A 55,456-nucleotide genomic window follows, 5' to 3' on the forward strand; every position below is an offset into this window, starting at 1 on the left:
TTTCCTCCGGGTCGCCGCAGGCGTGGCCCCGAGGGGGCTACCCGCCGGCTCTTGCCCCAATCTCCAAGGCCAGCTTTTGCCTTCAAACCCCGCATTAAGCTAGTCTCCCGCGATTGAGCGCCGCGCTTCTCCCGCGCGGCCACCCGAGCAACTACCGGTAGCGAACACCATGCAGGACACCCCCGACCAGGGCGCGCGGGAGCAGGGCGGTTACGCCCCGGCCGCCGTCGAGAGCAGCGCCCAGCGCTTCTGGAACGACACTCGTGCCTTCGAGGTCACCGAAGACTCGGACAAGCCCAAGTATTACTGCCTGTCGATGCTGCCGTACCCGTCCGGTGCCCTGCACATGGGTCATGTCCGTAACTACACCATCGGCGACGTCATCAGCCGCTTCCAGCGCCAGCAGGGCCGCAACGTGTTGCAGCCGATGGGCTGGGACGCCTTCGGCCTGCCCGCCGAGAACGCCGCGATCAAGAACAACACCGCGCCGGCGAAGTGGACCTACAAGAACATCGAGCACATGCGCGAGCAGTTCAAGCGCATGGGCTTCGCGTACGACTGGACCCGTGAGGTCACCACCTGCCGTCCCGAGTACTACCGCTGGGAACAGCAGATGTTCACCCGGTTGATGAAGAAGGGCCTGGTGTACCGCAAGAACAGCGTCGTCAACTGGGACCCGGTCGACCAGACGGTGCTGGCCAACGAGCAAGTGATCGACGGCAAGGGCTGGCGCTCCGGCGCCACGGTGGAAAAACGCGAGATCCCGCAGTGGTTCCTCAAGATCACCGCCTATGCGCAAGAGTTGCTGGACGGCCTGGACACGCTGCCGGGCTGGCCCGACGCGGTCAAGACGATGCAGCGCAACTGGCTGGGTCGTTCCGAAGGCCTGGAGATCACCTTCGACGTGGACGGCCAGGCCGAGCCGCTGACGGTATTCACCACGCGGCCTGACACCCTGATGGGCGTGTCGTACGTGGCGGTGGCGGCCGAGCATCCCATTGCCACGCGCGCCGCGGCGGACAACCCCGGCCTGGCCGACTTCATCGCCAGCTGCCGGTCCGGCGGTGTGTCCGAGGCGGAGCTGGAGACGCAGGAGAAGCGCGGGTATTACACGGGTATCGATGCCGTGCATCCTCTCACCGGTGAAAAGGTGCCGGTGTGGGTCGCCAACTTCGTGCTGATGGGCTACGGCACCGGCGCGGTGATGGCCGTGCCGGGTCATGACGAGCGCGACTGGGAGTTCGCCCAGAAGTATTCCCTGCCCATCCACATGGTCGTGGTCGATCGCGGCGTGGTGGACGCCGTCGCCGAACTGAAGCGCGACCTGGCCGCCGATGGCACTGACACCGTGCAGAACGCACTGGACGGCGGTTCGTCGGATGCGTACCAGGTGTCCGCCGCGGTCGAGACGATCAAGACCTTCGAGAGCAACATCCAGACGGTCGGCGCATACACCGAGCACGGCACGCTGATCAACTCCGGCGAGTTCGACGGGCTGGACTTCGCGGCGGCGTTCGACGCCATCGCGGCGAAGCTGGCCGCGACTGGCCGTGGCGAGCGCCGGGTCAACTGGCGCATCCGCGACTGGGGCGTCAGCCGCCAGCGTTACTGGGGCTGCCCGATTCCGGTGATTTACTGCCCGAGTTGCGGTGCGGTGCCGGTGCCGGAAGACCAGCTTCCCGTGGTGCTGCCCGAGGACGTCGCGTTCTCCGGCGTGCAGTCGCCGATCAAGGCCGACCCGACCTGGCGACAGACCACCTGCCCGACGTGTGGCGGCCCGGCCGAGCGTGAGACGGACACCTTCGACACCTTCATGGAGTCCAGCTGGTACTACGCGCGTTACACGAGTCCTGGCGCCGAGGCGCAGGTGGACGAGCGCGCCGACTACTGGACGCCGGTGGACCAGTACATCGGTGGCGTCGAGCACGCCATCCTGCACCTGCTGTATTTCCGCTTCTATCACAAGCTGATGCGCGACGAGGGCTTGGTGCACAGCGACGAGCCGGCCACCAACCTGCTCTGCCAGGGCATGGTCATTGCCGAGACCTATTTCCGCAAGGAAGACGAAGGTCACCTGACCTGGTTCAATCCGGCGGATGTCGACGTGCAGCGTGACGAGCGCGCGCGCATCACCGGCGCCGTGCTGCGCAGCGACGGGCTGCCGGTCGAGATCGGCGGCGTCGAGAAGATGGCCAAGTCCAAGAACAACGGCGTGGACCCGCAGTCCATGGTGGACAAGTACGGCGCGGACACGGTGCGGCTGTTCTCCATGTTCGCCGCACCGCCGGACCAGTCGCTGGAATGGAACGAGGCGGGTGTGGAAGGCATGGCCCGCTTCCTGCGGCGCCTGTGGCGTGATGTCTCGGCCCATGTCGAGTCCGCCGCGGTGGCCCAGGGCGATGGCGCGGCCACCGAGGCCTCGCGCAGGACGCTGCGCCGCCAGCTGCACGAGACGATCCAGAAGGTCACCGACGACATCGGCCGCCGCCAGTCATTCAACACGGCCATCGCCGCGCTGATGGAACTGCTCAACGCGCTGGGCCGGTTCGACGATGCCAGCGCCGCCGGCTCGGCGCTGCGCCAGGAGGCCTTCACCGCCATCGTCCAGCTGATCAACCCGTTCACCCCGCATCTCTCCCATGCGCTGTGGCAGGTACTGGGCCAGGGTGAGGCACTGGTGGAGGATGCCGGCTGGCCGGCGGTCGATCCCGCGGCGCTGGTTCGCGATTCGCTGACCTACGCGGTGCAGGTGAACGGCAAACTTCGCGCTACCATCGAGGTGCCGGCCGCGGCGTCGAAGGAAGATGCCGAGGCCATGGCCCGGGCCGAGCCCGCCGTGGCCCGGTTGCTGGAAGGGCAGACCGTGCGCAAGGTGATCGTCGTGCCCGGCAAGATCGTCAACATCGTCGCAGGATAATCATGAGCCCGACCCCGCTCCGTTCGCTCCGTGTCGCCGCCCTCGTTGCCGTCGTGGGGCTGGTCAGCGCCTGTGGCTTCCACCTTCGCCAGTCCGCCGCGCTGCCGCCGGGCATGCAGAAGATCCACCTGACCGTCGCCGGGGGAGGCCGCCTCGAGCGTGAGCTGTCGCGCGCGCTGACCAACGCCGATGTCACCGTGGTGGACCACGCCTCCGTGGATGCCGCCGAACTGGCGGTCACCGCGAACAACTTCCGCACGGACTCGCTCACCGTCAGCGGCACCGCGCGCGTCACCGAATACGCCGTGCGCTACCACGTCGACTTCAACGCCAAGGCCGGCGACGGCAGCGTCATCATCGCGCCGCAGAGCGTCGATATGTCGCGCGAGTTCAGCTACGACGCCCAGAACACCATCGGCACCGCCAGCCAGACGGAAGAGCTCCAGCGCAGCCTGGTCGGCGACATGGTGCAGGCCATCCTGTTCCGCCTCGAGGCGGCCACGGTGCATCCGGCCGCGGCGGCAGCCGCCGCCACGCCGTCCGTGCCCGCGCCCGCCTCGTCGACCGCGCACTGAGCGGATAACGCCGTGCCGTTCAATCCGGGCCAGTGGCAGAAGCACCTCGCGGGCGACCGCATGGCGCCGGTGTACCTGCTGGCCGGCGAGGAACTGCTGGTGCTGGAAGCCGCCGATGCCGTGCGGGCCATGGCCCGGCGGCTCGGTTACAGCGAGCGCGAAGTGCTGGAAGCGGACAGCCGTTTCGACTGGGACGACTTGGCGCGATCCTCGGCCGGCCTGTCGCTGTTCGCCACGCAGCGCCTGCTCGATCTTCGCCTGGCGGGGGGGCGTGCCGGCAAGGACGGCAGCGCGGCGATCACCGAGTTCGTCGGCAACCCGCCGCCGGATACTACGCTGCTGATCACCGCCACCGAGTGGAGCACCAAGCACGAGGCGGTCTGGACCAAGGCGGTGGATCGCGGCGGTATCCAGGTGGTCTTCAACGCGCCGCGCCCGCACGAATGGACGCAGTGGGTCGGCCAGCGTCTGGCGTCCCGCGGGGTCAAGGCCAGTCCCGACGCCGTGGCGATGCTGGCCGAGCGGGTCGAGGGCAACCTGCTGGCGGCCGCCCAGGAAATCGACAAGCTGGTGGTCCTCGCGGGCGACCAGCGGCTGGACGCCACGACGCTGGAAGGCCTGGTGGCCGACAGCGCTCGCTTCGACGCCTTCAAGCTGACCGACGCCGCGTTCGCGGGCGAGGGTGGTCGTGCCCTGCGGATACTGGCCGGGTTGCATGCCGAGGGCGACGAACTGATCGCCCTGATGGGCTGGCTGGTCAACCAGCTGCAGCTGGCGCTTCGTCTGGCCAACGCGCGCGATTTCGCCGCCCAGGCGAAGGTCGAGCGGCTATGGCCGGCGCGCGAACAACTCTTCCGCAAGGCCCTGCGCCGCGCGCCGCGCGAACACTGGATGGCCTGCCTGGCCCGGGCCGCCCGCATCGACCGCATGGCCAAAGGCCGCGAGCAGGGTAATCCGTGGCTGGAGGCCGAGCGGCTGATCGCCGCCATCGCCGAGCCCCGCGCGGCGGCTGCCTTCGCGTGAGCGACATGCGTCCGCTCGCCATCCTCGGCGGCACCTTCGACCCGATCCATCACGGCCACCTGCGTGCCGCATGGGAAGCCGCCGAAGCCCTCGACGCCGAGGTCCGGCTGGTGCCCGCGCGTACGCCGCCGCACCGGCCGCCGCCGGTGGCCGATGCGGCGGGCCGGGTCGCCCTGCTGCGCGCCGCGCTGGCCGGGCAGGACCGACTCCGGATCGACACCCGCGAGCTGGACCGGGAGGGCCCTTCTTACAGCGTCGACACGCTGGCGTCGCTGCGTGCCGAGATCGGCCCCGCGCGTCCACTGGTGCTGCTGGTGGGGGCGGACGCCTTCGCCGGACTGGCATCCTGGCAGCGCTGGCGCGACCTGTTCACGCTGGCCCATGTGGGCGTGCTGAACCGCCCCGGGGTCAGCCACGCTCCCTCGGCGGAACTGGCCGACTTCATCGCCGCTCGCCGCGACGCCCGCCCGCAGGGGCCGGCCGGCGGCGTACTGGACATCGCCATCACCCCGCTGGACATCGCCGCCACGGCCATCCGCGAGGCCTTTGCCGTCGGCCACGAGCCACGTTTCCTGATGCCCGCGACCTGCTTCGATCCTCCGGAACTGCTGGCGCCGTACCGTGCGCTGGCGGACGCCGCGTCCCCGCCCCGGGCCGCCCGCTGAAAGCTGCCGAGGCATTTGACGCGTCCCCGGGCAGGCGGGGGTATACTTCGCCCAACGCCGGCATTCCGCCGTACGAGGTTTTCGTATCTTGAGTTCGTCCGCACCCCGCAAGGCCAAGCCCGCCATCAGCAACGAGCACCTCCGCCAGCGCGTGGTCGCGGCCCTCGAAGACCTCAAGGCCAAGGACGTCCGCGAAATCGACGTTCGCGGCAAGACCTCCATCGCCGATATCCTCTTCATCGCGTCGGGCACCTCCGCCCGTCACGTCAAGTCCATTGCCGACGAAGTCATCAAGTTCGCCAAAGAAGCGGGCGTGATGCCGCTGGGCGTCGAAGGCCAGACCGAAGCCGAATGGGTGCTGGTCGACCTGGGCGACATCATCGTCCACGTCATGATGCCGCGCATCCGCGAGTTCTACGGCCTGGAGCGCCTGTGGACGGTCGGCGACGACGGCTTCGAAGCCGCCCACGCCTGACCCGCCCATGCGGGCGCGCCTCATCGCCGTCGGCGAGCGCATGCCGGCCTGGGTGGCGGAAGGGTTTGCCGAATACCGCAAGCGGCTGTCCCACGAGCTGCCCCTGGAACTGATCGAGATCAAGCCCGGCACGCGCGGCAAGGGCCGCGACGACGTGCGCGCGACCCTCGACGAAGGTGCCGCCATCCTGGCGGCCTTGCCGCGCGACATCCATGTCGTGGCGCTGGACGGGCGCGGCAAGGCGTGGTCCAGCGAAGACCTGGGCCAGCAGCTGGAGCAATGGCGCATGGGCGGGCGCGATCTCGCGTTCCTGATCGGCGGACCCGACGGCCATGCGCCGGACGTGCTGGCACGCGCGGACCAACGCTGGTCGCTCGGCCCCCTCACGCTGCCGCACATGCTGGTGCGCCTCGTGCTCGCGGAGCAGCTCTATCGCGCCACCACGCTGGTGGCCGGGCATCCCTACCATCGCGCCTGAAGGAACCGCCGTGCTCTACCTGGCCTCGCAATCGCCGCGCCGTCGCGAACTCCTCGGTCAGCTCGGCGAGGCTCACCGTACCCTCGACGTGGATGTGGAAGAAATCCGCGCCGCCGGTGAATCGCCCGACGATTACGTCTCGCGCGTGGCGCGGGACAAGGCGCGCGCGGGGTTCGCGCTGGTGGCCGACGAGCCCGCCGCGCGCGTGCTCGGCGCCGATACCGAAGTGGTGCAGGCCGACGCGGTGTTCGGCAAGCCGCGGGATGCCGTCGACGCCGCAGCCATGCTGCGCCGTTTGTCCGGAAAGGAGCATCGCGTGGTCTCGGTCGTATGGCTCGTGGAGGCAGGCGCGCAGCGAAGGGTGGTGTCGGTATCGACCGTGCGCTTCGCGTCGCTCTCCGACGACGACATCGCGTCCTACATCGATACCGGCGAGTGCTTCGGCAAGGCCGGTGCCTATGCGATCCAGGGACGCGCCGCGGCTTTCATCGCGCATCTTTCCGGCAGTTACACCGGCGTGATGGGACTGCCCCTGTACGAAACCTCCCGGCTTCTTCGCGGTCCGTGACAGTCGCGGGACGCGCGGGCTATAAAGCGGGATGACTCATGGAAAAGGGCACGCAGTGAGCGAGGAAATCCTGATTAATGTCACGCCGCGTGAGACGCGCGTGGCCGTCGTCGAGAACGGCATGTTGCAGGAAGTCCACGTCGAGCGTGCCAGCCGGCGCGGTTACGTGGGCAACGTGTACAAGGGCCGCGTGCAACGCGTCATGCCGGGCATGCAGGCCGTATTCGTCGAGATCGGCCTCGACCGTGCGGCGTTCCTGCATGCGTCGGATATCGTGCGCCCGGCGCTTCCCCCCACCGATGCGCCCGACGGCAAATCCGGCGGCCATGGCCCCGTCCCGCCCATCAGCGAACTGGTCCACGAGGGCCAGGAAATCGTCGTGCAGGTGGTCAAGGACCCGATCGGCAGCAAGGGCGCGCGGCTGTCCACGCATCTTTCCATCCCCTCGCGCTACCTCGTGCTGCTGCCGCACTCGCGCACCCTGGGGGTGTCCGTGCGCATCGAGGAGGAAAGCGAGCGCCAGCGCCTGAAGGACATCATCCTGCCGCTGATCGGCGAGAACCATCTCGGCTACATCGTGCGCACCAACGCCGAGGGCCAGTCCGAGGAATCCCTGGCCTTCGACGTGACCTACCTGGGCAAGGTGTGGCGGGTGGTGCAGGAAAACATCCAGAAGGCCCGCGTGGGCGAGCGGGTCTACGAGGAACTGTCGCTGCCGTTGCGTTCGTTGCGCGATTCGCTCAACGACGGCATCGAGAAGGTGCGCGTCGATTCACGCGAGACCTACGAGAAAACGGTCAAATTCGTGGCCAAGTTCATGCCGGTGCTGTCCGACCGCATCGAGCACTACGCAGGCGAGCGGCCGATCTTCGATCTCTACGGCGTGGAGGACGAGATCCAGCGCGCCCTGCGCAAGGAGGTACCGCTGAAATCCGGCGGCTACCTGATCGTCGACCAGACCGAAGCCATGACCACGATCGATGTGAACACCGGCGGCTACCTCGGCAGCCGCAACCTCGAGGAAACCGTGTACCGCACCAACCTCGAGGCGGCGCAGGCGGCGTCACGCCAGCTGCGGCTGCGCAACCTCGGCGGCATCATCATCATCGACTTCATCGACATGATCGACGACGAGCACAAGCGGCAGGTGCTGCGCATGCTCGAGAAGGGCCTGCTGAAGGACCACGCAAAGACCACGGTCTACCCGATGTCCGCGCTGGGCCTGGTGGAAATGACGCGCAAGCGCACCACCGAAAGCCTGGAGCGCCAGCTGTGTGAGCCGTGCCCGTCGTGCAGCGGCCGCGGTACGCTGAAAACCGCCGAGACGGTGATCTACGAGATCTTCCGTGAAATCACCCGTGCCGTGCGCCAGTTCAACGCGCAGAAGCTGCTGGTGATGGCCAGTCCCAAGGTGGTTGGCCGCATCCTCGAGGAAGAATCCACGGCGGTGGCCGAGCTGGAAGAATTCATCGCCAAGAGCATCCGCTTCCAGGCGGAAGAACACTATTCGCAGGAACAGTTCGATGTCGTTCTCCTCTAAGCCCGGCGCGCGTCGCCGGCACGTCGGCCGGTGAGTTCCGGCTGGCGCCATCGCCTGAGACGCCTGCGGTTCTTCCTCATCGGTCTGGTCGCGAGCGTACTGATCGCGCTCGCGCTGCTCATGGCGCTCGGCCAACTGCTGTTGCCGCTGGCCGCCCGTTACCCCGATCGCGTGGCGTCGTTGCTCAGCGACTCCCTGCACCGGCCGGTCCGCTTCGCCTCGCTGGAGGGGTTCTGGCAGCCGTCGGGGCCGCTGTTCGTGATGCGCGATGTCACGGTGGTGCCCACCGAGGGCGGTCAGCCCCTGCATCTGCCGCAGGCGGCGGTGAAACTGGATTTCGGTGCGCTGGTGCTGCCCTCGCGGCATTTGCTCAACCTGCGCCTGAGCGATCTTCGCCTGGGTCTGCGCCGTGCGCCGGACGGGCGCTGGAGCATCGACGGTCTTCCCAGTAACGGTGGCCAGCGCACGCTGTCGCTCGGCAACCTGGCGGCCGACCTGTGGGTGACCAACCTGCGCCTGGATATCGACGACGAGACCACCCAGCGGCATTACGGCCTGGTCGTGGATCGGCTGCGCGCCAGCCTGCAGGACGACGTGATACGCCTGGGTGGCAACCTCCATCGGGAAAACGTCCCCACGGTGCTTACCGCCGCGGGTCGCTTTGCGCTGGACGGCTCCAGCGGCCGTGTCTACGTGCACGGTACCGATGTCGATTTCGCCGCGCTCACCGGCGATTTCACGGCCGGCGGCTATGCGCTGGCCTCCGGCAAGGGCGCGTTCGAAACGTGGCTGGACTGGAGCGACGCCCGCGTGGTGCGGATGACCTCGCGGCTGGACCTCGACGGGCTGGGCGTGCGCGGCCCCGGACGCACCGTGAAAACGGCCGGCCTGCATGGTATCGCCCGCCTCCAGCGCACCGCCGACGGCCAGCGCATCGACTGGGCCGCGCGCGACGGTGGCGACATCGCCCTGGTGCTGCATGCGGAGGGCGATACCACCGACGGCACGCTGGTGGGGCGCCAGGTCGACCTGGCACCCTTGCTGCCCTGGGCCGGCTTGCTTCCGCGGATGTCGCCGGCCCTGTCGCGCTGGCTTGCCGAAGGACACCCGCGTGGCCGCTTCGACGACCTGCGCGCCGACTGGAACTCCGCCACCGGCGTGGCGTTCGTGCGCGCGGGCTTCTCCGGCCTGGGCATCGATGCCAGCGGCACGCTGCCGGGCCTGTCTTCCCTCAAGGGCCGGATACTGGGGGATGCGGAGGCGCTGTCGCTCAGCCTGCCCATGCAGGCGACGACGATCGATGCGACCGGGATGTTCCGCAAGCCGTTCGTGCTGTCGTCGCTGAGCGGCGACATCGTCGTCTACCCGCAGGACGACGACTGGCACATCGGCGTCGACCCGCTCGATGTGCGCGGCGAGGACTTCACCGGCCAGGTGCGTGGCGAGTACGTCCTGCCTGCGGCCGACACCGGCCCGTTCCTGGACATGTACGTGGCGATGGGCGAGGGCGACATCTCGGCGGCCAAGCTGTTCTGGCCGATCCACGGGATGTCCGAGGGCTCGCAGAACTGGCTGAACCGCGCGATCGTCTCGGGTCACATCGAGAGCGGCGCGGCGCTGGTGCGCGGCAACCTGCGCGATTTCCCGTTCCGTAACCACGAGGGCCGCTTCGAAGGCCGCGCCGTCATCGACGATACGGTGCTCGATTACGGCACGGGTTGGCCGCGCGCCGAAGGTATCGCCGCCGTCGCCACCTTCGTCGACAACAGCATGTCGATCGAGGCCAGCGAGGGCCATTCGCTGGGCAACGCCGTCAGTTCCGCGTCCGCGACCATCGACGACTTCGCCGAGGGTGTGCTGAACCTGAAGGTGAGCGGTGCGGGCACCGGTGCCAGCTACCTGGACCTGGTCAAGAACAGCCCGGTCGGCACGAGCAGTCGCGACACGCTGGACAAGATCAAACTGGGCGGCACGGGCGAGTTCGGCTTCAGCCTGATGCTGCCGTTGAAGGACACGAAAAGCTTCACGCTGGACGGTACGGCCACGCTGAAGGACGCCGACCTGGTGGCCGACGACTGGAAGCTGCGCCTGGATGGCATCACCGGGCCGATGCGTTTCGATGGCAAGGGGTTTACCGCCAGGGGCCTGACCGCCCGGTTCCAGGGGCAACCGGCCAGCCTCGACCTGGCCATCGCCGGGGGCACGGGCGATCCGGCGAAGATCGTCACGGCATCGGTCACGGGTGCGTTCACGCTGGACGAGATGCTGCGACCGTACGACACCCTCAAGTGGCTGGCCGACATCGGCAAGGGGCGCGGCACGTTCCGCATCGGTTTCGACCTGAGCCGCACGGGGCAGGGTGACGCGACAGCACAGGCGCTCACCGTGGATTCGGACCTGCGCGGCGTCGAGCTGCTGCTGCCGACGCCGGTGAAGAAGCCGGCCGCCTTGGCGCAGCCGCTGTCTGTCCGTGTGGGCCTGCCGGTCGACGGCGCACGCCTGGACCTGGCGCTGGGTGACGTCGTCCGCGGTCGCCTGCGTCTGCCGACGAACACGGTGCCCCTTGCGGCTGCCTTCAACCTGGGCAGCGTCGCGCCCGCTGCGCTGCCCGCGCAGGGTTACCTCATCGGCGGTCATGCCGCCAGGCTGGATGTCTCGGGCTGGGTGCAATACGTGGTCGGCCTGTCCACCGGCGGTGGCAGTGGGCCCGGCCTGAGCGCGCTCGACCTCGTGGCGGACGATGCGGAAGTGTTCGGCCAGCATTTCGCCGGTCTGCACATCATGGCCAACCCCGGTCCGCAGGCGCTGTCGTTGAAGGTGGACGGCGAAGGCCTGGCGGGCGAACTCACCGTGCCCAACGACGAGATGCGCCGCCGCGGTATCACCGCGCGCATGGACCGGATCTGGTGGCCCTCGGCCGACGATGCCGCGGACGCAGCAAAGAAAGGCAAGACCGCGGCGGGCGCCGCGACGACGGTGGCCTCCACCGCCGCCAAGGCGCAGGACGCGAACGCTGCCGCTTCCAGCGGCAAGGTCGCCAACACGAACGAAGCGGGCGTGGCGCCGGCCAGCCTGCCGCCGATGCACCTGCAGGTCAGCGACATGCGGCTGGGCAAGGCGAAGCTGGGCGAGGCGCGGCTGGAAACCTGGCCGACCGACGACGGCATGCACATCGACCAGTTGCGCGCGCAGTCCAAGAACGTGCAGATCACCGCCTCGGGTGACTGGGTCGGCGACGAGACGCGCAGCCGCACCCACCTCGCCATGGATTTCGCCTCGGAAGACGTGGCACGCATGTTCGACGCACTCGGCTTTGCCGGCATCCTGCAGGGCGGCCGCACCTCGGCCCGCCTCGACGCCACCTGGCCCGGTGGTCCGTCGGCCCTGGCGCTGGCGAACATGGATGGCACGCTGAAGGTGGACGTCGCCAAGGGCCGCATCCTCGAAGTGCAGCCCGGCGTCGGTCGCCTGTTCGGCCTGGTCTCGGTGACCGACCTGCCGCGTCGCATGGCGCTGGATTTCGGCGACGTGCTCGGCAAGGGCTTCGCCTTCGACTCGATTACCGGCGATTTCCGTTTCGCCGATGGCAACGCCAGCACCGACAACCTCGCCATCCGCGGCCCGGCGGCCGATATCACCATCACCGGCCGCGCCGGCCTCAAGGCGCGCGACTACGACCAGGAGGTGCTCGTGGTACCGCACCTCGGCAACAGCCTGCCGGTGGTCGGCGCCCTGGCCGGCGGCCCGGTAGGCGCTGCCGCGGGGCTGGCGGTGCAGGGCCTGCTCGGCCGCGGCCTCAACCAGGCCGCGCGCAAGCGTTACCACGTCACCGGTAGCTGGGACAAACCCGTGTTCACCCCCATCGAAAAGGGCGACACCCCCTGACCCACGCGACCAGCCTCGGCAGGAGCGCACGATGTGCGCGATACAGAGTTGCGCGATACACGCAACCCCGTTTCTAAAGCTTCTGCCGCCGAAACGGAAACAGCTGCTGCCGCACGAACCCCTCCGGCATGTAATCGCCCACCACACCGTACTTTTCGGGAAACCGCTTCGTCGACTTCACCGCGGTGCCGAACAGGTAATCGATGAACGCATAGTGCGCCGCGTAGTTCCTATCGATCGCCTCGTCGTCGGAAGCGTGGTGCCAGTGGTGGAAGTCGGGTGTCACGATCACGTACTTCAACGGCCCCCACGGCAGGTGCACGTTGGCATGGTTGAACACGGCCTGGAAGCCGACGACGAGGATGTATGCATTCATCACCGCCTCGCTGAAGCCCAGCACGTAAAGCGGCGCCAGCACGCAGACGCGCGTGAACAACAGCTCCAGCATGTGCTGGCGCGAGCCGGCCAGCCAGTCCATCGTCTTCACGCTGTGGTGCACGGCGTGGAAGCGCCATAGGAACGGCACCTCGTGGTACGCGCGATGCGTGGCGTACTGGGCCAGGTCGGCCACCAGCACACACAGCAGCAGCTGCGGCACGAAGTGGATGCCGGCCACCATGCGCTGGAAGTCGCTTCCCGTCAGCCAGCCGAACCCGTGGTGGATCAGGAAGTTCACCACCAGCAGCGCCAGACCCACCAGGAAGTGGTTGACGGCGAAGTGCTTCATGTCGGTCTGCCACTCGAAGCGGAACACCGACTGCCCGCGATACAGCGGAAACAGCTTCTCGATCACCACGAACAGCAGCGTGGAGCCGAGCAGGTCGAGGATGAACCAGTCCAGGCCGATGTAAGGCGTGTGGTCGGGAAACGCACCGACCGGCACACGCGAGCCACCGAGCGCCACGGCGGCGATGACCAGCACGAAGGCGGCGATGTTGAGGTTGCGCCGCCGGCCCAGGATCACATTGGCCAGCGACAGCCCGCCCGCGACCAGCAGGGCGCCCAGCAGCGCCTGGCGTAGCACGTCCACCGAATACCGGTGCCGCAGGTCCGGCGTGGTCAGGTACTGCGGGAAGTGGAAGGCGATGACCGCCATCAGGCCAAGAAAACCGAGCGACAGCGCGATCGCGGTGCTGACCATGGCCTTGCGCGGGTCGAGGTGGCCGCTGCTGTGCAACAGATCGCGTGTTTCGTCGACCACGGCTTCCGCGCGACGGACAGGCTCCGCCGCGACACGACGGACGAAGGCCCGTTTCTTTCCCCTGCTCATGGAGGCTCCGTTCCGGTGAGTTCGGGGGCATCCTAGCATTGCGCCTTTGGGCTCATGCGGCTCCCACTTCGAGACCGTGCGATCCCGACGTGACTTCGTGGGCGCCGCCTGCCTATCGATCTGAATATTGCCAATAGTATCGCGTCTCGATAATATCGATAAGCGATACTAGTCATGATCAGGTCGTACGGAGATGACGATGTCAAAGCCTTTCGTTCGGGCGTCCGCATCCGGCGCTGGATTCAGATCGAGCGAATACTCGTTCGAAAGCTTGCAGCGCTTGACGATGCACGCTCATTGGACGATCTGAGAAACCCGCCGGCGAATCGACTCAAGCCGCTGCGAGGCGACCGAACCGGTCAATTCAGCATTCGCGTCAACGATCAATATCGAGTGTGCTTCGTCTGGCGGCACGGCCATGCGTACGAAGTCACCGTTGTCGACTATCACTAAGGACTCATCATGCGTGAAGTTCCGTGGCCCCACCCCGGCGAAATGCTTCTGGAAGAGTTCCTGAAGCCACTTGGCCTGAGTCAGTACCGCCTGGCGAAGGCCATAGGCGTACCCGCCGCCCGCATCGGCGAGATCATTGCGGAAAAGCGCTCCATTACGGCGGACACCGGGCTCCGCCTGTCGCGCTTCTTCGGTATGTCCGATGAGTTCTGGACAGGACTGCAGGCCACCTACGATCGGGAAATGACCCGCAATCTCATGGCCGACACCCTCGACGCGATCGTCCCCTGGTCCGAGTTGTCCAAGACGGTCCCTGGCAAGCGGCCGGCGGCGCGGAAGACGCCCACCCCTGCCAAAGGTGGCTCCAGGGTTTAAGCTGACCCCATCCGGCCCCACCTGTGGGGTCTCCCCCATCGCTAACGGCGCCCCTTGATGGATTCCCTGATTTCCCTTGCCGAACGTCGCCTGCTGACTCCCGGCGGCCTCGCTTCCACCGACCTGGATCGCGTGTTTTCCCAGCTGATGGGGCCGTCGATCGACGCGGCGGACCTGTATTTCCAGCACTCGCGCAGCGAGTCGTGGGTGCTGGAGGAAGGCATCGTCAAGGACGGCAGCCATTCGATCGAACAGGGTGTCGGTGTGCGCGCCATCTCGGGCGAAAAGACCGGCTTCTCCTATTCGGACGAGATCGTCCTGCCCCAGTTGCTCGAGGCCTCGCGCGCGGCGCGTGCCATCGCCCAGGGCGGCGCGGGTGCGGGCCGGCCGCTGGCGATCGCCACGGGCCGCGGCCTGTACCCGGCCATCGACCCGGTGGAAAGCCTGCCCAACGAAGAAAAGATCGCGCTGCTGCGCGAGGTCGACGCCTATGCACGCTCGCGCGATCCGCGGGTGAAGCAGGTGGTCGTCAGCCTGGCCGCCACGCTGGACACCGTATTGATCGCCGCTTCCGACGGCACGCTTGCGGCCGACGTGCGCCCGCTGGTGCGCCTCAACGTGCAGGTCATCGCGGAGCAGGGCGGTCGTCGCGAGCAGGGTCATTCGGGCGGCGGCGGGCGCTATGGCTACCGTGAGTTGATCGAGAACGGTCGGGCGCATGCGTTCGCCGACGAAGCGGTGCGCCAGGCGCTGGTCAACCTCGAGGCGGTCGATGCGCCCGCAGGCAGCATGACGGTGGTGCTCGGGCCGGGCTGGCCGGGCGTGCTGTTGCACGAAGCCATCGGCCACGGTCTGGAAGGCGACTTCAACCGCAAGGGCAGTTCCGCGTTCACGGGCCGCATTGGCCAGCGTGTGGCGGCCGAGGGCGTCACCATCGTAGACGACGGCACGCTGCCGGGTCGCCGCGGGTCGCTCAGCATCGACGACGAAGGCACGCCCACCGAATGCACCACGCTGATCGAGAACGGCATCCTCAAGGGCTACATGCAGGACAAGCTCAACGCCCGCCTGATGGGCGTGAAGTCCACGGGCAACGGTCGCCGCGAATCGTTCGCGCAGCTCCCCATGCCGCGCATGACCAACACCTACATGCTCGCCGGCAACCGTGAGCCGGAAGAAATCATCCGCTCGGTGAAGCGCGGTCTGTACGCGGTGAACTTTGGCGGCGGTCAGGTCGACATCACCAACGGCAAGTTCGTGTTTTCCGCCAGTGAGGCGTATCTCATCGAGGACGGCAAGGTCACGCGCCCGGTGAAGGGTGCGACGCTGGTGGGTTCGGGGCCGGAGGTGCTCACGCGTGTCTCCATGATCGGCAACGATCTGGCACTGGACGAAGGCGTGGGCGTGTGCGGCAAGGATGGCCAGAGCGTGCCGGTCGGCGTGGGCCAGCCGACACTCCGCGTGGATGGCATGACGGTAGGCGGTACGGCGGCCTGACAGAAGGCCGCCGACCGACCCTGCATGGCGCGGCCGGTACACGGCGCGCCACGCAAAACACCGCATTACTCGGCAGCGTCGTCCTCGGACGAGGCTTCCAGTTCCTTCAGCAGGCGGTAGATCTCGCGGAACGCATGCAGCGGCTTGTTCGCATCGCGTTCGCTGCGCGCCTGCCGGACGATGGAGCGCACGTGCTGGCGATCTAGGTGCGGATGCGTGTCGAACAGCTCGCCCAGGGCCTCGTCGCCCCCGGTAAGCAGTTTTTCGCGGGCGGCTTCCAGCCGATGCATGTGGGCCGCTTCCTGGCGCTGCCGGTCACGGTCCTCGCCCAGGGCGGCGCGTGCGTCGACGAACGCCTCGTCGCCGTGGCGGCGCATCTGCTTCGCCAGGTAGGCCAGCTGGCGCTTGCGCGCGATGTGCGCCGTGATCTTCCGCGTGCGGCCGATCTCGTCGACGATGTCTTCGGGCAGCTTCAGCTTGGGAATGCGGCTGGGCGGCAGATCCATCAGCTGGCCGGCCAGCTTCAGCATGTCGAGCGCGTTGCGGCGGCGCTCGCTGCGGCTGGGCCCGAAATCTTCCTCGTCTTCCGCGTCCGGCTTCGGACGATCGTCATGGGGCCTCATGCCGGTGTCTCCTGGCTGGCGAGCGGGTCGGTGGCGTCGCGCTCGAAGGCGAAGCGGGGTTGGTCGCGGCCTTCATGCTGCACCGTTTCGGCGAACATGGCGGCCGGGCGCACCCACAGGCCGTGCTCGCCATAGAGGGCCTGATAGACGACGAGTTCTTCCATCGTCTCGCTGTGCCGGGCGGTGCCCAGTACGCGGTAGGGCATGCCCTTGAAGTGGCGGTAATAGCCGACACGGATGCTCATAACGGTTCCATGGCACCATGCACGGTGCGCTGCGTTGCTTTTGATCGGGTGACGCGACCCCCATTAACGATGGGTTGGCCGCGCGCGGCCCGTCATTCTAACCCAGCCCTTCGGGAAGCCCCACGTGAGCCTCGTTTCGACACGCGACAGCAGCCAGCAGGACCTCGACCGCCTCGCCACCCTGGCCGAGGACACCATCCGACGCGCCCGCGCCGCCGGTGCCAGCCAGGCGGAGGTGTCCGCCAGCATCGACGTGGGCCTCAACGTCAACGTTCGCCTGGGCGAGGTGGAGACCGTCGAGCACACGCGTGACCGCGGTTTTTCGCTCACCGTCTACTTCGGGCAGCGCAAGGGCTCGGCCAGCACGGCCGACCTCCAGCCCGAGTCGATCCAGGCGACGATCGACCAGGCGTGCGCCATCGCACGGTTTACCGAGGAAGACCCGGCCGCCGGCCTGGCCGAGGCGGGACGCATGGCCACGGTGTTTCCGGATCTCGATCTGTGGCACCCCTGGGACCTGGACGTCGATGCCGCCATTGCCCTGGGCCAGGCCGTCGAGGATGGCGGGCGCAGCGTGCCCGGCATCACCAATTCCGACGGTTCCAGCGTCAATACCGGGCAGAGCCTGTCCGTCTACGCCAACTCGCATGGCTTCCTCGGGCGCGAACGCGGTACCCGCCATTCGTTGTCGGTCGCGTTGATCGCGGGCGAGGACGACGGCATGCAGCGCGACTACTGGTACGACAGTGCCCGGCGCGCGCAGGACTTCACCGATCCGGCCGAGATCGGTCGCAAGGCGGCGGAGCGCACGCTCTCCCGGTTGAACGCGCGGCGCCTGGGCACCCGGCAGGCGCCGGTACTGTTCGCCCCGGAAGTGGCGCGCGGCCTGCTGGGCCATCTGTTGGGCGCCATCAGCGGCGGCTCGCTGTATCGCCGGTCCAGCTTCCTGCTCGACCATGCGGGCAAGCAGATCCTGCCGTCCTGGTTCCGCATCGATGAGAAACCGCTCATTCCCCGCGGGCTGGCGTCGTCGGTATTCGATGCCGAGGGCGTGGCCACCGTCGACTCGTCGCTGGTCGTGGACGGTGTGCTCCAGCGTTACATCCTGGGAAGTTACTCGGCGCGCAAGCTCGGCCTGCAATCCACCGGCAATGCCGGCGGTGTGCACAACCTCGTGGTCGCCACCGGTAGCGACGACTTCGCCGGCATGCTGCGCAAGCTCGGTACCGGGCTGCTGGTCACCGAGGTGATGGGGCAGGGCGTGTCGATCATCACGGGCGATTACTCGCGCGGGGCCTCCGGCTTCTGGGTCGAGAACGGCGAGATCGCCTACCCCGTCGAGGAGATCACCATCGCCGCCAACCTGCGCGACATGTATGCCAACCTGGTGGCCGTGGGCGCGGACGTCGATCGCCGCTCCCACGTGCTGACCGGCTCGTGGCTGGTCGAAACCATGACCATCGCGGGCGAATAAGGTTGCCCCGCCGGCAGGGTCGTTCGCGCGACCCTGCCGTAAGTCTGCTTGACAGGGTCACGGCGCTCTCCGACAGTGCAGGCGACACCTCACGGAGCAGTGCCATGAGTACGCCTTCCGATCAGATTCCGCCGTCAACCCCGCCGCCGCCATCCCCGCCTCCCTACGAGCCGCCGCCGTACGACCGGGAACCGGCCGCGACGTCGAGCAGCAACGATGACAAGAACCTGGCGATGCTCACGCATCTGTCGGGCCTCCTCCTCAGCATCATCGTCCCGCTGGTGGTGTGGCTCCTCAACAAGGATCGTGCAGACAAGGCCTACCTCGTGGCCGAGTCGAAGGAAGCCCTGAACTTCCAGATCACCGTGCTTATCGGCTACGTGATCTGCTGGATACTGACGATCATCCTCATCGGTGCGTTCCTGCACGTGGTGCTTTGGATTCTCAACATCGTCTTCTGCATCGTGGCCGCGGTGAAGGTCAGCCAGACCGGTACCTACCGCTATCCCTTCGCACTGCGCCTGGTCAGCTGACCGCCGACCCTCCGTGCGCTCCTACCCCTTGGGGGGGGTAGGAGCGCACGCACGTGCGCGAACCCTCACCGTCGCTACGGCGAAAGAGGCCATACATCACGTACGTGTTGGCGGTCCCGACCGCCAAACGAAGGCATCGTTGTTGCTGCATTCGGCTTCATTCGATTTAGCAAACGATGAGGGTTCGCCCACATCGTGGGCTCCTACCCTTCGCCATAGGAAACGACGAGGGTTAGCCCACCTCGTGGGCTCCTGCACGTTGGTTCGGAGGTGTTCGCGCTTCAGGGGCGCCGATCGGCCCGATCAATGCCCGCGGTATGCGGAATAGCGGGCCAGTTCGGCCAGCCACTCGCTGCCGGGACCGAGGGGCGCGATGGCCTCGAGGGCATCGTCCACCAGTGCGACCAGCCGGGTGCGCGAGGCATCCAGGCCGATGATCGACGGGAAGGTGGGTTTGTCCGCGGCGGCATCCTTGCCGGCCGTCTTGCCGATGATTGCCGACTCGCCTTCGATATCCAGGATGTCGTCGCGTACCTGGAAGGCGAGGCCCACGGCGTGGCCGTAACGGTCCAGCCGGTCCAGCACGGTGTCGTCCCGGCAGCCGGCGGCCAACGCGCCCAGGCGCACGGACGCGCGGATCAGTGCGCCGGTCTTGTAGGCGTGCATGCGCTCCAGTTCCTCGAGCGACAGCGTCGTGCCAACGGCCGAGAGATCGAAGGCCTGGCCGCCCGCCATGCCCTCGGCGCCACAGGCGGCGCCCAGGGTGCGGAGCATGGCGATGCGTGCGGATGCATCGTCGTCGGCTGTATAGGGCGTGGACAGGATCTCGAAGGCCAGTGCCTGCAGGGCGTCGCCCGCCAGGATCGCCATGGCCTCGCCAAACGCGATATGGCACGTGGGTCGGCCGCGGCGCAGGTCGTCGTCATCCATCGCAGGCAGGTCGTCGTGCACCAGCGAATACGCGTGGATGATTTCCACCGCGCACGCGGGCGCGTCGAGAATGCCATCGTCACAGCCCAGCGCATGGCCGGCGGCGTAGACCAGCAGCGGACGCAGGCGTTTACCGCCGCCGAGCACGGCATAGCGCATGGCGCGATGCAGCTCGACGGGAGCGAGGTCGGCGGCCGGCAACGCACGCGCGAGCGCGTCGTCGGCACGGCCGGCCAGCACCTTCAGCGGCGCGGGCAGGTCAGTCGATGCGGGAATCAAAGGGTTCGGACGTTTCGGGAGTGGCGGGGTCGAGCAGCAGGCGCACGCGCAGTTCGGCCTGTTCCAGCGCCGTCTGGCAATGCCGGTAGAGGCCGATGCCGCGTTCGAAGGACTTCAGCGACTCGTCCAGGCTGAGCTCGCCACCTTCCATCCGGGTGACCAGTTGCTCGAGCTCGTCCAGGGAATGCTCGAACTCGGCGATCGAGGAGGTGGTAACGGCGGGGGCGGACGACTTCGGCATGGCCGCAAAACTAGCTCACATGGCCTTCTGGATCAATCTCGGCCGATGTCGCCCACGGCATAAAGTAGGGCAATGACGCGACTTGGCGTCAGTGTTCCAAGCGTATCCGCCAGTAGGGGCTGGCAGCCCTCGGGGCGCGTGGTTGAATGCCTGTGCGGGGGCACCCGCACCATCCCTCCTCCCACCGATGAAAGGATTCATCATGACGTCACTGCTGTCTTTCCCCCGCCTGGCTGTCGCCGGCCTGCTCCTGGTCGGTGCCGGCACGGCATCCGCGGCCGACTGGGGCGATACGTCCGGCCTTCCCGCCTGCCCGGAAACCTTCACGCAGACGGCGACGCCGCAGGCCTGCCTGTTGCCCGTGCGCAACGCGGATTTCGAGCTGGGCGTGATGGGCGACTGGCTTGGCTCCGACTGGGCCAGCTCGACCCACGGGCTCAACCTCGTGGGCCCGGACCGCGACGGTGAGGGCTATGCGGCGCTACTACGCCAGGCCGAGACCGGCATCAGCCAGGTCGTGGCGCTCCCCCGCAATCCCGGTGGTGCCGGTGGCCGCGAAGCCACGTACATCACCCGTTTCCGTGTGAGCTCCGACGGCAATGCGCCGGTCACGCTGCTTTACCGCGCTCGTTTCATCGACGCCGACGGCCAGACGATCGGTAACGTGACGCACGGCGAAGTGACAACCGACGGTAGCGATTACGTACACGTCATGCGGCATCCGGCACGCGACCTTCCCGAGCATGCTCGCCTGGCGATCGAGGTGATCCGCGGTGACGATGCGTCGCAGGGGCTGGCCGCCTACGTGGACGACGTGTCGGTTAGCGTGCGCGACCGCAAGTAACCACGCGTCGGCTCAGGCGCCGGTGTCCTCGTCCCACACCGGGGTAGCGCCTGCGTCGTCGAAAAGCCGTCGGCCCCGCTCGCTGATCCAGCGGGTGCCGACGGCTACCAGCTCGCGGTCGGCCCATAGCAACGGCATGCGTGGCCGCCGCCAGGGTGGTACGGCTCCCTGCTGGAACAGGTCGCGAAGCTCGCGGGTGTGTCGATCGCCCTGTGGCCGCAGGGTTTCGCCGCCAGCGCGATAGCGCACCTGCAGCGGCTGGGCCAGTCGTGTCCCGTCCAGCGTGAGGCGGCCACCCCCGGGAAGGTTGAGCGGCTCGCCCTGCCAGGCGGCCGACCACTCCGGGTCGAACGCCGGCAACCGGCGCATGGCCCACAAGCGGCCTCGCCAGACCCGCACCTCGGTATGGCGCCAGCCCACCAGGGGCAGTCGTTCGGCGCCCCCTTCGCGGATCTGTCGTTCCAGTTGCTCGCGTTGCGCCGTGGTCGGCGCGGAAAGTCCGCGGGCGTGCAGCCAGTGCTCGAGCGACGGCGCCCGCCACGCGAGGGGAAGCGCGAGCCAACCGCGGGCGTCCAGCGTGCCCTCGCCCCGATGCAGGCCGGCCAGGGCGTCCATCCACGCATCGCGCAGGGTGTCGGCGGCGGCCAGGCAAAGCCGCGCGCTGTGGGCGATGCTGGTGGCGGCCTGCGGCCAGCGCGCGAGCAGCGCCGGCACCACCGTGGCGCGGAGATAACCGCGGGCAATCAGCGGGTCGTCGTTGGAAGGGTCGTGTAGCGTGGCCAGCGCATGCGCGGACACGTGCTCGAGCAGGATCGCCCGGGGCAGGTCGAGCAGGGGCCGCCAGAGCATGCCGGCGCCCAGCGGACGCAGGCTGCGCATGCCGGCCAGGCCTTCGGGCCCCGCGCCGCGCAGCAGTTTCAGCAGTACGGTCTCGACCTGGTCGTCCCGATGGTGGGCAAGCACGATGCGCTCGCCGGGACGCAGCGCCGCAGCGAACGCCGTGTGGCGTGCCCGCCGCGCGGCGGCTTCGATGCCCTCGCCCTGGCTGAGGTCCACCGTGACGCGGGCCACCTCGACGGGCACACCGAGCGCGTCACCGGTGCGTCGGCAATGCGACGCCCAGGCACCGCTGTCGGCGTGCAAGCCATGGTCGACGTGGAGTGCGCGCAGCGCCGGGCGTGGCATGTGGCTGGCCAGGGCGTGCAACAGGGCGGTGGAGTCGGGGCCGCCACTGTAGGCGACCACCAGCGATACGCCGGGCGCGGTGTCGAGGGCCTGGGCCAGGTGGTCGGTCAGGGAGTGGCTCATGGCGCACCCCCCGGCCGCACCGCATGGCGATCACCCTTCGGTGAAGGCACCATAACCGCGCAGGCGCTTGTAACGGTTCTCGAGCAGGGTGTCGATCGGCAGGCTTTGCAGCGCGTCGAGCTCGTTGAGCAGCACGGCCTTCAGGCGCACCGCCATGGCCTGCGGGTTGCGGTGGGCACCGCCGAGCGGCTCGCGCACCACCTTGTCGATCAGCCCGTTCTCGAGCAGGCGCGGTGCGGTCAGGCCCATGACCTCGGCGGCATCCTTGGCCTTGTCGGCGCTTTTCCACAGGATGGAGGCGCAGCCTTCGGGCGTGATCACCGAGTAGGTGGAGTACTGCAGCATGAGCGTGCGGTCGCCGACGCCGATGGCCAGCGCGCCACCGGAACCGCCTTCGCCGGTGACGGTGCAGACGATCGGCACACGCAACTCGGCCATCTCGAGCAGGTTGCGGGCGATGGCTTCCGACTGGCCGCGCTCTTCCGCGTTGATGCCCGGCCAGGCGCCGGCCGTGTCGATGAAGGTGAGCACGGGGATATCGAATCGCTCGGCCATCTTGAACAGGCGCAACGCCTTGCGGTAACCCTCGGGGCGCGGCATGCCGAAGTTGCGCTTGACCTTGGACTTGGTATCGCGCCCCTTCTGGTGGCCGACGATCATGACCGAGCGGCCGTTGATGCGGGCGAGGCCACCCACGATGGCCTGGTCGTCCGCGAACATGCGGTCGCCCTTGAGCTCGTGGAACTCCTCGCACATGGCCTGGATGTAATCGAGGGTGTACGGGCGCGCCGGGTGGCGCGACACCTGGCTGACCTGCCATGGCGTGAGGTTGCGGAAGATCTCGGCGGTCTTGATCTTCAGCTTCTCGCGCAGGCGGCCCACTTCCTCGTCGATGTTGAACGCCTGGCCGCTGCTGGCGTGCCGAAGTTCTTCGATCTTCGCTTCCAGCTCGGCAATGGGTTGTTCGAAATCAAGGAAGTTGGGATTCATGAATACGGAGCATCCGGACAGGACCGCTGATTATACCCAGTGCCGGGCCGGGGCGTGTGCGCACGGGTATGGATGGGCTGGCGCTTCGGATCTGGCCTAAATGTCTGTAGGCGCAAGGGGCTACTCGCCCAGTCCTGGCCTTTCTCCCTGTCGGCTCTGCTTCAATCGCCCTGCGGACGGCGTAGTCCGCGGCATGCCTCTCGTTCCGGTATTCGTCGAAGACGTGCAGGCAGTCCCTTACTTGGAAAGGATTCTCCCATGCATACATGCTTCCCCCTGCGTCGGCTAGCCGTGGCCGCCGCTTTCCTCTCCCTGGCCGCGGCCGGACACGACGCGTTCGACGTGCCGGCGTGCGACGCACCGCTGCCCCCCAATGCCTATGTGCCCGCCTGCCTGGTACCGGTACCCAACGGTGACTTCCGGGGCCTCGATGCGCCGCGGGGGGCCGAGACGGGCAAGCACTGGCACCCGTGGGAACCCACCTTCACGTGGGTGGGCCTGCCGCGCGAGCTGCACGACGCGGTCGAGCATCTCAAGCCCTGGCATTTCGTCGGTGACGGCCGTCCCGCTTATCGCGACGAGATCCACGGCAAGCCTGGCATGGTGCTGACGCCGAAGCAGGGCGCGATCTACCAGTGGCTTCCGGTCAAGGCATTCGACGGCACTCAGGGGCATGAGGTGGCCTATTCGGTGCGGGTCACGTATGCGCCCCATGCCACCCGATCTGGTGGGCGGATCGTCGGCCCGACCGAGGGGCCGGTGGCCATGGCGTTGACCCTGGTCGCTGCCGATACCGCCGCGGAACGCGTGCCGCAGGTTTTCCATGACCGGCAGGTGGCCTCGGAATACCAGCCGGCTACCTACACCGCCACGCTGACCGTGCCGGCGAACACGTCGTTCGACCAGTTGGGTGTATCGATCGAGGCGGAAGGCGACGTGCCGCTGGTGGTGGAGAAGGTGGAGTTGCTCGAGAAGACGAGCTTCATGTTCGACGACTGAGCAGGCACGGCGAGGTCGCGCCCCACGGAAACCATGCGCGGCCGTCCGTCAGTCCGACGGTCGTACGATGCGCAGCTCCGTGCCCAGCACGCCCGGCAGCGCGCGCAGCGTGCGTACCAGGTCGGGCAGGGCGCGAACCCGCCACGCTTCGCCCAGTTCGAAGCTGGCCTGGCCGTCCGCGTTGCGGTAGCCGGCCAGCATCAATGGAGTGCGCCCGCCGCGATAGCCCATCAGCGCCTGGCGCAGGTGCTGGTGGAACTCCGGACCCACTCCGTTGAGCTTGATCGTAAGCAGGCGGCCGAAGTGTTCCATGGCGTCGGACAGCGCATAGGCCTTGCGCGCACGCAGCTGGTAACCGCCGGCGAAGTCGTCGATGCGCAGGCCGCCCTCGACCACGATCATGCTGCCACGGGTCAGCAGCGAGGCTGCATCGGTGAACACCTCGCGGAAGAAGCTGGTCTCCAGCATGCCGGTGGCGTCTTCGATCTGCACGAAGGCGTCGCTCTCGCCGCGCTTGCGCATGCCGACCACCATGCCGGCGACCACCCAGGGCGTATCCGGCCCGCGGCGGAAGCGATTGGCGTTCTCGTCGTCGTCGTTGCGTCGCGGTTTGGGTGGCTGGTAGCGCTGGGGAATTTCGCCGATGGGGCAGCTGCCCAGTTGGGCCAGCTCCGCCTTCCACGGGTCGGTGGGGTGGCCCGAGAGGTAATGGCCGAGGGTGTCGTGCTCGCCCTGCAGCAGCTGTTCCAGCGGCCACTCCGGCACCGAGCCGGACAGCTCGATGATGCTGGGCGCCTCGGCCGCGCCGAAGGCGTTGCCGAAGATGTCGACCTGGCCGGAGGCGCGGTTCTTCGCTTCCTGGTCGGCGGCGCGCATGGCCTCGGGAATGTGCTTGACCAGGGTGGCGCGGTTCTCGCCCAGGGCATCCAGCGCGCCGGACTGCACCAGGGCTTCCATCGTGCGCTTGTTGAGCTTGTTGGAGCCAACCCGCTGGCAGAAATCGACCAGGCCGCGGAACGGCCCCTTCGCCCGGCGCTCGGCGACGATCTCCTCGCAGATGCCCTGGCCCACGCCTTTGATGGCGCCCAGGCCGTAACGGACCACGCGGGGTTCGACGGCTTCGAACATCCAGTCGGAGGCGTTGACGTCGGGCGGCAGCACCTGGATGCCGATGGCGCGCGTCTCGTCGAGGAAGGTCACCGCCTTCTCGGTGTTGTCCATGTCCGAGGAGATGGTCGCGGCCATGAACTCGGCCGGGTAGTGCGCCTTCAGCCAGGCGGTCTGGTAGGAGACCAGCGCATAGGCGGCGGCATGCGACTTGTTGAAGCCGTAGCCCGCGAATTTTTCCATGAGGTCGAAGATCGCGTCGGCCTTGTGGCCCTCGATCCCGTCCTTGGCCGCACCGTCGCGGAACGTCGCGCGGTGCTTGACCATCTCCTCGGCTTTTTTCTTGCCCATGGCGCGACGCAGCAGGTCGGCACCGCCGAGCGTGTAACCGCCGACGATCTGCGCCATCTGCATCACCTGCTCCTGGTAGACCATGATGCCGTAGGTCTCTTTCAGGATCGGCTCGACACGCGGATCGGGGTAATCCACCGATTCGCGACCGTGCTTGCGCGCGCAGAAGCTGGGGATGAGATCCATCGGGCCGGGGCGGTACAGCGCCACCAGCGCGATGATGTCCTCGAAACGGTCGGCCTGCGCGTCCTTGAGCATGCCCTGCATGCCACGCGACTCGAGCTGGAACACCGCGACCGTTTGCGCCTTCTTCAGCAGGTCGTAGACCTTCGGATCGTCCAGCGGCAGCGACTCGATCACCAGCGGCTCGGTGCCTTCCTTCGCCCGGCGCTTGTTGATGGCCTTCACGGCCCAATCGATGATGGTGAGCGTGCGCAGGCCGAGGAAGTCGAACTTGACCAGGCCCACCGCTTCCACGTCGTCCTTGTCGTACTGCGTGACGACGCCTTCGCCGCTGGCTTCGCAATACAGCGGGGCGAAATCGGTCAGCGGCGTGGGTGCGATCACCACGCCACCGGCATGCTTGCCGGCGTTACGGGTGAGGCCTTCGAGGCTGAGTGCCAGGTCGATCAGCTGGCGCGGTTCTTCTTCCTGCTCGTAGACATCGCAGAACTCCCTGACGATGCGGTCGGGCTCTTTCTTCGATTTTTCCGTGCGGCCGAGCGCATCGCCCAGGGTGAGGTCGAGCGGGCGGTTGGGGATCAGCTTGGCCAGGCGATCCACCTGGCTGTAACCCATGCCCAGCACGCGGCCGGAATCGCGCAGCACGGCCTTGGCCGCCATCGAGCCGTAGGTGATGATCTGGCTGACGTGGTCGCGGCCGTACTTGCGCGAGACGTAGTCGATCACCTCGTCGCGGCGATCCATGCAGAAGTCGATGTCGAAGTCGGGCATCGACACGCGTTCGGGGTTGAGGAAACGCTCGAACAGCAGCTCGAACTGGAGCGGGTCCAGGTCGGTGATCTTCAGCACCCAGGCCACCAGCGAGCCCGCACCGGAACCGCGACCGGGGCCTACGGGAATGCCGTTGTCCTTTGCCCAGCCGATGAAGTCGGCCACGATCAGGAAGTAGCCGGGGAAGCCCATGCCGATGATGACGTCGACTTCGCGGTCCAGTCGCGCCTGGTAGTCCTCGCGAGTATTGCCGGCCGTCAGCGGGTGCTGCTCGAGTCGCTCGTCCAGCCCTTTCTGCGCCTGCGCGCGGATGAAGGTGTCGAGCGTATGGCCCTCGGGCACGGGAAAGTCGGGCAGGTAGTACGTGCCGAATTCCAGGACCAGGTTGCAGCGCTTGACCAGCTCGATGGTGTTCTCGAGCGCTTCGGGGATGTCGGCGAACAAGGCCTCCATGTCGTCGGGCGACTTGAAGTATTGCTCTTCGCTGTAGTCCTTGGGCCGTTTCGGATCGGCCAGCACACGGCCCTGGTTGATGCAGGTGCGCGCTTCGTGCGAATCGAAACCCTCGCGCTCCAGGAAGCGCACATCGTTGCTGGCGAGCACCGGCAGTTCGTGGTCGCCGGCCAGCTTCATGGCGGCGCGCACCCAGTTCTCTTCGTTCTCGCGACCCGTGCGGGTCAGCTCGAGGTAGAGGCGGTCGGGAAACAGACGTTGCAGGAACGCCAGGCGCAGTGTGGCGGCGGGCAGGCCGGCGGTCAGCGCCACGCGCGCGACATCGCTCTCGCGGCCGGCGATGGCGATCAGGCCACGGACGCTTTCCGGGTGCATCCACGCCGCATCGACCAGGGCGCGGCCCGTGCCCTGGCCTTCGCGCCAGGCGCGGGAGACCAGCCGGGACAGGTTGAGGTAGCCGTCGCGATCCTGGCAGATGAGGGTGAGCCGCCAGGGCCGCGGATCGTCGGGGCTGGCTATCCACACGTCGCAGCCGGCGATCGGCTTGACGCCGGCGGCCATGCACTGCTTGTAGAACTTCACCAGCCCGAACATGTTGTTCTCGTCCGTCAGCGCGACGGCGGGCATGCCCGTGCGTACGCAGGCCGCGACCAGCTGCTTGATGCGGATGGTCGAGTCGACCAGCGAATATTCGCTGTGCAGGTGCAGATGGGCGAAACGGACGGACATGGGCGGCGCCGGGTGATGCAGAGGGAAGGCTAACCGGGACAGGGGGTTGGGACAAGAATTGACTTTCCCCCGCGGCCCCGGAAACGGCGCCACGGGGCGGCTGGCGGCTTTACGCCGGGCCGACCCTCCCGGCGTGCCGGCCTCAGCGCATGTGGGCTTCCGGATGCTCGATGAACCAGAGGCCCGCGAACAGCTTGGCGTCGATGGAGAAGCCCTCCTTCGCGCGGTCGAACAGCCACTTGCCGGCCTCGGCGCGCGGCACTTCGTGCACGATGATGTTTTCCGTCTCGTCGCCGCCGCCCTTGCCGACGCGTTCCAGGTCCCAGGCGCGGGCGAAGGCGATCATCTCGGTGCTCATGCCTGCCGACGACGGGCCGTCGTGGACGAACTCGATGCGGCCGCAGGCATAGCCGGTTTCTTCTTCGAGTTCACGGCGGGCGGCCAACAGCACGTCCTCGTCCTCGGCGCCGGCCAGGTCGCCAACCAGGCCGGCCGGCATCTCGATGGTGTTCTTCAGGATCGACACGCGGTACTGCTCGACGAACACGACCTTGTCGTCCGGCGTGACCGCGAGAATGATCACGGCGCCGCCCGGGTTGTTCCGTTCGGCGTATTCCCAGCGTCCGCGCCGCTTCAGGGTCAGCCACTTCGCCTTGTGCAGGACCTCTTCCGGCTCGCTGGCGTCGGCGGGAACGGGCGAGGCGTGGGGCAGCGGGCTGGTCGGCATGGCGGGCTCCTTGGATGGGCAGGTGACTATCCGGCCAAGGGTATATCGGACCACGTGACGTTAGCGATGGAGCGGGATCAGGCGATGGGGCTAGATCAGCGCACGCAGGCGCGAACGCGTCAGCGGCCCGAAGCGCAGGCGCTCGCAGAGTTCGTCGAGGGTATCGGCCTCGCCCCGGCGCCGGCTCAGCGCATCGGCCGTCTCCGCCACGGCGATATCCAGGGCGATGCGGGTCAGCCGGCGGCACAGCAGGGCCTGGTCGGCGTGCTCGCGCAGGCGCACGGCGCAGGCGGCCGCGCCGCGGAAGCGCAGGTAGGGCACCTCGTCGACGCGATCGAGGATGGCGTCGAGGCTGCCGAAATGGGCGAGCAGGGCGGCGGCGGTTTTCGCGCCGATGCCGGGTACGCCGGGGATGTTGTCCACGGCGTCGCCGCACAGCGCGAGGTAATCGGCCACCTGGTGCGGATGCACGCCGAGCTTGTCGAACACGCCGGTGGGACCCCAGCGCAGGTTCTTGGCGAAGTCCCATTGCTCGTCGTGCTCGCCCAGCAGTTGGCCGAAGTCCTTGTCGGCCGACACGATGACGCCACGGAAGCCGTGCGAACGCAGGCCCCACAGCGCACTGCCGATCAGGTCGTCGGCCTCGTACTGGTGGTCGTTCAGCACGGTGAGGCCCAACGCGGCGGAGACCTCGCGGCACAGCCCGAACTGGCGCACCAGCTGCGGTGGCGGCAGGTCGCGGTTGGCCTTGTACGCGGGGTAGATCGCGTTGCGGAACGAGGTGGTCAGCGACGCGTCGAAGGCCACGGCGATGTGTTCCGCGCGGCTGCGTTCGAGAAGTTCGCAGAGGAAACGGGTGAAGCCGTGCACCGCGTTGACCGATTCGCCCTCGTGGTCGTGGAACTCGTCCGGCATGGAATGCCACGCACGGAAGACGTACAGGCTGCCGTCGACCAGGTGGACGAGCGAATCGGAACTCACGGCGACCACACGCTCACGATGTCGTCGTACGACGGGCGATCGCGCTCGGGTGCGTCCATCGTGGGCGTGCCGACGTGGATGAAGCCGACGATGTGCTCGTTCTTCTTCATGCCCAGCAGCTTGGCCACGGCGCGGTCGTACGCCGCCCAGCCGGACAGCCATTGCGCACCGAAGCCCAGGGCCTGGGCACCGAGAAGGATGTTGTAGGCGACGCAGCCGGCGGTGAGGTCCTGCTCCAGTTCGGGCACCTTGCTCTCGGTGTCGATACGGGCGGAAACCACGAGCACCAGCGGCGCGTACTCATAGCGGCGGCGTTCCTTTTCCTGCTTCGCGTCGGAAAGGTCGGGGTTGGCGTCCAGGGCCAGCTTCGCCAGCTTGCGGCCGAAGGCGAGCTTGTCCTCGCCGCGCAGCACGCGGATGCGGAAGGGCTCGAGCTTGCCGTGATCCGGCACGCGGATGGCGGCCTCGAGGAGGCGGCGCAGCGTGGCGTCGTCGGGGGCGGGTTCGCCGAGCTGGCGCGAGGGCACCGAGCGGCGGTCGTTGAGGCTAGCCAGGGTAGGGTCGGTCATGGCGCCAGTTTAACGGAGCGTGGTCTCGCCTGCCGCGACAGGCTGCGTCGCCGCCGTCTCAGTTACCCGGCGGCGGAGGCGGGCGATGGCCGTCCGGGCCATCGGGACCGCCCGGGCCACCGTGGGGCGGGGGCGGCGGCACGATGTCGTTCGGGCCGATCCGGTCCACCGCGTCGCGGCGCTGCTCGGGTGTGAGATTGCGCCACTTGTCGATCAGCGCGCGGCGCTGGTCGGGACCCAGGTTGTTGAAGCGCTCGAAGGCGTCATGCAGGCGTGCGCGCTGCTCCGGCGACAGGTCCTGGAATTTCTGCTGGTTCTTGCGCGCCTCGGCACGCTCTTCCGGGGTCATGTGCTGCCAGCGCTCGATACGATCGCGGATCTCGGCGCGACGATCGGCCGGCAGACCGCGCCAGCGTTGGGCTTTCTCCAGCATCCGCGACTGGCGCTGCGGCGGGAAGGTATCCCAGTCGCGGGCCAGCGGGGCAAGGATGTCCTTTTCGTCCGCGGACAGCGCGCTCCACGGGCGCGGCGGGGGCAGCGGCGCCGTATCGCCCGGCGGGGGCGTGTCCTGCGCGGTGGCCGCAAAAGGTGCGGCGCCGGCGAAGCATAGGGCGAGCAGGAGCGGAAGGCGGCGCATGGCGGTCACTTGCGGGACGAAGACGAGGGGGCGTCGTTATAAGCGAGCCAGCTGTAGAACTGCATGTCCTTGTACAGCGCGGGGTCGGCGATGTCGGCATCCGGCGGCAGGTCGTTGGGTGCCGCGTCGCGCGACGACATGGCGGCTGTGCTGTCGGCCGGCGCGACGCGTGGCTGCGGCTGCCAGATCATCAGCGAGGCCAGCGCCACCACGGCGAAGGCGCCGGCGGGCAGTAGCAGGCGACGCGCCACCGAGGGATGCGGATCGGCCAGCGCCGTCCGGCGCGCCGCGCGCAGCCGGCCCGCCGTGGACGGGTCCACGTCGCGGCTGGCGCGCAGGTAGAGTTCCCGTGCGCGACGTTCGAGGGATCGATCGTGCTGGCTCATCGCCAAGCCTCCAGTTGGTCGCGCAGCGCATGCATCGCGCGCGAAAGGTGGGTTTTCACGCTGCCGTCCGAGCAGCCCATCGCCGCCGCCGTCTCGGCCACGTCCAGGCCTTCCAGGATGCGCAGCGTGAACGCTTCACGCTGGCGGCGCGGCAGCCCGCGCACCGCGGTCACGATGTCGCCGTAGGCCTGCGTGTCCTGCAGCCGGGCCGAGGGATCCGGGGCGTCGTCCGCCGGTTCCCACTGGGGCAGTTCGTCGCCATCGTCGTCCCGGCCGCCACCGATCCAGCCGACGACGATCGAGCGCACCTTTCGGCGTCGCTGCAGGTCGACGATCCGGCGGCGCAGGATGCCCCAGAACAGGGGTGTCCACTCGCCGGCGGGCTTGGCCGAATAATGGCGGACCAGGCGCAGCATCGCGTCCTGCACCGCGTCCATGGCATCGTCGCGGTTGCCCAGATGAATCTCCGCCATGCGCCAGGCGCGACGCTCGATGCCGGCGAGGAACGCATCCATGCTGGCCGGCACCTCGCGCACATCCGCCAGCGAGGCGCCGTCGAGGGCGAGCGAAGCGTTCACGGGCTTCTCCGCGTCGTCTTTGTTCGCATCCTCGTGCTCCATACCGCCAGGTTCACTCCGGTAAACGCGGTCATCGACCGCCGGTTGACGGTCGTCCACCGCGGGATAGTCGCCGTCGGTGGATTTACCGCCTATGAAAGCCGGCGGCGCCGTTCGATCCGGCGTTGCAGCGGCCAGGCGGTCAGCGCGGCCAGCAGTGCGCCGGCCAGGTAGAGCGCCAGTTGTCCCGGCCCCTGGGCAAGGCGGCCCAGGGCCAGCAACATGCCCGGACCCGCATCCGCGATGGCCTGGCCGAAGCCGATGCCCATCATGCCGGAGATGGTCGCGGCGGCGACCAGGCAGGCCGTGTACGCCGCCGCCAGCAGGGTGGCGCCCGCAGCGAGCAGGGCGCCGGCCGGGCCACGAACATGCAGCCAGCGTCGTACCACCACGCCCAGCACCCAGCCAACGGGCAGGGCCAGGGCCGGCAGTGCCCGGCCGAACATCATGGAGGGCAGCATCCACACCGCGCCGGCGGCCAGGCCGAACATGGCCGCGCAGAGCACGCCGAAGAGGAATCCGGCGATACCCGGGCGCTCAGCCTGCATGGATGGGGGTCGTGTCGCGCATGGCATCCGGGTAGGGCAAAAGGAAGCCATCATAGCGGGGCAGGCCGGCGCCCGCTCTTGAGCCCTGCCTCCGGCGCCCCGACCTATCCCGGTGGATGCCTACCTTCGCCTCGCGCGGCGGCGCATAATCGACGACTTTGCGGCCGCGGCGCGGCCTTTACAGGACAGCAATGAGCGGTTTCAGCCTCAGCAGCGAACCCTTCACCCTCGAGCGCGACTGCCAGGCGGTCATGGTGCCGCAGGGCGAGACGGTGACGCTTCCGGCCGGGCAGATCGGCTACATCACCCAGGCCCTGGGCGGCAGCTTCACCGTCTATGTCGAAGGCAATCTCTTCCGCATCGCGGGCGGCGACGCCGATGCGCTGGGCAAGGAGCCGCCGCGTCCGATCGAGCTGGAAGACGGCGCGACCGACGAGGACGTGGAGAAACTGGTGTGGCAGCAGTTGCGCACCTGCTTCGACCCGGAAATTCCCATCAACGTGGTCGAACTCGGGCTGGTCTACGACGTCAGCCTGGCGTCCGGCGACGAGGGCGCCCGGCGTGCGTACGTGAAGATGACGCTGACCGCTCCCGGTTGCGGCATGGGCGACATCCTGGTCGACGACGTACGGACCAAGCTGGAACTGATTCCTACCATCGTCGAGGCCGACGTGGACCTGGTGTTCGACCCGCCGTGGAACCATTCGATGATGTCGGATGCGGCCAAGCTCGAAACCGGCATGCTCTGACCTTCTCCTCCCCGCTCGCTTCCGCCATCGCCCTAGGGAAATCCCTAGGTAGTCGATCGCTAAATCTTGCGCTAGGTTGGCAAGGACTTCCGGTTGGGGGACCGGAAGTCGCGAGATAAAACGGGCAGCGCGCTGCGGCGCGTATTCATATCGTTCGGAATGTGGTCCTCACGGCTGCAATGGCCTCGTGCGGCCCATTCCTGGAGGAGGAACGTAATGGCAAGTCATGTTCGCTTGAAACTCCTGGTGGCGTCCCTCGGGATCGCCGCCACCTCGGTCGCCTCGGCCGCCACGGAACAGGCGCTGCGCGCCCAGAGCCTGGGTGCGGTGCCGGCCAACCAGCTGGCCGCCCGGCTTGGGTTGTCCGCCGACAACGGGTTCGTCGCCAAGGCGGCACTGCCGACGGCGAAGGGCACGCAGACCGTCCGCATGCAGCAGACCTTCAAGGGTGTGCCGGTTTACGGCCGCAGCATCGCGGTGGAGCAGGACGGGCAGGGCAATGCCCTGGTCGCCAACGGCGAGGTCACGTCCGACCTTCAGGTCGACATCGCGTCGGTCGCGCCCCGCATCGACGGCACGCGTGCCGTCGCACTGCTCAGCAAGCAGGCCCCGTCGCTGGCCGGCGTGGCCAGTGTCCAGCCGGAAAACGCCAAGGCCGACCTGTACATCTACCCGGGCGACGGCGCGCCTGCCCGGCTGGTCTACCTCACCTCGTTCTTCTCCGGCGGCGAGCATCCCACCCGTCCCACCGCGCTGATCGACGCCAACACCGGCGAGATCATCCAGCAGTGGGAAGGCCTGACCTATGCCGAGATCGACGCCACGGGCCCGGGCGGCAACCAGAAGACCGGGCAGTACACCTGGGGTGCCGGTGGCAAGCCGGCCCTGCGCGTGACCCAGTCGGGAACGACCTGTACGGCGCAGAACGCCTACGTGAAGTCGTACAACATGAAGAAGGCGACCTCCGGCAGCGGCACGCTGTGGAGCTTCACCTGCAGCGCGGGTTCCAGCGGTGACGCGGTGAACGGTGCCTATGGCCCAATCAACGACGCCCACCATTTCGGTGGCGTGGTGCACGACATGTACACCTCGTACACCGGCGCGGCGCCGCTGAACCAGGTGCTGATCATGAAGGTGCACTACGGCAACGCGTACGAGAACGCGTTCTGGGACGGCAGCTCGATGACCTTCGGCGACGGCGCCAGCACGTTCTATCCGCTGGTGGCCCTGGACGTGACCTCGCACGAGATCAGCCACGGCTATACCGAGCAGCACTCCAACCTCGCGTACAGCGGCCAGTCGGGCGGCATGAACGAGGCGTACTCGGACATCGCCGGTGAAGCCGCGGAGTTCTACGACCGCGGCTCGAACGACTTCCTGGTCGGCGCGGACATCGTCAAGACCAGCGCCGGCATCGGCAACGCGCTGCGTTACATGTGCACGCCGTCGCAGGATGGTGGGTCCATCGACAACGCGTCCGGCTACTACAACGGCCTCGACGTGCATTACTCCTCGGGCGTGTACAACAAGGCGTTCTGCCTGCTGGCCAAGACGAGCGGCTGGGGCACGGTCAAGGCGTTCAAGGTGTTCGCCCGTGCCAACGCCCTGTACTGGACGGCCAGCTCCACGTTCAACAGCGGCGCCTGCGGTGTCGCCAGCGCGGCGACGGACCTGGGCTATACCGCGGCTGATGTCGCCACGGCCTTCAACGGCGTGGGCGTGACCTGCTCGACGGGCGGCGGTGGCAACACCGGCGGTACCGCCCTGCAGAACGGCGTGGCCAAGACCGGCCTGGCCGGTAGCGCGGGCACGGAACTGAGCTACACGGTGGTGGTGGCCGCGGGTGCGTCCAACCTCAGCATCGTGACGAGCGGCGGCTCCGGCGATGCGGACCTGTACGTGAAGTTCGGTTCCGCGCCGACCACGTCCAGCTACAACTGCCGTCCGTACGTGTCGGGCAACAACGAGACCTGCACCTTCGCCGCGCCCCAGGCGGGCACATACTACGTAAAGGTTCGCGGTTACTCGACGTTCTCCGGCATTTCGCTGAAGGCGACGTGGACGCCGTAAGTACGGTGATCAGTGTGGAAACGAAGCCCGGGCGGAGACGTCCGGGCTTTTTCGTGCGGGGCTGGAAACTGTTTGGAAGCGGAAGCCGAAGCAGCAGAAGACTTCGTCGCTCGTAGGGCGCGGCGGTGAGGCGCTGGGTGGTCACACTCTGCGCTCGGGCAGCGGCCACAAGTGGCCGAACTCGCTCAGAGCGTGACCACCCAGCACCTCTGCGACGACAGAGGCGGAGTGGATGGAGAGCAAAGCGTTGGCGACCTCGTACGATACGGGCCCCATCGGGAGATGAGCTTGCCCCGGTCTAATGGATACGCAAGTTATGGGGTAGCCGCTCCGGGTGATGCTGCGAGTGTAGCTTTCCCGGCACGCAACCTCAGTCGTCAGTGAGGCGTCGGGTGGTCACCCTCTGAGCGAGTTCGGCCGCTTGCGGCCGCTGCCCGAGCGCAGAGGGTGACCACCCGACGCCTCCTCGCCGTAGCGGCAACGACGGCGATCCTGTCCCGCAGTTGCTGGTCGCATCACCTACGAAAGCGCAAGGGCGGCAACGCATGTTTGCGACGGATGTATCGACCTACGTTGTCTTACCCGCGGCCATGCCGCGATTCGTAGGACATCGACATGCGCTTTCCCTACCGCTCATCCCTCGTCTTCGTCGCGGCGGCCATCTATCCGCTTGCGTCCCTTGCCGTGGACACGGCGCCAACGCAGTTCATCGTGCACTTCGACAGTCAGCGGTCGGCGGCTACTGCGGTGCGAACTATGTCGATATCGCCATCGCCTTCCCGTGTCGTCGCGGCGCGTGCTGGTGGCATACGCCATGTGCGGTCGCTCGGCTCGGGGGGTGACGTGTTCGAGGTGAGCGACGGCGATGCGGCGCGCCTGGCTGCGTTACCGGGCGTGGTCGATGTCGAGGAGGATCGGATCGTGACGCCTGCGCGCGGGCTGACCTCGCTGTGGCACCGGCAGTGGTACATGCACGATCCGCGCGTCGGCATCGACGCGGAGGTGGCGTGGCGCTACACCCGCGGCGCGGGTGCCGTGGTGGCCGTGCTCGATACCGGCGTCACGGCGCATCCGCAACTGGATGGCCAGCTGCTGCCCGGCTACGACTTCGTCAGCGACGCGGCGGCGGCGCGTGACGGCGACGGGCGCGATGCCGATCCCACCGATGAAGGCGACTGGCACGAGGCCGGTGAGTGCAAGTCCGAAAAGCCGTCGGCGTCGTCGTGGCACGGTACGCATGTCAGCGGCCTGATAGTGGCGCGCTCGCCGGATGGCCGCGGCGTGCTCGGCGTGGCACCGGAGGCGAAGGTCGTGCCCGTGCGCGTCATGGCGAAATGCGGTGGGCGGCTCTCCGATGTAGTGGATGCCATCGCGTGGGCCAGCGGCGGCGAACTGGCGGGTGTGCCGCCGATCACCCGGGCGGTCGACGTGATCAACCTCAGTTTGCGCACGGCCGGGGCGTGTGGACGAGCGCTGGCGGAAGCGATCGCGGGGGCGCGCTCGCGTGGTACGGCGGTGGTCGCGGCGGCCGGCAACGACGGCATTCGTGCTTCGGCGGTGTCGCCTTCCAACTGCGCCGGGGTAGTCAGCGTAGGTGCGCTGGCGCGTGACGGGTCGATGGCCCGCTACTCCAACCACGGCGACGGCGTCACGCTGTCCGCGCCGGGTGGCACGCTGGGAGCCTTCGGTGTCGACGATATCCTCTCCACCGTCGATGCCGGCAAGCAGGGTCGCGAGCGGCCGATGCTGGCCTACTACGCCGGCACCTCGATGGCGGCGCCGCAGGTATCCGCCCTGGTCGCCCTGATGCGTTCGGCCGACCCTTCCATCGCGGTGGATACCATTACCCGCCAGCTGGTGGACAACGCACGACCGCTGCCGGGCCCGTGCCCGAAGGGCTGTGGCGCCGGTCTGATGGATGCGGGGGCGACGGTGGATGCCGTCGTCGAGGATCGCGCCGGTGGTTGACCGGCGCGGGCGATCACACCGCTTCGAAGCGGTTGGCGTCGCGATTCTTGCGGACGGTCTTCGGATCCCACACGCGGCCGTTCATGGCGATGTACACACCATCGGCCAGCGACTGCACCGCGCCTACCGCACAACCGATGTTGAAGACGGCGTCCGAACCCTGGAACCGCGCCGGGTTCAGGGCGCCGGTCAGTACGATGACCTTGCCCGGGATGCCGGCCAGCACGTGCGCGGTTTCCACCATGGTGTCCGTGCCGTGGGTCACCAGCACGTGGCGATGGGGCTGGGCCTCGATGGTGCTGCGCATGAGGGCGCGGTCTTCGTCGGTCACGTGCAGGCTGTCCTTGCGCAGGATCGGAATCACCTCGAAACGGAAGGCGACGCCGAGCTGGTGCAGGATGTCGCCGATCTGCGGTGAGCCGATCTGGTAATCCGACTTGTCGTCGAAGTAGACCTTGTCGATCGTGCCGCCGGTGGTGACGATGGTGAGTTGCTGCATGGTTGACCTGCGAAGCGGGGTGAAACGGGCGCCCATCTTACATGCTGCCGGCCCCGCCTTCAGGGTCGGCCTTGCCGTCAGCCAGGGTCGGGCGCCGTGGCCAGCAGCGCGTCGTCGTCGTTCTCGGGCAACGACAGACGGTCAAGTCCGCGGGCCACGAACCGACGGCAGGCCGCTGCCGGTCGTGTATCGCCGTCCGCGGCAGCCGCCGATCGCGCCAGCAGTGCGGCGGCCATGCAGCGCGCGAGCGTGAACGCGATGCCACGGGCCGAGGCTTCCAGCGACGAGCGGTCGGAGCCGACCTCCGCGAGCAGCGCCTCGGTCGCATCCAGGGCGCGATCGATGGCCCGCCGCGTGGCGTCGCCCTCGGGTGCAAGCCCGGCCACGGCAGTGCGCAGCGGGGCGATGCCGATGCCACCCAGTGCACGCAGCATGTCCAGCGACAGCACGTTGGTGGTGCCTTCCCAGATGGCATAGACCTGCGCATCGCGCAGCAGCTGCGGCAGGCCGGTGTCCTCGATGTAGCCGGCGCCGCCGAAACACTCCAGGGCTTCGGACACCACGCGGATGGCGACCTTGGCGGTCCATAGCTTGGCCAAGGGCGTCAGCAGTCGCAGCAGGGCGACCTCCGCCGGCCCGGCCTCGTCGTGCTCGACGTGTCCGAGTAGTTCGGCCACGTGGAAGGTGAGCGCGAAAGCGGCCTCGTACTCGGCCTGCATGTCGGCCAGCGTGCGCGCATGCAGCGGGTGGTCGATGAGGCGCCGGCCAAATGCATGCCGCCGGGTGGCGTAATCACGGGCGAGCGCCACCGCGCGCGCCATGCTGGCCACGGCGCACACCGCGTTCCAGGTACGCGTGACATTGAGCATCGGCGCAATCTGGCGCACGCCATGCTCGACCGGTCCCACCGGTGTTGCGGGAAGGCCGTCGAGGTGGATCTCGGCGGTGGGCAATTCATGGGTGCCCAGCTTTTTCTTCAGCCGGTCGATAGTGATCCCGCGCCATGCGCCGTGCTCGTCGCGGGTTTCGACGTAGAACAGCCCGAGCGCCGCGGTTCCGGTGCCGGCGCCTTCCGGGCGCGCCAGGGCCAGCGCGGCCTCGCCCACCACCGCCGAGCTGAACCACTTTCGGCCGTACAACCGCCACTGCCCGTCCGCGTCCTGGCGCGCGGTGGTCTCCGACCGGCCCACGTCCGAGCCACCGGGCGTCTCGGTCATCCACTGGCCGGACAGCCAGAAGGTGGACGGGTCGCGGCTGAGGAAGTGCGGCAGGGCGCGTGCCGCCAGCGCAGCGTTGCCGGAAGCGCGGATCGCCGTCGCGGCGCCGTCGGTCATCGCCAGCGGGCAGCAATAGAACTCGCTGGCGACGTGGTAGAGGTAGACACGGGCGAACGCTTCCGCGCGTGCCCAGGGCGATGGCTCATGGCCGGCGGCGAGCACCGCATGCCGCGTGGTCATCGTCGGGCCCTCGTCCCACGCCGGCGTCAGCGCGATGCGGTCGACACGGTTGCCCCAGGCGTCCCATGAGGTGAGCACCGGTTCCGTGCGCGGTGTGCTTTGCCGTCGCTCCCATGCCATGACCGCGTAGTCGCCGAGGGCGTCAAGATCGCCTTCCAGGGCGGCGGCGCGGTCCGGTGGCAGGCGTCGGGCGAGCCAGGCACGCAGCACTCGATCGTGGCGATAGGGCTGGGCCAGCCGGGGGGCGTCCTGCACGAATGCCATGGTGATGTCTCTCGATAACGGAGCGAAGGCCCCAGCCTGCACGGACCGCGCGTGCGCGTCGATGTGCTGCGCAACATGCCGGTCGTCCGGCCGCCCTCGAGGATGGCGTTGTCAGCCCCGCCGGCGCACGCCCACGCCCAGCGTGCCGATCAGCAGCAGGGTGACGACGATTTCCAGGGCGGCCAGCCAGCGGTCGCCCGTGGAACTCCAGGCCTCCGCCACACCGTGGCAGAAATAGAACAGGGCCAGGATGCCGACCCACAGCAGGGCGCGGGTGACCCTGGGCAGCGACAACAGCGGCAGCAGCAGCGGCGGCATCGTGAGCGCGAAAGCCACCCACGTGGGAATCGAGACGGGGGGATACAGCGTGTACCAGAGCACCTGGATGGCGAGCAGCGCCGCCCAGGCCGCCAGTCCGGTCTTCTGGCTGCCGCTCAGTGCCGCGGGCCACCCGGCGGCGTGCTTTGTCATGCGGGCGTGCCGAGCCGGCGGGCGATGTCGGCTAGCCGCTTGCCCAGGGCGCGGGACAGGTCGCGCTCGTGCTCGCTGATCGCGTTCTCGCCGCGAGGGCCGGCGACATGGCTGGCGCCGTACGGGGTGCCACCGGTGGTGGTGCTGGTGAGGGCCGGCTCGGTATAGGGAATGCCGACCATCAGCATGCCGTGGTGGAGCAGGGGCACCATCATCGTGAGCAGCGTGGATTCCTGCCCGCCGTGCATCGTGCTGGACGCGGTGAAGACGGCGGCGGGCTTGCCCGCCAGGGCACCGGAGGCCCACTCCGCGCCCGTGGTGTCGAGGAAGTGTTTCAACGGCGCAGCCATGTTGCCGAAGCGGGTAGGGCTGCCCATCGCCAGGGCCACGCACTCGACCAGGTCGGCGCGAGTGACGTAGGGGGCGCCCTCGTCCGGCTCGGGCGGCATCGCCGTTTCGGTCACCGGCGCGACCGGTGGCACCTGGCGCAGGCGCGCACGCATGCCGGGCACTTCCTCGATGCCGCGGGCGACGAGTCGGGCGAGCTGGGCCGTGTGCCCGCTACGGCTGTAGTAGAGTACGAGGACGTCGTGGGACATGGATTGAGTGCCTTTGCGAAGGCACTAGTCTCGCAGAACTGTTCACGATCCCAAACCATCGGGACAAGGATCCAAGGACCCCCATGCCGTTTCGCTTCGACCGCGACCGCGCCCTGAGCTTCACCCGGTTCACCTGGCTGCGCTTCGTCGACGACAAATGCTTCGAAACCGCGGGCGCGCTGTCGTACACCACCCTGGTCTCGCTGGTGCCCCTGACGGTCGCCGTGTTCGCCATCCTGTCGGCCTTTCCCGTGTTCGCCGAATGGCGGGGCGCGCTGGCTGCCTATGCGTTCCAGAATTTCGTGCCAGCCACCGGCATGAAAATCCAGGAATACATGATGGCCTTCGCCGACAAGGCCAGCCAGCTCACCGGCATCTCCGTGCTGGTCATGCTGTTCAGCGCCGTGTCGATGATGATCAGCATCGAGGATCGCCTCAACCGCATCTGGCGCGTGCGCAAGCCGCGCGGCTGGACGTCGCGCCTGCTGCTTTACTGGGCGGCGCTGACACTGGGGCCGATCCTCGTCGTCGGCGGGCTGGCGCTGTCGTCGTACATCACTGCGTTTCCGATGCTGCACGCGGCCGCCGACCAGATCGCCTCGCAGTTCCGCCTGATCAGCCTGCTGCCCTTCGTCATCACCTTCGTGACGCTGGTGCTGATGTACACCATGGTGCCCAACCGGCGCGTGTCGTGGCGGCATGCGGCCATCGGCGCCTTGCTGGGCGCCATCCTGTTCGAGTTCGCCCGTTGGGGCTTTGCCCAGTTCATTCGCAACTCGCCCAACTACGAGGAAATCTACGGCGCGCTGGCGGCGATCCCCATCTTCCTGCTGTGGATCTACTTGTCGTGGATCATCGTGATCCTGGGTGCCTCCATCGCCGCGTCCATCTCCGCCTTCGAGTACGTGCTGCCCACCGAGGCGCTTCCCGACGGTGCGGAGTTCATCGGCCTGCTGGTGGTGCTCCAGCACTTCGTCGAGGCACAGCGCTGCGGCGACAGCATCGATCCGGCCACCATCCGCGTGCGTGAGCCCTACCTGCCGTCCAACGCGATCGCCAGCTATTTCGAGGACCTGCAGCGCGCGGACATGATCCAGCGCGGCGAGGCCGGCGGCTGGTTGCTCAGCCGCAGCCTGGATACGACCGAACTGGTTCGCGTCTATCGCTGCACGCAGTACCGGTTACCACTGCATCCGCGCGAGCAGGTCGAGCGCATGGGCATTACGCTGCCACCCGACCTGCTGGCGCTGCTGGACCATCTGGCGGCAGCGCTCGACGCCACGCTGGGCGCACGCCTGGACCACCTGTTTCCGCCGACCCCGGCACCCGTCTCCATCGAGGATTCCCCTGCATGATCCTGCGCACCCTTGCGTTCGCCGCCCTGGCCCTCGCCGTGTCGCCCACGGTCGTCGTGGCCGCCACGGCCGCCAGCCCGCAACTGAAGGTCGTCACGCTCGACGGCAAGCCCTTCGATCTTGCCGCGCAGCGGGGCAAGTGGGTGATCGTCAACTACTGGGCCACGTGGTGCGTGCCGTGCATCAAGGAAATGCCGGACATCTCGGCCTTCGTGAAAAGCCGCAAGGATGTCGCCGCCATCGGCCTGGCGTTCGAGGACACCGACGCGAAGGAGATCAAGGCCTTCGTCGACAAGCATCCCGTGTCGTACCCCATCGCGCAGGTGGACGTCACGGCGCCGCCGAAGGATTTCGACGCGCCCAAGGGCCTGCCCACCACGTACCTGATCGCGCCCGACGGCCATGTGGCCAAGACGTTCATCGGGCCGGTGACGGGCGAGAAGCTGGGCGAGGCCATCGCCAAGGGCGGCTGACCCCGCCGTCAGCCGGTCAGTCCGTCGGGCCGGTCGCGTTGGCTGGCCGCGCGACGAACGTCGCCGGCAGTTTCTTGCCGTCCGACAGTTCGAAGGTGATGGTGAGCCGGTCGCCCGGCTTCACGGCGTGCGTCGGTTTCTCCAGCATCACGTGGTAACCGCCGGGCGTGAAGGACACTGTGCCTTCGGGCGGCAGGTCCACGCTGTCCACCATCTCCATGCGGCCCATGCCACCCTCGGTGCTGCTGCGGTGGATCATCGCCTCCGCGTAGTCGGCGCTCTCGGCGCCGACGATCTTCAGCGCGCTGGTGGAGTGGTTGCGGAAGGTGACATAGGCACCGGCCGGCAGGCTGCCCGGTAGTACGCGTATCCAACCCGCGCTGGCTTCCACCGCCGTCGTATCGGTGGCGCCGGCGGTGCTGGCGACAAGCAGGAACAACGAGGCGGCGAGCGAGCGAAACGTCATGCGTGCGGCTCCAGGGAGGTGAGCAGGGTCAGGTCGTGGACCATGTCGTCCTGCGAGGACGACGGCGTGGCAAGCAGGCGCGCCTTGCCGGCGGCGTCGAAGACATAGATGGCCGAACTGTGGCTGACGTCGTAGGCGCCGTCGCCCTTGTCCGGCTCGCGGGTGAAGGCCGAGCGATAGCGCTTGGCCAGCGCTTCCACATCCGCGCCCGAGCCGACCAGGCCGACCGCGCGCTTGTCGAAGGCGTTGACGTAGTCGTGCATGATCTGCGGCGTGTCCCGCGCGGGGTCGACGCTGACGAAAAGGATGCGCACCTTGTCGGCGGCGGGGCCCAGGCGGCCCAACACCACGTGCAACTGGGTGAGCGTCAGCGGGCAGACATCGGGGCAGTGGGTGTAGCCGAAATACATCAGCGTGACCTTGCCGCGGTAGTCGGCACCGGTGACCGCCTTGCCGTTGTCGTCGGTCAGCTTGAAGTCGAGATCCGGCAGGTGGCCGGCTACGTCGTTCAAGCGCCACTCGGGCTGCGGCTCGCGCTGACAACCACCGAGGGCGACCACGGCGAGGAGGACGAGGAGGGTCAGCACGACCCGGCGGGGAAGGAACGGCTTCATGCGACACTCCGCGGGATATCCTGCGCAGGATACGCCACCCGCGCCGGCGATCAGGCGCACCCGACCGCGGAACCTTGCGAATGCGACAACCTGTCAGCGGTACCCATGCCCTCCTGGTCGGCCTGGCCGGCGCCAGCGCCGTGGCGCTGGGCGCGTTCGGTGCCCATGCGCTGCGCGGCATCGTGGACGAGGCCGGCCTGCAGGTCTGGCACACGGCGGTGCAATACCATTTCTGGCACGCCCTGGCCCTGTTCGTGGCCGTCGTCGGCCTGGCACCGGGCCGGGCGCGCACGGTCGCCATCGCCCTGTTCGCCGTCGGCATCGTGTTGTTCTCCGGCAGCCTCTATGCGCTGGCGCTGGGAGCACCGCGCTGGACCGGCGCGATCACCCCGCTGGGTGGCGTGGCATTTATCGTCGGCTGGATCGCCGTGGGGCTATCGCTGCGCCGCGTTCGGTAGTGCGGCGCGTTCGGTAGAATGCACGCCTTAAGTTCACCAGGATTCCCGCATGACGACCTTCGGCACGCCGCACGCTTCCAATGCACTCAAGGTGCTCCTGTTGGGTTCCGGCGAACTGGGCAAGGAGGTGGCGATCGAGCTGCAGCGCTTCGCCGTCGAGGTGGTGGCGGTGGATCGTTACGCTAATGCACCGGCGATGCAGGTGGCTCATCGCAGCCATGTCATCGACATGCTGGACGCCGATGCGCTGCGTGCGCTCATCGAACAGGAGAAGCCGGACCTCGTCGTGCCCGAGATCGAGGCGATCCACACGCCCACGCTGGTGGCGATGGAAAAGGAAGGCCTGCGGGTCATTCCTACCGCCAAGGCCGCCTGGCTGACGATGGATCGCGAGGGCATCCGTCGACTGGCCGCGGAAGAACTCGGCCTGCCGACCTCGCCCTACCGCTTCGTCGACACACACGAAGCATTCGTCGACGCGGTGGCCGCGCTCGGCACGCCCTGCGTCGCCAAGCCGGTGATGAGTTCGTCGGGCAAAGGCCAGAGCGTGCTGCGCACGCCAGCGGATGCGGATGCGGCCTGGGAGTACGCCCAGGCCGGCGGTCGCGCCGGGCGGGGGCGGGTCATCGTCGAAGGTTTCATCGACTTCGATTACGAAATCACCCTGCTTACCGTGCGCCATCGAGACGGCGTGTCGTTCTGCCCACCCATCGGCCATCGCCAGGAAGACGGCGACTACCGCGAGTCGTGGCAGCCGCAGGCGATGAGCGACGCGGCCCGCGCCTCCGCCGAGCGACAGGCGGATACGATCACCGCGGCCCTGGGCGGCTGGGGTGTGTTCGGCGTGGAGTTCTTCGTCCGCGGCGACGAGGTGATCTTCTCCGAAGTGAGCCCGCGGCCGCACGATACCGGCCTGGTCACGCTGATCTCGCAGGATCTTTCCGAGTTCGCGCTACACGCGCGGGCCATCCTCGGCCTGCCCGTGCCGGAGATCCATGCGTTCTCGCCCGCCGCGTCGTGCGCCGTGCTGGTGGAGGGGGAAGGGCAGGCGCCCACCTACCATGGCGTGGCCGAGGCACTGGCGGAGCCAGGCACCATGCTGCGTATCTTCGGCAAGCCCGAGGTGCGGGGCCGTCGCCGCATGGCGGTCACGCTGGCGCGTGCCGCCACCGTGGAGGAAGCCCTCGCCAAGGCCAAGCGTGCTGCCGGCCGCATCCGCGTCGAGCTCTGAGCCCACGGGCCCGACAACGGCCGTTCACGCCCGAATGTTAAGCTGCTGCGCTTCCCGGTAAGACCCACGCCCATGAGCGGACGCAAAGACAACCACGATCACGAACGTCGCGGTCGCACCGAGCCGACCCTCGGGCGGCTGGACGACCTCGACCGTCCCGCGCCGCCCGTCGACGACGGGCTGCCGCATATCGTGGTGGATACGCCACGCCACCGCCCCGGCCCGACGGCGCCCCCGCCGAAGCGCCCGCGCAAGCGCGGCTGGCTGATCCCGGTGCTGGTGCTGGTGCTCATCGGTGGCGTCACTGGCCTGTGGCTACAGCAGGATCGCCTGCGCACGCTGATGCCCGCCACGGAACTCAACGACATCCTCGGTCAGGCCAACCGTGCGCTGGCTGCCGGCAAACTCGACGGTACCGCGGGCGACAGCGCTCGCGAACTGTTCGAGAAGGCCCGCGACCAACAACCGGACAGCGACCAGGCCAGAGACGGGCTTCGCCGCGTCGGCATGGCGGAGGTGGCGCGCGCGGATGCGGCCCTCGCCGCCGGCAACCTCGACGAGGCGCAGGCGGCACTGGACGTTGCCCGCGAACTGCTGGGTGGCGGCAGCGACGTGGAACGACTGACGCAACAGCTGTCGCAGGCGCGCAATCCCCAGGGACGCACCGCGTCGCTGGTCGACCGCGCGCAGGCGGCCTTCGCCGCCGGGCAGCTGGACGGCGACGAGGGCGCCGGTGCCCTTTATCGCCGCGTGCTCGATGCCGACCGCAACAACACGGTGGCGGCGCGCGGCCTGGACAAGGTCGGCGATGCCCTCGCGGCGCAGGCGCGCCAGGCCATCGCCGCCAACGACCGGCCCAAGGCCAATGCCCTGGTCGATCGCATCGCCATCCTCGTCCCGGGCTACAGCGACCTGCCGTCGCTGCGGGCGTCGCTGGCGGAAACCCGCAAGCAGGACGACCAGGCCACCGCGGCCTTGATCCAGCAAGGCAACGATGCCATGCGCGCCGGGCGTTTCACCGGCGACGGCGACGACACCGCACTGGCCCGGTTCAAGGCGGTGCTTGCCGTGGACCCGGACAACGCCGCTGCCAAGGCCGGTCTGGGCCAGGTGGCGCAGGCGCTGATCGTGCAGGCCAATGCGGCGCTGGACAGCGAGGACGATGCCCAGGCGGCGAAACTGCTGGAACAGGCGACCAAGCTGGCGCCGAAGTCGGCCGAGTTGGCCGCGGCCCGCGCTCGTCTGGGCGGCGGCGACACCGGCACGCCGCATGCTGCCGTGCCGCCAGCGCGTGCAACCCAGGGCGCGCCCGTGGCCGCCGCCGCTGACGACGACACGTCCGAGGCGTCCCTCGCCGTCAGCCCGGAGCAGAAAGCGCGGGTCGCCGCGCTGGTGCGTCGTGCGCAGGCCGCCACATCGCGCGGCGACATCATGGACCCGCCCGGCGACAGCGCCTACGACCTCTATCGCAACGCCCTCTCCATCGACGGCAACGACCCCACCGCACGCGCTGGCCTGCAGGGCTTGCCGGCGCAGGTCGAGAAACAGATGCAGCAGGCCGTGGCCAGCGGCAACGTCAAGCGCGCCGAAGACCTCTACGCCACGATGTCCGATCTCGCCCCCGGCGACGCCGCGCAGGGCGAGATGCGCCATCGCCTGGGCAGCGCGCTGATCGACAACGCCTTGCAGCGCTCCAGCGCCGGCGACCGCCAGGGCGCGTTCCAGGCCCTGGACCACGCGCGCCGCTACGTGCCCGACGATCCTCGCCTGCAAAGCGCCTACGAGCGCATTGCGACGGGACGCTGAGCGCGATGACGGTACTGGTACTGGGCGGCTCCGGTCAGATCGGACACTTCCTGCTTCCCCGGCTCGAGGCCGCCGGCTACGCCTGGCAGGCGGTGAGCCGGCAGCCCCTACCGGGCGACGCGCGCTGGGTGCGTGGCCAGTTGCCCGATCGCATGCCCGACCTGCCGCCGCTGCGTGCCGTGGTCTCGCTAGGGCCGATCGACCTGCTGGCCGCCTGGCTGGCCGAGATGCGCCTGCCGGGCGTGCCGCACGTCATCGCTACCTCGTCAATGAGCGCGGAGACCAAGCGCGAATCCGCGGTACCCGAGGAGCGCGAGGTATCGCGGCGGCTGCGCGATGCCGAGACCACCCTGATCGCCACCTGCGCGTCGCGGGGCATGCCCTGGACGGTGTTCCGGCCCACGCTGATCTACGGCGCGGGCATGGACAAGAGCCTGACCCCGATCGTGGCATCGGCACGCCGGCGTCACGTGTTTCCGCTGCCCCCCGGGCGTGGCCAGCGCCAGCCCGTGCATGCCGACGACATCGCGGCGGCGGTCGTTGCGGCCCTGGGTACCGCCGCTGCCCGCGGGCGCACGCTGCCCATCGGGGGTGGCGAGCGCATCACCGCGGCGGAGATGTTCCGGCGCACGCAGCGCAGTGCCGGGGGACTGGTGTTGCCGGTGCCCGTGCCGCGTGTGGTACTCGACCTGGCGGCGGCCCTTTCGCCTGCGATTCGCGGCCCTGTCGCCCGGCTGGATGCCGACCTGATCGCGGACAATGGCGACCTGGAAGCGCTGCTCGACGTGCATCCGCGGGCTTTCCGCCCTGTCGCGGCGACCTGGCGGCCGGTGCGCTGACCTTGCTTGCCCTCGCTTTGCCCGCTTCCGTTCAGATGACTGCCGGTGAACTGCCCCTATCATCGGTCCCCGCCCCCTTCCGCAGGACTCTTCCGCGTTGGCTTTCCTGAACCGTCTTGGCTCCCTCCTGCGCACGGCCTGGCCGTGGCTGCGTATCCCTTTCTGGCTGGTCATGGGGCTGCTGTTCGGCTTCCTGCTGCCCTACACGCTGATCCTCAACGCCCGATTGCAGGATCGCTTCAACGACCTCGTGTTCGCGGTGCCCACCCGCGTCTACGCGCGACCGCTGCCGCTGGAAACGGGCAGGGCGCTGACCCCCGCCGCGCTGGAGCTGGAGCTCACGTTCGCCGGCTACACGGCCGAGGGTGCCGGCAAGGTGCAGGGCAGCTATTCGAAGAACGGCTCGCGCTTCGTCATTGCCTCGCACGGGTACTTCGGGCCGGACGGCGGCGAGCTGCCGCATCGCATCCGCGTGGCCCTGGCCGACGGCCAGGTGGCCTCGGTGGTGGATGACACCAACAACAAGCCCATCGCCTCGATCCACCTCGACCCCGCACGCATCGCCACGCTGTACGGCGCGCAGCAGGAAGAGCGCCGCATCGTGCGCCTGGAAAACGTGCCGCCGCTGCTCGTGCAGGGCCTGCAGGCGGTGGAAGACCGCGACTTCAAGAACCACATCGGGCTGGATTTCTCGGCCATCGCGCGCGCCTCGTTCGCCAACCTGCGCGCGGGCCATACGGTGCAGGGCGGTTCCACCCTGACCCAGCAGCTGGTGCGCAACCTGTTCCTGGATCGCAACCAGACCATGCTGCGCAAGGTCAACGAGGCGATCCTCTCGCTGCTGATGGAAGCGCACTATTCGAAGGGCCGCATCCTCGAGGCATACGTCAACGAGGTGTTCCTCGGTCAGCAGGGCAACCAGGCCGTGCACGGCTTTGCCGCCGGCGGCGAGTTCTTCTTCGGCCGCCGCCTGGAAGACCTGCGCCCGCAGGAAATCGCCCTGCTGATCGGCCTGGTCAAGGGCCCCAGCTATTACGATCCGCGTCGTTATCCGGATCGCGCGCTGTCCCGCCGCAACCTCGTGCTGCAGCAGTTCCACGACACCGGCCTGCTCGACGACGCGCAGACGAAGGCCGCACAGGCCACCCCGCTGGGTATCGCGCCGAACGCGCAGCTTCCGCATAACCGTTTCCCCGCGTTCATGCAGCTGGTCCGCTCGCAGATCACCGCCGACTTCGACGAAGCCGCGCTGCGTGACGGCAGCCTCAGCATCTTCACCACGCTGGACCCTGCCGCGCAGCTCTACACCGAGCAGGCGATCATCACGACGATGAAATCGCTGGGCAAACGCGGTGCCGCCGCGCAGGCCGCGGCCGTGGTCACCGACACCACCAACGGCAGCGTGCTGGCCGTGGTCGGCTCGCGCGATCCCGGGGAGCAGGGTTTCAACCGTGCGCTGGATGCCCGCCGCTCCATCGGTTCGCTGGTCAAGCCGCTGGTGTACCTGGTGGCGCTGGCGCAGCCGTCGAAATGGTCGCTGGCCTCGATCGTGGACGATTCACCGATCAACATGCGCCAGCCCGACGGTACGCCGTGGACGCCGCAGAACGACGACCACGAGGTGCATGGACAGGTGCCGATGCTGGACGCGCTGGTGCACTCGTGGAACCTCGCCACGGTGAACCTCGGCATGCAGGTGGGCGTACCGCGGATCAAGGGCTTCCTGGAGTCGTTCGGCCTGGAGGGCGTCAATCCCAGTCCGTCGCTGCTGCTGGGCGCGATCGACCTGTCGCCGCTGCAGGTGGCGCAGTTGTACGAGTACATCGCCGCCGATGGCCACGCGTTGCCGCTGGTGGCCGTGCGTGGCGTCATGGATAACAAGGGCCAGGCGATCAAGCGTTACGAGGTGAAGGGTGGCGATGGTGAGTACCAGACCGCCGCGCGGCTGACCACCTGGGCCATGCAGCAGGTGGTCAACGGCGGCACCGCCGCGGCCATCGGCAACTCCAGCCTGTCCTGGCTGCATGCGGCCGGCAAAACGGGTACCAGCGACAGCCAGCGCGACAGCTGGTTTGCGGGCTTCACCGGCGATCGCCTGGCCGTGGTCTGGATGGGTCGCGACGACAACAAGCCCACGGGCCTGTACGGCGCCACGGGAAGCATGCGCGTGTGGCAGGAGCTGTTCCGCAAGCTGCCCACACGTCCGCGCTCGGCCGCGCCGGGCGAAGGGCTGGAGATGGCTTACGTGAACCCGCAGACGGGCAAGCGCACCGATCCCTCGTGCGAAGGCACGCGACAGTTCCCGTTCGTGTCCGGTTACGTGCCGGAAGCGGAAGAGGGCTGTTTCTGGCAGCGATTCAAGGGTATGTTCGGCGGTGGCGACGGAGCCCAGCAGCCCGCACCGCCCGTTCCCAGTAATCCTACGGATTGACGCCATGCATCGCCTTCGTTTCTGCGCCATCGCCGCCGCCACCCTCGTCGCCGCCTGCAGCCAGCCGGCGCCGCCGCAGGCCACGCGGCCCAGCAAACCCGTCTACGACATCGTGGCGCAGATCCGCGCCGCCGGAGAGCGCGAGAAGTCGGCCATCGAGGTCGCGCCGTTGCGCGATCCCGGCGTGCAGGGCCTGCAGCAGGCCGCCGCGGCCGACGAGCGCGCCGGCAGGTATCCCGATGCCGACGCTAAGCTCGCCCAGGCATTGAAACTGGCGCCGCAGGCGCCCGAACTGATCCAGGACCGCGCCGAAGTGGCCGTGCGCATGCAGGACTTCCCGCGCGCCGAGCAGCTCGCGAAGCAGTCGTTCGACATGGGCCCGAAGTCGGGCAGCCTCTGCGCCCGCAACTGGCAGACGGTTTACGAAATGCGCATGCAGGCCGACGACCAGGCCGGCGCCACCGCCGCGAAGGCGGAAGGCGGCAAGTGCCACATCGCGGGCCCCAACCGGTTCTGACCCGCCATCGGGCCATGTAGGAGCGGACGATGTCCGCGATGGTTTTCGCATGACATGCGGTCCGGGTGCCCGGATTACCCGGATTACCCGGATCGCCCACATCGTGGGCTCCTACACGAGCACGAGCACGAGCACGGGCACGTTGTCGTATCGCCCGCTTTTACGGCGTGCGGAGGGTGCGGCCGTGGGCGTGCACGGTGTCGACCAGCACCTTGACGTTGTCCGGGTCGACTTCCGGCGTGATGCCGTGACCCAGGTTGAACACATGGCCGGGGTGGTTGCCGAAGCTGTCGAGCACGGCGCGCGCCTCACGCGCCACGATCTCGGGTGAGGCACGCAGCACGGCCGGGTCGAGGTTGCCCTGCAGGGCCACGCGGTCACCCACGCGCCGGCGCGCTTCGCCGATGTCGATCGTCCAGTCCACGCCGAGGCCGTCGCAGCCGGTGTCGGCCAGCGCTTCCAGTTGCCCGTTGGAACCCTTGGAGAAGAGGATCACCGGCAGCTCGCGGCTGACCGGGTCCGCCTTCAGCGCATCCACCACCTGCGCCATGTAGCGCAGCGAGAACTCGCGGAATGGTGCGGGGCCGAGCATGCCGCCCCACGTGTCGAAGATCATCAGTGCCTGGGCCCCCGCGTGCGCCTGGGCGATGAGGTAGGCCGAGACCGAGCGCGCGATGGTATCCAGCAGGCGGTGCGCCAGCGCCGGGTCGTTCCACGCCAGTGCCTTGACCCGTGCGAAGTCGCGCGAGCCCTCGCCCTCGACCATGTAGCAGGCCAATGTCCAGGGGCTGCCGGAGAAGCCGATCAGCGGCACGCGGCCGCCCAGCTCGTGGCGGATCAGGCGCACCGCGTCCATGACATAGCGCAGTTCCTTGTCCATGTCCGGCACCGCGAGGCGATCGATCGCGGCGGCATCGCGCACCGGGTGCGCGAAACGCGGGCCCTCGCCCTGCTCGAACGACAGGCCCAGGCCCATGGCATCGGGAATGGTGAGGATGTCGGAGAACAGGATGGCCGCGTCGAGGTCGAAGCGCGCCAGCGGCTGCAACGTGACCTCGCACGCATACTCGGGGTTGGTGGCCAGCCCCATGAAGCTGCCTGCGCGGGCGCGGGTGGCCCGGTATTCCGGTAGATAGCGGCCGGCCTGGCGCATCACCCAGACGGGTGTGGTGTCGACGGGCTCGCGGCGCAAGGCGCGGAGGAAGCGATCGTTGCGCGGCGTGTCAGCGACCATGCGCCGACTCCTGGCCTTGGCTGAACATCACTTTGAAGCCTTTTTTCAGTTGGGCGTCGCGGGCTTTCTCGAAAGCCGCCAACGCCGAATCGCGCGCGATGTGCACTTCGCGCTTGAGGGAGGCCTTGCCGCCCTGGACGCCGCTCTCGCGGTAGAGGGTCCAGCCGCCGAACAGGTCCTGCTCCAGGGTGATCTGGACGTAGCGGGGCGCTTCCGTCGCGACCTCGGGCAGGGTTTGCATGTAGATCCGCATCGAACGATCCGGGCTGGCGCAGGGCCGATCATTGTAGGCGTGTCAGCCCAGCACCGCGAGCACGTCGTCTTCGGCGACGCCGGACACGATCTCCGCGCGGCCGATGCCGCGCCAGAGGATCAGGCGCAACGTGCCGGCTGTGTTCTTCTTGTCCAGCCGCATGAGGTCCAGCAATCGCGTGGGTGCATGCCGCGGCGAGCGCTCGGTGGGCAGGCCCAGGCGGTGCAGCAGGGTGACCAGGCGTTGCGTGTCGTCGGCGGTGGCCATGCCCAGCCGCTCGGACAGGCGAGCCGCCAGCACCATGCCGACGGCCACGCCCTCGCCGTGCAGGATCTCGCTGTAGTTGCCGGCGGTCTCCAGGGCATGCCCGAAGGTGTGCCCCAGGTTCAGCAGTGCCCGTTCGCCCTGTTCGGTTTCGTCGCGCGCCACCACGCCGGCCTTGTACCGGCATTTGCGGGCGATGGCCTCGATCAGGGGACGGGTCTCGCGCGTGGCCAGGGTGTCGGCGTGGTCTTCCAGCCAGGCGAAGAACGCGGGATCACCGATGGCCGCGCCCTTGACGACTTCCGCCAGTCCAGCCTGGAATTCACGCTGGGGCAGGGTGTCGAGCAGGTAGGTGTCCGCCACCACCGCGCGCGGCTGGTGGAACGCACCGGCCAGATTCTTGCCGGTGGGCAGGTTCACCCCGGTCTTGCCGCCGACGGAGGAATCGACCATGGCCAGCAGGGTGGTCGGCACCTGGATGAAGTCGATGCCGCGCATCCAGCAGGCCGCCGCGAAGCCCGCCATGTCGCCGACCACGCCGCCGCCCAGGGCGATGATGCAGGCGTCACGCGTGGCGCCCAACTCGCCCAGCGCCTCGAGGATGCGGCCGATGTTGGCGAAGGTCTTGTGCGTCTCGCCATCGTCGAGCAGGTAGGACGCCCAGCGCAGGCCGTCCAGGCCCTGCGCCAGCGCATCGAGATACAGCGGAGCCACGGTGGTGTTGCTGACCACCAGCACGTGGCGCCCGCGGATCATCGATCGCCAGCGCTCGCTGTCCGCGAGCAGACCGGGGCCGATCCATACAGGGTAGCTGCGACCGGCAAGGTCGACGTCGACGGTTTCCATCAGGGGCGTCTCCAGTGACGGTCGAGGAGGGCGACGGCGCGCGGCACGGCGGCGTCCACGTGCTCGTGGCGCCCGTGGAAGATGAGGTCGGCGACCTCTTCGTACAGGGCGTTGCGTTCGGCCGCGAGGGCTTCCAGTCGCCCGCGGCGGTCGGTGCCGGCGATCATCGGGCGGGCGGTATCGTGCGCGAGGCGATCGAACTGCTCGGCGACGTCGACCGACAGCAGCAACACGGTGCCGCGCGACATCAGCCGATCACGATTGCCGGCGTCCAGCACGGCGCCGGCGCCGGTGGCGAGCACGACGCCGTCGGCGCGGCTAGACTCGTCCAGGTGCGCGGATTCCAGCGCACGAAACGCCGCCTCGCCTTCGCGTTCGAAGAGGCTGACAAGGGTCGTGCCGAGCCGCGCTTCGATCTGGACATCCAGATCGACGAACGGCAGGCCGTAATGCGCCGCGAGGCGCTGTCCGATCGTGGTCTTGCCGGCCCCCGTGGGGCCGACCAGGAACAGGTTGGGCGAAGGATTCATCGCAAGCATGCTAGCAACAAGCCACCCCAAGAGGTACGAGAGCGTGCTGGTCGCCGGCGCGGGCGACGTGGGCCGTCGCGTGGCCAGGCAACTGCTCGCCGACGGGCATCAGGTGTTCGCCCTGCGCCGGGGCGAGGCCGCTGAAGCCGACGGTATCCGCTGGTTGCGGGGCGACCTGACGCAGCCAGCCACCCTGCGCGACATGCCGGCGGTGGACGCGTTGATCTACGCCGCCGCGCCCGATGCACGCGATGAGGACGCCTATCGGGCCCTCTACGTCGACGGCCTGCGCCATATCGTCGATGCGCTGCCGGTTCCGCCGCGGCGCACGGTGTTCGTGTCGTCCTCGGCCGTCTATGGGGAACACGGTGGCGACTGGGTGGATGAAACCACGCCCGTCGCGCCCGGGGCGTTCAGCGGTCGCATCATGCGCGACGCCGAGCAGTGGCTGGCGTCGCGAGGGGTGGGCGGCGTGAGCCTGCGTCTGGCCGGTTTGTACGGGCCGGGGCGCACGCAATTGTTCGAGCGGTTGCGCGAAGGCCAGGCCCGCGTACCGCGTGGCCAGGGTGTGTATGCCAACCGCATCCATGTGGACGACGCGGCGTCCGCGCTGGCGCTGGTGCTGTCGCTGCCGGACCCCGCGCCCGTGTACGTCGGCGTGGACGATACGCCGCTGCCGATCGACGTGCTGTATGACCACCTGGCCGGATTGCTCGGCGTGCCCGTGCCGGCGGAAGGACCCGGGCCAGCCGGCATCGGCAACAAGCGATTGTCCAATGCTTTGCTACGCGCGTCCGGCTTCCGCTGCCGGTGGCCGGACGCACGTGCCGGCTATGCCGCGCTGCTTGCCGGCTGACCGCGACGATACGCCCCGGAAGGGCGCGGACCGGCGTGCTAGCATCGAACGATCCCCTGGCCCGAAACCCAGCCACGATGCTCACACCCGATATCCTCGATACCTTCCATGGCCTGCTCGACGAGGCCAAGGCCAGCGGCGATCGCGAGCCCACGGCGATGAACCTCGCCACCGCCGACGCCAGCGGGCGCGTGCACTCGCGCATCGTGTTGCTCAAGGGCATCGATGCGCACGGCCTGCGTTTCCATACCAACCGCGAAAGCGCCAAGGGCCGTGAAATGGCCGAGCATCCGCAGGTCGCGCTGTGCTTCCACTGGAAGCAGATCCGCGAAGGCGTGCAGGTGCGCTTCGAAGGCCGCGTGCAGTTCCTGGACGACGCGGAGTCGGATGCCTATTTCGCCAGCCGCCCGCGTGGCAGCCGCATCGGCGCCTGGGCGTCCAGGCAAAGCGAGACGCTGCCCGACCGCGCCACGTTCGAAGAACGCGTGGCGCACTACGAGGCCGAGTTCGAAGGCCGCGACGTGCCGCGTCCGCCACACTGGGGTGGCTACCTGATGCAGCCGGATCGCGTGGAGTTCTGGTACGGCGCACGCTACCGCCTGCACGAGCGCTTCGTGCACACCGATGGCGGCACGGCCTGGTCCAGCCGGATGCTCTACCCCTGAATCCGCGCGCCGAACGGGGCTAGAGCAACAGCCCCAGGTCTTCCGAGCGGCGCACCAGTTCCAGCGTGCTGTGCACGCCCAGGATCTGCATGATCATGTATTTGTGCGCCTCGACCGTGCGTGCCGACAGGCCCATCCGCTCGGCGATCTCGCGCGAGCGCAACCCCTGGCCCACCATGCGTAGCACCTCGCGCTGTTTCGGGGTCAGCTCGCGCATCTCGTTCGGCAGGCGGGCTGTCGCATGCACGCCGAGCGACGGCGTGACATAGGTGTCGCCCTCACGCACACGGCGCAG

55 protein-coding genes (1 of these 55 cut by a window edge) are annotated in these 55,456 nt (G+C 68.4%); 29 read left to right on the forward strand and 26 right to left on the reverse strand.

Annotated features, from left to right (window positions below):
- Nucleotides 1–169 precede the first annotated feature (169 nt).
- The 9 genes from leuS to QRN34_RS10700 all read left to right on the forward strand — a co-directional run bounded on the left by leuS (nt 170) and on the right by QRN34_RS10700 (nt 12,126).
- Entirely contained in the window at nt 170–2,917 is a 2,748-nt protein-coding gene (gene leuS, locus QRN34_RS10660; RefSeq protein ID WP_285404362.1) for a leucine--tRNA ligase, read from the forward strand.
- 2 nt (nt 2,918–2,919) lie between these two features.
- Complete coding sequence (gene lptE / locus QRN34_RS10665) at nt 2,920–3,492, forward strand: LPS assembly lipoprotein LptE (RefSeq protein WP_285404364.1); 573 nt, start codon at nt 2,920–2,922, stop codon at nt 3,490–3,492.
- A 60-nt stretch (nt 3,493–3,552) separates the two neighbouring features.
- A complete protein-coding gene (gene holA / locus QRN34_RS10670) occupies nt 3,553–4,515 on the forward strand; it encodes a DNA polymerase III subunit delta (protein WP_285404586.1) in 963 nt (320 codons plus the stop codon).
- A 5-nt stretch (nt 4,516–4,520) separates the two neighbouring features.
- Complete coding sequence (gene nadD / locus QRN34_RS10675) at nt 4,521–5,180, forward strand: nicotinate-nucleotide adenylyltransferase (protein ID WP_285404587.1); 660 nt, start codon at nt 4,521–4,523, stop codon at nt 5,178–5,180.
- Nucleotides 5,181–5,304: 124 nt separating this feature from the next.
- Nucleotides 5,305–5,655 (forward strand): ribosome silencing factor, encoded by a 351-nt coding sequence (gene rsfS / locus QRN34_RS10680; protein WP_051939057.1) that lies wholly within the window; start codon nt 5,305–5,307, stop codon nt 5,653–5,655.
- A 7-nt stretch (nt 5,656–5,662) separates the two neighbouring features.
- A complete protein-coding gene (gene rlmH / locus QRN34_RS10685) occupies nt 5,663–6,133 on the forward strand; it encodes a 23S rRNA (pseudouridine(1915)-N(3))-methyltransferase RlmH (RefSeq protein WP_036140272.1) in 471 nt (156 codons plus the stop codon).
- Nucleotides 6,134–6,143: 10 nt separating this feature from the next.
- Nucleotides 6,144–6,701, forward strand: a complete 558-nt coding sequence (locus QRN34_RS10690; protein ID WP_285404368.1) for a Maf family protein — start codon at nt 6,144–6,146, stop codon at nt 6,699–6,701.
- A 55-nt stretch (nt 6,702–6,756) separates the two neighbouring features.
- Entirely contained in the window at nt 6,757–8,241 is a 1,485-nt protein-coding gene (gene rng, locus QRN34_RS10695) for a ribonuclease G (protein ID WP_285404370.1), read from the forward strand.
- Between the two features lie 30 nt (nt 8,242–8,271).
- Entirely contained in the window at nt 8,272–12,126 is a 3,855-nt protein-coding gene (locus QRN34_RS10700; RefSeq protein WP_285404372.1) for a YhdP family protein, read from the forward strand.
- A 73-nt stretch (nt 12,127–12,199) separates the two neighbouring features.
- Here QRN34_RS10700 and QRN34_RS10705 read toward each other — a convergent pair whose 3' ends face one another.
- Nucleotides 12,200–13,396 (reverse strand): sterol desaturase family protein, encoded by a 1,197-nt coding sequence (locus QRN34_RS10705; RefSeq protein ID WP_285404373.1) that lies wholly within the window; start codon nt 13,394–13,396, stop codon nt 12,200–12,202.
- Between the two features lie 174 nt (nt 13,397–13,570).
- Here QRN34_RS10705 and QRN34_RS10710 point away from each other — a divergent pair, with 174 nt between their 5' ends.
- The 3 genes from QRN34_RS10710 to tldD are packed head-to-tail and all read left to right on the forward strand — an operon-like array spanning nt 13,571 to nt 15,721.
- The gene (locus tag QRN34_RS10710) at nt 13,571–13,849 is read left to right on the forward strand and encodes a type II toxin-antitoxin system RelE/ParE family toxin (protein WP_285404375.1); all 279 of its coding nucleotides are present in this window, start codon (nt 13,571–13,573) and stop codon (nt 13,847–13,849) included.
- Nucleotides 13,850–13,858: 9 nt separating this feature from the next.
- Nucleotides 13,859–14,224, forward strand: coding sequence for a HigA family addiction module antitoxin (locus QRN34_RS10715; RefSeq protein WP_285404378.1), 366 nt, complete (start codon nt 13,859–13,861; stop codon nt 14,222–14,224).
- A gap of 54 nt (nt 14,225–14,278) precedes the next feature.
- Entirely contained in the window at nt 14,279–15,721 is a 1,443-nt protein-coding gene (tldD, locus tag QRN34_RS10720; protein WP_285404380.1) for a metalloprotease TldD, read from the forward strand.
- Nucleotides 15,722–15,786: 65 nt separating this feature from the next.
- Here the strand turns inward: tldD and yjgA are convergent, their stop codons facing one another.
- Both yjgA and QRN34_RS10730 read right to left on the reverse strand, forming a co-directional pair.
- Nucleotides 15,787–16,344 carry a ribosome biogenesis factor YjgA gene (gene yjgA / locus QRN34_RS10725; protein WP_285404382.1) on the reverse strand — a complete coding sequence of 186 codons (558 nt, stop codon included), beginning with the start codon at nt 16,342–16,344 and terminating at the stop codon, nt 15,787–15,789.
- On the reverse strand, nt 16,341–16,589 hold the full coding sequence (locus QRN34_RS10730) for a DUF1653 domain-containing protein (RefSeq protein ID WP_285404384.1): 249 nt from the start codon (nt 16,587–16,589) through the stop codon (nt 16,341–16,343). The genes yjgA and QRN34_RS10730 overlap by 4 nt, the downstream gene beginning before the upstream one ends.
- A 124-nt stretch (nt 16,590–16,713) precedes the next feature.
- Here QRN34_RS10730 and pmbA point away from each other — a divergent pair, with 124 nt between their 5' ends.
- Entirely contained in the window at nt 16,714–18,063 is a 1,350-nt protein-coding gene (pmbA, locus tag QRN34_RS10735; RefSeq protein ID WP_285404386.1) for a metalloprotease PmbA, read from the forward strand.
- A 104-nt stretch (nt 18,064–18,167) separates the two neighbouring features.
- Complete coding sequence (locus QRN34_RS10740; protein ID WP_285404388.1) at nt 18,168–18,596, forward strand: DUF4870 domain-containing protein; 429 nt, start codon at nt 18,168–18,170, stop codon at nt 18,594–18,596.
- 303 nt (nt 18,597–18,899) lie between these two features.
- On the opposite strand, the gene ispA is transcribed toward QRN34_RS10740, so the two are convergent.
- The gene (gene ispA / locus QRN34_RS10745) at nt 18,900–19,784 is read right to left on the reverse strand and encodes a (2E,6E)-farnesyl diphosphate synthase (protein ID WP_285404588.1); all 885 of its coding nucleotides are present in this window, start codon (nt 19,782–19,784) and stop codon (nt 18,900–18,902) included.
- Between the two features lies 1 nt (nt 19,785).
- Nucleotides 19,786–20,046: an exodeoxyribonuclease VII small subunit gene (locus QRN34_RS10750; protein WP_285404390.1), complete on the reverse strand. Its 261-nt coding sequence runs from the start codon at nt 20,044–20,046 to the stop codon at nt 19,786–19,788.
- Between the two features lie 202 nt (nt 20,047–20,248).
- Here QRN34_RS10750 and QRN34_RS10755 point away from each other — a divergent pair, with 202 nt between their 5' ends.
- On the forward strand, nt 20,249–20,890 hold the full coding sequence (locus QRN34_RS10755) for a hypothetical protein (protein WP_285404391.1): 642 nt from the start codon (nt 20,249–20,251) through the stop codon (nt 20,888–20,890).
- A 12-nt stretch (nt 20,891–20,902) separates the two neighbouring features.
- On the opposite strand, the gene tilS is transcribed toward QRN34_RS10755, so the two are convergent.
- Nucleotides 20,903–22,198, reverse strand: coding sequence for a tRNA lysidine(34) synthetase TilS (tilS, locus tag QRN34_RS10760; protein WP_285404392.1), 1,296 nt, complete (start codon nt 22,196–22,198; stop codon nt 20,903–20,905).
- Between the two features lie 30 nt (nt 22,199–22,228).
- Nucleotides 22,229–23,188 (reverse strand): acetyl-CoA carboxylase carboxyltransferase subunit alpha, encoded by a 960-nt coding sequence (locus QRN34_RS10765; RefSeq protein WP_285404394.1) that lies wholly within the window; start codon nt 23,186–23,188, stop codon nt 22,229–22,231.
- A 258-nt stretch (nt 23,189–23,446) separates the two neighbouring features.
- On the opposite strand from QRN34_RS10765, the gene QRN34_RS10770 reads away from it, so the two are divergent.
- Nucleotides 23,447–24,187 (forward strand): hypothetical protein, encoded by a 741-nt coding sequence (locus QRN34_RS10770; RefSeq protein ID WP_285404396.1) that lies wholly within the window; start codon nt 23,447–23,449, stop codon nt 24,185–24,187.
- A gap of 48 nt (nt 24,188–24,235) precedes the next feature.
- Here the strand turns inward: QRN34_RS10770 and dnaE are convergent, their stop codons facing one another.
- From dnaE to QRN34_RS10810, 8 genes are all read right to left on the reverse strand, one after another.
- Nucleotides 24,236–27,781 (reverse strand): DNA polymerase III subunit alpha, encoded by a 3,546-nt coding sequence (dnaE, locus tag QRN34_RS10775; protein WP_285404399.1) that lies wholly within the window; start codon nt 27,779–27,781, stop codon nt 24,236–24,238.
- 142 nt (nt 27,782–27,923) lie between these two features.
- A complete protein-coding gene (locus QRN34_RS10780; RefSeq protein WP_285404402.1) occupies nt 27,924–28,508 on the reverse strand; it encodes an NUDIX hydrolase in 585 nt (194 codons plus the stop codon).
- 90 nt (nt 28,509–28,598) lie between these two features.
- On the reverse strand, nt 28,599–29,489 hold the full coding sequence (locus QRN34_RS10785; protein WP_285404404.1) for a 5'-3' exonuclease H3TH domain-containing protein: 891 nt from the start codon (nt 29,487–29,489) through the stop codon (nt 28,599–28,601).
- Nucleotides 29,486–30,058 carry a nitroreductase gene (locus tag QRN34_RS10790; protein ID WP_285404406.1) on the reverse strand — a complete coding sequence of 191 codons (573 nt, stop codon included), beginning with the start codon at nt 30,056–30,058 and terminating at the stop codon, nt 29,486–29,488. The genes QRN34_RS10785 and QRN34_RS10790 overlap by 4 nt, the downstream gene beginning before the upstream one ends.
- A 58-nt stretch (nt 30,059–30,116) precedes the next feature.
- Entirely contained in the window at nt 30,117–30,695 is a 579-nt protein-coding gene (locus tag QRN34_RS10795; RefSeq protein ID WP_285404407.1) for a DUF3106 domain-containing protein, read from the reverse strand.
- A gap of 5 nt (nt 30,696–30,700) precedes the next feature.
- Entirely contained in the window at nt 30,701–31,081 is a 381-nt protein-coding gene (locus QRN34_RS10800) for a hypothetical protein (protein WP_285404409.1), read from the reverse strand.
- Entirely contained in the window at nt 31,078–31,659 is a 582-nt protein-coding gene (locus QRN34_RS10805) for an RNA polymerase sigma factor (protein ID WP_285404410.1), read from the reverse strand. Before QRN34_RS10805 ends, QRN34_RS10800 begins: the two co-directional genes overlap by 4 nt.
- A gap of 131 nt (nt 31,660–31,790) precedes the next feature.
- On the reverse strand, nt 31,791–32,246 hold the full coding sequence (locus QRN34_RS10810) for a hypothetical protein (RefSeq protein ID WP_285404412.1): 456 nt from the start codon (nt 32,244–32,246) through the stop codon (nt 31,791–31,793).
- Between the two features lie 191 nt (nt 32,247–32,437).
- Between QRN34_RS10810 and sufT the strand changes: the two genes are divergently transcribed.
- From sufT to QRN34_RS10825, 3 genes are all read left to right on the forward strand, one after another.
- Nucleotides 32,438–32,995 (forward strand): putative Fe-S cluster assembly protein SufT, encoded by a 558-nt coding sequence (sufT, locus tag QRN34_RS10815; protein WP_285404414.1) that lies wholly within the window; start codon nt 32,438–32,440, stop codon nt 32,993–32,995.
- A 216-nt stretch (nt 32,996–33,211) separates the two neighbouring features.
- Complete coding sequence (locus QRN34_RS10820) at nt 33,212–35,065, forward strand: M4 family metallopeptidase (protein WP_285404416.1); 1,854 nt, start codon at nt 33,212–33,214, stop codon at nt 35,063–35,065.
- A gap of 615 nt (nt 35,066–35,680) precedes the next feature.
- A complete protein-coding gene (locus QRN34_RS10825; protein WP_285404418.1) occupies nt 35,681–37,033 on the forward strand; it encodes a S8 family serine peptidase in 1,353 nt (450 codons plus the stop codon).
- Between the two features lie 13 nt (nt 37,034–37,046).
- On the opposite strand, the gene QRN34_RS10830 is transcribed toward QRN34_RS10825, so the two are convergent.
- The 4 genes from QRN34_RS10830 to wrbA form a co-directional block, all read right to left on the reverse strand.
- Nucleotides 37,047–37,532 carry an asparaginase domain-containing protein gene (locus QRN34_RS10830; protein ID WP_036140315.1) on the reverse strand — a complete coding sequence of 162 codons (486 nt, stop codon included), beginning with the start codon at nt 37,530–37,532 and terminating at the stop codon, nt 37,047–37,049.
- 77 nt (nt 37,533–37,609) lie between these two features.
- The gene (locus QRN34_RS10835; RefSeq protein WP_285404420.1) at nt 37,610–39,253 is read right to left on the reverse strand and encodes an acyl-CoA dehydrogenase family protein; all 1,644 of its coding nucleotides are present in this window, start codon (nt 39,251–39,253) and stop codon (nt 37,610–37,612) included.
- A 111-nt stretch (nt 39,254–39,364) separates the two neighbouring features.
- Nucleotides 39,365–39,724, reverse strand: coding sequence for a DUF2069 domain-containing protein (locus QRN34_RS10840; RefSeq protein WP_285404421.1), 360 nt, complete (start codon nt 39,722–39,724; stop codon nt 39,365–39,367).
- The gene (wrbA, locus tag QRN34_RS10845; RefSeq protein WP_036140321.1) at nt 39,721–40,323 is read right to left on the reverse strand and encodes an NAD(P)H:quinone oxidoreductase; all 603 of its coding nucleotides are present in this window, start codon (nt 40,321–40,323) and stop codon (nt 39,721–39,723) included. Before wrbA ends, QRN34_RS10840 begins: the two co-directional genes overlap by 4 nt.
- Before the next feature lie 83 nt (nt 40,324–40,406).
- Between wrbA and QRN34_RS10850 the strand changes: the two genes are divergently transcribed.
- Together QRN34_RS10850 and QRN34_RS10855 are read left to right on the forward strand one after the other, a co-directional pair.
- Nucleotides 40,407–41,678 carry a YihY family inner membrane protein gene (locus tag QRN34_RS10850; protein WP_036140322.1) on the forward strand — a complete coding sequence of 424 codons (1,272 nt, stop codon included), beginning with the start codon at nt 40,407–40,409 and terminating at the stop codon, nt 41,676–41,678.
- The gene (locus QRN34_RS10855; RefSeq protein WP_051938655.1) at nt 41,675–42,151 is read left to right on the forward strand and encodes a TlpA disulfide reductase family protein; all 477 of its coding nucleotides are present in this window, start codon (nt 41,675–41,677) and stop codon (nt 42,149–42,151) included. The genes QRN34_RS10850 and QRN34_RS10855 overlap by 4 nt, the downstream gene beginning before the upstream one ends.
- A 16-nt stretch (nt 42,152–42,167) precedes the next feature.
- Here the strand turns inward: QRN34_RS10855 and QRN34_RS10860 are convergent, their stop codons facing one another.
- The gene (locus QRN34_RS10860) at nt 42,168–42,617 is read right to left on the reverse strand and encodes a copper chaperone PCu(A)C (protein WP_285404426.1); all 450 of its coding nucleotides are present in this window, start codon (nt 42,615–42,617) and stop codon (nt 42,168–42,170) included.
- Nucleotides 42,614–43,231: an SCO family protein gene (locus QRN34_RS10865; RefSeq protein ID WP_285404428.1), complete on the reverse strand. Its 618-nt coding sequence runs from the start codon at nt 43,229–43,231 to the stop codon at nt 42,614–42,616. Before QRN34_RS10865 ends, QRN34_RS10860 begins: the two co-directional genes overlap by 4 nt.
- 80 nt (nt 43,232–43,311) lie before the next feature.
- On the opposite strand from QRN34_RS10865, the gene QRN34_RS10870 reads away from it, so the two are divergent.
- The 6 genes from QRN34_RS10870 to QRN34_RS10895 all read left to right on the forward strand — a co-directional run bounded on the left by QRN34_RS10870 (nt 43,312) and on the right by QRN34_RS10895 (nt 50,513).
- Nucleotides 43,312–43,689, forward strand: a complete 378-nt coding sequence (locus tag QRN34_RS10870) for a DUF423 domain-containing protein (protein ID WP_036140327.1) — start codon at nt 43,312–43,314, stop codon at nt 43,687–43,689.
- 49 nt (nt 43,690–43,738) lie between these two features.
- A complete protein-coding gene (gene purT / locus QRN34_RS10875) occupies nt 43,739–44,920 on the forward strand; it encodes a formate-dependent phosphoribosylglycinamide formyltransferase (RefSeq protein WP_285404431.1) in 1,182 nt (393 codons plus the stop codon).
- A gap of 72 nt (nt 44,921–44,992) precedes the next feature.
- Nucleotides 44,993–46,726 (forward strand): hypothetical protein, encoded by a 1,734-nt coding sequence (locus QRN34_RS10880; protein ID WP_285404433.1) that lies wholly within the window; start codon nt 44,993–44,995, stop codon nt 46,724–46,726.
- A 5-nt stretch (nt 46,727–46,731) separates the two neighbouring features.
- Entirely contained in the window at nt 46,732–47,565 is an 834-nt protein-coding gene (locus tag QRN34_RS10885) for an NAD-dependent epimerase/dehydratase family protein (RefSeq protein WP_285404436.1), read from the forward strand.
- 97 nt (nt 47,566–47,662) lie between these two features.
- Complete coding sequence (gene mrcB, locus QRN34_RS10890) at nt 47,663–49,996, forward strand: penicillin-binding protein 1B (protein ID WP_285404438.1); 2,334 nt, start codon at nt 47,663–47,665, stop codon at nt 49,994–49,996.
- A 4-nt stretch (nt 49,997–50,000) separates the two neighbouring features.
- Nucleotides 50,001–50,513, forward strand: coding sequence for a hypothetical protein (locus QRN34_RS10895; protein ID WP_036140336.1), 513 nt, complete (start codon nt 50,001–50,003; stop codon nt 50,511–50,513).
- A 160-nt stretch (nt 50,514–50,673) separates the two neighbouring features.
- Here the strand turns inward: QRN34_RS10895 and hemE are convergent, their stop codons facing one another.
- The 4 genes from hemE to QRN34_RS10915 are packed head-to-tail and all read right to left on the reverse strand — an operon-like array spanning nt 50,674 to nt 53,640.
- Complete coding sequence (gene hemE, locus QRN34_RS10900; RefSeq protein ID WP_285404441.1) at nt 50,674–51,747, reverse strand: uroporphyrinogen decarboxylase; 1,074 nt, start codon at nt 51,745–51,747, stop codon at nt 50,674–50,676.
- On the reverse strand, nt 51,737–52,000 hold the full coding sequence (locus QRN34_RS10905) for a WGR domain-containing protein (RefSeq protein ID WP_285404443.1): 264 nt from the start codon (nt 51,998–52,000) through the stop codon (nt 51,737–51,739). The genes hemE and QRN34_RS10905 overlap by 11 nt, the downstream gene beginning before the upstream one ends.
- 42 nt (nt 52,001–52,042) lie before the next feature.
- A complete protein-coding gene (aroB, locus tag QRN34_RS10910; RefSeq protein ID WP_285404445.1) occupies nt 52,043–53,110 on the reverse strand; it encodes a 3-dehydroquinate synthase in 1,068 nt (355 codons plus the stop codon).
- The gene (locus QRN34_RS10915; RefSeq protein ID WP_285404447.1) at nt 53,110–53,640 is read right to left on the reverse strand and encodes a shikimate kinase; all 531 of its coding nucleotides are present in this window, start codon (nt 53,638–53,640) and stop codon (nt 53,110–53,112) included. Before QRN34_RS10915 ends, aroB begins: the two co-directional genes overlap by 1 nt.
- Before the next feature lie 7 nt (nt 53,641–53,647).
- On the opposite strand from QRN34_RS10915, the gene QRN34_RS10920 reads away from it, so the two are divergent.
- Nucleotides 53,648–54,496: an SDR family oxidoreductase gene (locus QRN34_RS10920; RefSeq protein ID WP_285404449.1), complete on the forward strand. Its 849-nt coding sequence runs from the start codon at nt 53,648–53,650 to the stop codon at nt 54,494–54,496.
- Nucleotides 54,497–54,573: 77 nt separating this feature from the next.
- A complete protein-coding gene (gene pdxH, locus QRN34_RS10925; RefSeq protein ID WP_285404452.1) occupies nt 54,574–55,161 on the forward strand; it encodes a pyridoxamine 5'-phosphate oxidase in 588 nt (195 codons plus the stop codon).
- A 19-nt stretch (nt 55,162–55,180) separates the two neighbouring features.
- On the opposite strand, the gene QRN34_RS10930 is transcribed toward pdxH, so the two are convergent.
- A protein-coding gene (locus QRN34_RS10930; protein ID WP_285404454.1) for a response regulator transcription factor crosses the window boundary here: on the reverse strand, nt 55,181–55,456 show its 3' end. The gene runs 378 nt beyond the window's last position; only the last 276 of its 654 coding nucleotides appear in the window; the start codon falls outside the window, past its right edge; the stop codon is at nt 55,181–55,183.

This window comes from Luteibacter sp. ME-Dv--P-043b (assembly GCF_030209605.1).
Classification (GTDB): Bacteria; Pseudomonadota; Gammaproteobacteria; order Xanthomonadales; family Rhodanobacteraceae; genus Luteibacter.

Excerpts from the sequence above, each read along its gene's own strand:
- leuS (WP_285404362.1), top strand. The coding sequence starts at position 170 with ATGCAGGACACCCCCGACCAGGGCGCGCGGGAGCAGGGCGGTTACGCC.
- lptE (WP_285404364.1), top strand. The coding sequence starts at position 2,920 with ATGAGCCCGACCCCGCTCCGTTCGCTCCGTGTCGCCGCCCTCGTTGCC.
- holA (WP_285404586.1), top strand. The coding sequence starts at position 3,553 with ATGGCGCCGGTGTACCTGCTGGCCGGCGAGGAACTGCTGGTGCTGGAA.
- nadD (WP_285404587.1), top strand. The coding sequence starts at position 4,521 with ATGCGTCCGCTCGCCATCCTCGGCGGCACCTTCGACCCGATCCATCAC.
- rlmH (WP_036140272.1), top strand. The coding sequence starts at position 5,663 with ATGCGGGCGCGCCTCATCGCCGTCGGCGAGCGCATGCCGGCCTGGGTG.
- QRN34_RS10705 (WP_285404373.1), bottom strand. The coding sequence starts at position 13,396 with ATGAGCAGGGGAAAGAAACGGGCCTTCGTCCGTCGTGTCGCGGCGGAG.
- QRN34_RS10710 (WP_285404375.1), top strand. The coding sequence starts at position 13,571 with ATGATCAGGTCGTACGGAGATGACGATGTCAAAGCCTTTCGTTCGGGC.
- QRN34_RS10715 (WP_285404378.1), top strand. The coding sequence starts at position 13,859 with ATGCGTGAAGTTCCGTGGCCCCACCCCGGCGAAATGCTTCTGGAAGAG.
- yjgA (WP_285404382.1), bottom strand. The coding sequence starts at position 16,344 with ATGAGGCCCCATGACGATCGTCCGAAGCCGGACGCGGAAGACGAGGAA.
- QRN34_RS10730 (WP_285404384.1), bottom strand. The coding sequence starts at position 16,589 with ATGAGCATCCGTGTCGGCTATTACCGCCACTTCAAGGGCATGCCCTAC.
- QRN34_RS10740 (WP_285404388.1), top strand. The coding sequence starts at position 18,168 with ATGAGTACGCCTTCCGATCAGATTCCGCCGTCAACCCCGCCGCCGCCA.
- QRN34_RS10750 (WP_285404390.1), bottom strand. The coding sequence starts at position 20,046 with ATGCCGAAGTCGTCCGCCCCCGCCGTTACCACCTCCTCGATCGCCGAG.
- QRN34_RS10755 (WP_285404391.1), top strand. The coding sequence starts at position 20,249 with ATGACGTCACTGCTGTCTTTCCCCCGCCTGGCTGTCGCCGGCCTGCTC.
- tilS (WP_285404392.1), bottom strand. The coding sequence starts at position 22,198 with ATGAGCCACTCCCTGACCGACCACCTGGCCCAGGCCCTCGACACCGCG.
- QRN34_RS10765 (WP_285404394.1), bottom strand. The coding sequence starts at position 23,188 with ATGAATCCCAACTTCCTTGATTTCGAACAACCCATTGCCGAGCTGGAA.
- QRN34_RS10770 (WP_285404396.1), top strand. The coding sequence starts at position 23,447 with ATGCATACATGCTTCCCCCTGCGTCGGCTAGCCGTGGCCGCCGCTTTC.
- dnaE (WP_285404399.1), bottom strand. The coding sequence starts at position 27,781 with ATGTCCGTCCGTTTCGCCCATCTGCACCTGCACAGCGAATATTCGCTG.
- QRN34_RS10780 (WP_285404402.1), bottom strand. The coding sequence starts at position 28,508 with ATGCCGACCAGCCCGCTGCCCCACGCCTCGCCCGTTCCCGCCGACGCC.
- QRN34_RS10790 (WP_285404406.1), bottom strand. The coding sequence starts at position 30,058 with ATGACCGACCCTACCCTGGCTAGCCTCAACGACCGCCGCTCGGTGCCC.
- QRN34_RS10795 (WP_285404407.1), bottom strand. The coding sequence starts at position 30,695 with ATGCGCCGCCTTCCGCTCCTGCTCGCCCTATGCTTCGCCGGCGCCGCA.
- QRN34_RS10800 (WP_285404409.1), bottom strand. The coding sequence starts at position 31,081 with ATGAGCCAGCACGATCGATCCCTCGAACGTCGCGCACGGGAACTCTAC.
- QRN34_RS10810 (WP_285404412.1), bottom strand. The coding sequence starts at position 32,246 with ATGCAGGCTGAGCGCCCGGGTATCGCCGGATTCCTCTTCGGCGTGCTC.
- sufT (WP_285404414.1), top strand. The coding sequence starts at position 32,438 with ATGAGCGGTTTCAGCCTCAGCAGCGAACCCTTCACCCTCGAGCGCGAC.
- QRN34_RS10820 (WP_285404416.1), top strand. The coding sequence starts at position 33,212 with ATGGCAAGTCATGTTCGCTTGAAACTCCTGGTGGCGTCCCTCGGGATC.
- QRN34_RS10825 (WP_285404418.1), top strand. The coding sequence starts at position 35,681 with ATGCGCTTTCCCTACCGCTCATCCCTCGTCTTCGTCGCGGCGGCCATC.
- QRN34_RS10830 (WP_036140315.1), bottom strand. The coding sequence starts at position 37,532 with ATGCAGCAACTCACCATCGTCACCACCGGCGGCACGATCGACAAGGTC.
- QRN34_RS10835 (WP_285404420.1), bottom strand. The coding sequence starts at position 39,253 with ATGGCATTCGTGCAGGACGCCCCCCGGCTGGCCCAGCCCTATCGCCAC.
- QRN34_RS10840 (WP_285404421.1), bottom strand. The coding sequence starts at position 39,724 with ATGACAAAGCACGCCGCCGGGTGGCCCGCGGCACTGAGCGGCAGCCAG.
- wrbA (WP_036140321.1), bottom strand. The coding sequence starts at position 40,323 with ATGTCCCACGACGTCCTCGTACTCTACTACAGCCGTAGCGGGCACACG.
- QRN34_RS10850 (WP_036140322.1), top strand. The coding sequence starts at position 40,407 with ATGCCGTTTCGCTTCGACCGCGACCGCGCCCTGAGCTTCACCCGGTTC.
- QRN34_RS10855 (WP_051938655.1), top strand. The coding sequence starts at position 41,675 with ATGATCCTGCGCACCCTTGCGTTCGCCGCCCTGGCCCTCGCCGTGTCG.
- QRN34_RS10860 (WP_285404426.1), bottom strand. The coding sequence starts at position 42,617 with ATGACGTTTCGCTCGCTCGCCGCCTCGTTGTTCCTGCTTGTCGCCAGC.
- QRN34_RS10865 (WP_285404428.1), bottom strand. The coding sequence starts at position 43,231 with ATGAAGCCGTTCCTTCCCCGCCGGGTCGTGCTGACCCTCCTCGTCCTC.
- QRN34_RS10870 (WP_036140327.1), top strand. The coding sequence starts at position 43,312 with ATGCGACAACCTGTCAGCGGTACCCATGCCCTCCTGGTCGGCCTGGCC.
- purT (WP_285404431.1), top strand. The coding sequence starts at position 43,739 with ATGACGACCTTCGGCACGCCGCACGCTTCCAATGCACTCAAGGTGCTC.
- QRN34_RS10880 (WP_285404433.1), top strand. The coding sequence starts at position 44,993 with ATGAGCGGACGCAAAGACAACCACGATCACGAACGTCGCGGTCGCACC.
- QRN34_RS10885 (WP_285404436.1), top strand. The coding sequence starts at position 46,732 with ATGACGGTACTGGTACTGGGCGGCTCCGGTCAGATCGGACACTTCCTG.
- QRN34_RS10895 (WP_036140336.1), top strand. The coding sequence starts at position 50,001 with ATGCATCGCCTTCGTTTCTGCGCCATCGCCGCCGCCACCCTCGTCGCC.
- hemE (WP_285404441.1), bottom strand. The coding sequence starts at position 51,747 with ATGGTCGCTGACACGCCGCGCAACGATCGCTTCCTCCGCGCCTTGCGC.
- QRN34_RS10905 (WP_285404443.1), bottom strand. The coding sequence starts at position 52,000 with ATGCGGATCTACATGCAAACCCTGCCCGAGGTCGCGACGGAAGCGCCC.
- aroB (WP_285404445.1), bottom strand. The coding sequence starts at position 53,110 with ATGGAAACCGTCGACGTCGACCTTGCCGGTCGCAGCTACCCTGTATGG.
- QRN34_RS10915 (WP_285404447.1), bottom strand. The coding sequence starts at position 53,640 with ATGAATCCTTCGCCCAACCTGTTCCTGGTCGGCCCCACGGGGGCCGGC.
- QRN34_RS10920 (WP_285404449.1), top strand. The coding sequence starts at position 53,648 with ATGCTAGCAACAAGCCACCCCAAGAGGTACGAGAGCGTGCTGGTCGCC.
- pdxH (WP_285404452.1), top strand. The coding sequence starts at position 54,574 with ATGCTCACACCCGATATCCTCGATACCTTCCATGGCCTGCTCGACGAG.